This window comes from Martinezella rhizogenes (genome assembly GCF_027460065.1).
Classification (GTDB): domain Bacteria; phylum Pseudomonadota; class Alphaproteobacteria; order Rhizobiales; family Rhizobiaceae; genus Agrobacterium; species Agrobacterium rhizogenes_C.
In genome coordinates this window covers 1-57,671 of the sequence record NZ_JAPYZZ010000008.1, presented here as the reverse complement: position 1 = coordinate 57,671, position 57,671 = coordinate 1, and the positions used below count along the sequence as shown (strand labels likewise).

Here is a 57,671-nt window from a genome sequence, read left to right as displayed (position 1 = left end):
CGTAAACAGAAAGATCGAAGCTCAGCGACGAGAGCGCGAAAACCCGGTCCTCAGTGGAAACGCCAAAGCGGCGATTGATGTCGAGGATCGTATTCAGCGCACCGCGATGGTCGATCATCACGCCTTTCGGTTTGCCGGTCGAACCCGAGGTGAAGATGATATAGGCAAGATCCGATGGTTTGGTCACGGAGGGTGAAGGTCTGGCTCCGCCATCTTCGGGAACCGCGATCACGGTTACCCGCTGCGGCCAGTCGCTTCCTTCGGCGATGACGAGATCGGCCGCCGTGTCTTCCACGAGCTCGAAACGCCGCTGCGCAGGCAGGTCGGGGTCAACAGGCACATAGGCCGCGCCGCTTGCCAGAATACCGAGGCAGGCGATCACCTGACCTGCGCCCTTCGGCAGAGAAACGGCAACCCGGTCGTTCGGACCTACTCCGGCCTTCTGCAGATCAGCCGCCAGCGCCAGCGCCCGTTCGGCCACCTGTCCGTAGGTCAGTTCGATGCCGCCTGCGCAGACGGCGATCTTGTCAGGGCTTTCCGCAGCTCTCTCGAAAAATGCCTCATGCAGGAGCTGCGTGTCGTCGGGAAGCGCGATTTTCGCCCTTTTGTTCAGCGTTTCGAATGCCTGACAATCAACGATATCAGGCTCGGTCTGCCATGCCGCGTCGTCGCTGGCCAGCGCCCGCAGAAGTGTCTCATAGGCGGCAAACATCATGTCCAGCATCGCAGGCGGAAAGAGTTCCTCGACCGCATCCCAGTTATAGACAAGCTCGCCCTGATCTTCGGAAACCTGATGGTCGAGATAGACCTGCGGCGTCTGGCTGACGCTGTCCACCAGTCGGGTATCGAGACGCGGAGCGTTGTCGTCTCTCGAGGATTGGCCCAGAACGCTGGTGAAAACCACGGGCATCAGGGCACCGCCGGAGCGCCCGTTCTGTTTCGCCAGTTCGCGAAGCACGGAAACACCGCTGAAAAGCCGGTGTTCCAGATCTTCCATCAGGCGCAACTGAACCTGACGGGCACGCGTGGTGAAGTCGGCGCGGGCCGAAAAATCGAGCCCCAGCAGGAGTGACGCCGTGAAGTCGCCGACGATCTTTTCCACGTCCTGATGAACCGGCTCACGATTGAAGACGGTGAGATTGAGGGTGAAATCCTGACGCCTGCTCCAGCGCGCCAGAACCTCCGCAAAGATCGTCATGATCGCGGCTGTCGGGGTGAGGCCGGCGCTCTGGGCCAGTTCCTTGAAGCGTGACCAGTCTTTCGCGGCAAGCCGGCCCCGGCGACGCGTGAAGCGCGGATGCTCGATCTGTGATGGGTTGCATGCCAGTGGCAGATCCGGTGAGGCTGGCAGGGTGGCTAGCCGGGCAGACCAGTGCTCCCGCGCCCGCTCATAGGCTGCACTGTTATGCGCGGATTTCTCAAACAGAACATAATCCCGGAATGTCAGTCCGATTTCGGGAAGCGCGCGGTTCTGCATGAGCGCCGCGAGCTCGGTACCCATCAATTTCAGCGACCAGGCGTCACCGATGAGAACATCGAAACTGACGAACAGCCTCGTCGTTTTTTCATCCAGCCGGGCAGCTTCGATGTGAAACAGCGGCCAGCGGTCCGCCTTGAAAATATTGTGAGACAGCCTGTTTCTGATGTCCAACAGGCACGTGGCCCGATCGGCCGCATCACGCAGGTCCACGACCGGCAGCGCGTAATGGGGAACGTCTGCCAACACGCGCTGCCGCCCGTCGGCATCAACGATCGCGCGCAGCATGTCGTGTCGCGCGACAAGACTGTTTATGGCGTTTTCCAGCGCACCGGTATCGAGATTGTCGATATCGAATTCCCGATAGCCGTGGGAACCGACGCTGCCGAGTTCGAAACCCTGGTTGCGGCCGATCCAGTATGCATGCTGGATATCCGTCAGCGGAAACGGCTCATGGCGGTCTCCAGGATTATGGACCACCGCAAGCCCGTCGACGTTGAGGGCTTCCTCGGCCTCATTATCAAGCCGGTTTGCCAGCCCGGCGATCGTCGGTGTCTCGAAAATTGCCTTGAGCGGCAGTGAAACCCCGAAATCGGCCTTGATACGGGCAATGATCCTGATGGCGAGCAGCGAATGTCCGCCCATCTCGAAGAAGCTGCGCTCGACATCGATCATGCTGGTTTGAAGGACGTCCTGCCATATGGCTGCAAGCCGTTCCTCAACATGGTTTCGCGGCGCGGTACCGCTTCCCTCTGGCGTCTTTATTTCAAGTGCGCGCAGGGCACTCCGGTCGATCTTGCCGTTCGGCAGATGCGGCATGGCCGGCAGGATGGTCCATAAGGCCGGGACGAGGTGGGAGGGCAGCTGCCTTGCCAGTGCAGAGCGGATGTCGTCCACCGTCAGCTGTCGCCCAGCATCGAGTGAAATATAGGCGGCCAGCTGGCGTTCCGGGCTTGCTTCATCACCGATGACTGCAATGACTGCCTCGTTGACGCCATCGATATCCTCGAGCCAGTGCTCGATCTCGCCGGTCTCGATCCGCAGGCCCCTGATCTTGACCTGATTATCGAGACGTCCGTGGAATTCCAGCGTGCCATCCGCGCGGCGCCTGACCCGGTCGCCGGTGCGGTAGAGATAGGCGCACGACCTGCCGGAAAAAGCGTCGGGAACGAAACGCTCGGCCGTCTGGCCCGGGCGTCGCAGATATCCGCGGGTGACACCGGCTCCGCCGAGATAAAGTTCGCCCGCAAGACCGTCAGGCCGGAGACGTCCGGCCCGGTCGAGGACATAGGCTTCCGTTCCGGGCAGGGGTGCGCCGATGGAAACCGTTTTTTCCCCGTTGACGGCGCAAACCATCGCCCCCGTCGAGTAAGTCGTATCTTCCGAAGGCCCGTAGAGATTGTGTATGCGCGCCTGCGGCGCCTTCTTCGCCAGTTCTTCAAGCAGGACCGGCGGCAGCGGCTCCCCGGCGAGATTGATGGTGCGCACGGATGTCGGAAGCGTGTCGTGGCGCAGATATTCGCGCAGCAAACTCGGAACGGTGTTGATCAGGCTGACCTCGGCGACATGCTGCAAACGCGGCAGATCGAAGAGCGTGTTGGCCAGAACCACCTGACCGCCGCAGGAAAGCGTGCCGAAAATCTCGAATATGGAGAGATCGAAGCACACTGAGGTCGATGCCAGGACACCTGCCAGCTCGTCACCGGTGAAATTGCTGCCGGTCCACTGCATGCGGGCGGCGGCATTGCCATGCGTGATCGCCACGCCCTTCGGTCGTCCCGTCGAGCCTGATGTATAGATGATATAGGCGAGATCGGCCGGATCGCAGGCGTGAGCGGCAGAAAAGACCGCATCGGGAAGTTTGCCGACCTCAAGGAGGGTCAGTTCATCCGTGGCGTCGAATGCCAGCCGATCGCTATCCGTCAGGACGACCCTGATGGCCGCATCCCGTGCAATGAAGGCAAGCCTCTCGGACGGATAGTCAGGGTCAAGTGGCACATAGGCCGCGCCGGCTTTCAACACACCGAACAGGGCCGCGATGAGATCCGGCGTGCGCTGCATGCAGACCCCGACGATGGAGCCGCGGCCAAACCCGCCGGCGGCGAGCGCAGCGGCAATCGCGTCGCTTCGTTGATCGAGCTCCCGATAGGTGAGGCCGCCATGTTCGCTGGCCACTGCGGATTTTTCCGGTGTGCGCGCCGCCTGCGCCGTCAGCATCTCGTGCAGGCAAAGCCCGTTGGGTGCCAGAGCCTGACCGGCAGACCGGCGGATCTGCTCCTGCTGCTCGTCGTCACAAAGAAGGGAGAATTCCGACAGACGGCGGGCGGGGTCCTCGGCGATCGTGCGCAATACATGTTCGAAACGCCGCCAGATCGTGGCAACCGTCTCCTCATTGAAGAGATCGGTTGCATATTCGATCTTGCCGCCGATGTCGGGGTCATTGTCCTCAAGGTTGAAGCGGATTTCGTTTTTTGCAGCACCATCGGGCAGGCGCAGTGTCTCGATGGCAAGACCGTCGAGTTCAGGCAATCTTGCCAGATTGTGCTGAAGATCGAATTTTGCCTGAAACAGCGGCGTCATCTCGGACAGGGAGCGTTTTGGATTGAGAGCCTCGACGATCCGCTCATAAGGCACGTCCTGGTTCGCCAGGCCGGTGCGGACAGTCTCACTGATGCGTTGCAGCAGGCCGGAGAAATCCGGATTGCCCGCGAGATCGGTGCGCAGCACCAGCGTGTTGACCAGAGGGCCGATCATCGCCTGGGTTTCCGGCCGGTCGCGGTTTGCAACTTCGCTGCCCACGACGATGTCGTCGCTGTCGCAATAGAGATGCAGCACCAGTTTGAAAGCGGAGAGAAGCAGAACGTAGAGGCTGACATTATGTGCCCGTGCCAGCGCCCTCAGCTGTCCTGAAAGTGCAGGGTCGACGGAAACCGCAAATTGTGCGCCGAGGAAAGTGGCGATGGGCGGTCGCGGACGGTCGAATGGCAGGTCCAGCACCGGCAGATCCGTTCCGAGCGCCTTTTTCCAGTATGCGAGCTGGTTTTCAAGCACCGGGCCGCGCAGCATCTTTCCCTGCCAGATCGCCCAGTCGGCATATTGAACGCGAATATCAGGCAGATGGTGTGACTGGCCGGTCGTCTCCTTGTAGAAGCCCGCGAGGTCACGGGCGAGCACGGTCATGGACCACCGGTCGCCGGCGATGTGATGCAGCCCGACTGCCAGCAGATGATCTTCGGCCGAAAGGCGCACCAGCATTGCGCGCAATTGCGGATGGCTCAGGTCATAGGGTTCGGAAAGCCGTTGCAGGATGTGCTGCTTGGCTGCGGCTTCCGCATCGGTGTCCTGCGCGAGGTCGAGGAATTCGCTTTCCGCGTCGCCGGCCGCCAGAATATCCTGCTCCGGAAAGCCGTCGGCGCCGGGAATGAAGCGCGTTCGCAGCGGTTCATGCCGTTGTACGACCTTCGCCAGCGCCTCTTCCAGCGCCGTCCTGTCGAGTTTCCCGCGAAACCGCAGGATGCTGCGCATATTGTAAGCCGTGTTGTCAGGTTCAAGCTGCTGCATGAACCACAGGCGTTGCTGCGCAAAGGACAGGGGCCGATCACCATCGCCTTCCTCACGTCCCGGAATGACGGTATCGAGAGCCGACTGATATCCCCGCTCGGCAAGACGTTGCTCTATGAGGCGACGGCGCTCGGGCGAAAGGTTCGCGAGTTTGGCGTAGAATTCGTTCATCGTGCTTCTGCTCCTCCAAGCGCGCTCTGGACTTCACTGTCGGAAAGGCTTTCGATTTCCATCAACAGCGCTGCCATCTCGTCCAGGTCGCCTTCATCAGGCATATGGGCGGTAATCATGCTCGCCACGCGGGCGACCGTCGGGTTTTCGAAGAGGAGTTCGCGCATTTCGATCTTGACCGGGAATGTTTCCCTGAGCTTGGCGACAACGCGGATGGCCAGAAGCGAGTGGCCGCCCAGCTCATAAAACCCGTCATCGACGCCGATCCCGCTCACGCCGATCAGTTCTTCGAAAATGCCCGCGACCGTGGTTTCGGTGTGGGTGCGCGGGGCGATGAAGGGTGTGGACATCGCCGGCCTTGCACGCCCCGAAACAGCCGCCTTCGACAGCTGCGCCTTCTTGACCGCCGTCGGGGCAACGGTGATGTCGCTGCGCGAAAGCATCGTTGTGCCGGTAATGCCGTTCTCGATGATCCTTCTCGTCAGGTCCCAGGCATCATCAGAGGCAACCGCATAGGCGTTGGTGTCGAGCGATGAACGTTTGCCGGCGGCCAGCACATCGATGAGCGGATAACCAATGGCGAACCAGGGCATTCTCGCGCTGCGCGACTGGGCAGCCACAAGCAGCTCCACCGCCTGATATCCCGATGTATAGGCGGCCAAGCCCACACCGCCGATGACGGTTGCGAGCGATGACTGGATGCAGCAGAAACCTGCCCGCCGTTGCTCCATCGCCTTTATGAGCGCCCGCAGCGGCGCGATGCGAACCGCTTCATTGTAGCTGAGATGCGTGTCGTCCATCATTGAGAGCGGCGCTGCCGCCTGCCGGTTTGCCTGAGGCATGCTCAGAAAAATTCCGTCGATCCGGCCATGCCTCGACACCACCTCATCGAGTGCCGCGCCGATGGCAACGGGATCATTGCAGTCGATCCGGCGCGTATCGAGAGCTGCATCCAACTGAATGGCGGTCTCCTCATCCTTGATGGAGTGCAGCACGGACAGGCGTGTGCCGGATATTTTCGCCAGATGATCCAGCCAGACGGTGCCGACACCTTCGGCGATATTGCCGACCACGACATAAATGCCGTTTTTCTTCAGGCGGGCGGCTGCCTGCGGTTCAGGCAGGTCGAGCGGCGCAAATCCATGCGACCAGCGATGCGGGCCCCTTATGGCGACCACTGGACCGGTTCCGTTGAATTCCGCCAGGAGGCGATCCGCAACCGCCTGATCCGCCATGTCCTGCGCCACCATGATATCGATGTGCCTGCAGGTCAGGTCTTCATATTCCTGGCCCGCAACCTTCAGGATGCCCGACAACTGAGACTGCAGCTCGTCGAGATTTTCCAGGCCGGTAACATCCGTTGCGCCATTGGTCACCAGCGTCAGATTACTTTTGTGCCCCTGTGCGGTGAGCGCCCGCACGAGATTGAGCAGGGTCGTAACCTCGTCCCGCCGGCCGGGCTTCAGCGGCCAGAGATATAGGATGTCCTGTGGCAGAGCCCCGCGTTCGCCGAGAGTTTCGAGCAGCCGGGCAAAATCCGCCGCGCAATGTCCGGCAAGGCTGAAGCAGCGGAAATCGCACTCGTCGAACCTGTCGCCTTCAATGGCGCGATAAGCCTGAGCGCCGGCGCCTTCCAGCCGTGCGGCGAGGGATTTGCCGATGCGTCCTTCATCAAGGATCAGGACACGGCGGTTTCTGCAATCTGCCGGGGTTGCCGGCGGCAGGCGCTGCCATGTCGGACGATAGATTTTGGCGCTGTCGATGGCGGTGGAGACGGGCGCCTGATTTTCCGCCGTCTTGGCGGAAATCCAGTAACGCTGCCCCTGAAACGGATAGGTGGCGAGCGGCACGCGGCTGCCTTCAGCCGATACGGCCTGCCAGTCGAGATGCCCCCCGGTCCGCCAGTATTGTCCCAGTGCGGCAAGGTACTGGCCCGTCTCGTTTTCCGGTCTGGCACGGCCAAGGCACGGTATGATCCGGTCTTCCGCGATAGCCTGTTCGCTGATGAGACCCGACAGTGCCGAGCCGGATCCGGCCTCGATGAAGACTGCATTGTCTATGCCGAGAAGGGTTCGCATCCCCTCGTCGAAACGCACGGTCTTTTCCAGATGTCTGGCCCAGTAATTCGGATCCGTCGCCTGCGAGGCGCTCAGCCAGGTTCCCGTCACATTGGAGATCATCGCAATGGATGGCGGGGAAAGCCTGACATTTCGCAGTTCCTCCAGATAGCGCGCTGCGGCCTGCGCCATCATCGGCGAATGGAACGCATGTCCGGTCTTCAGCCGCCGCGTCACGTAACGCGCCTGTTTGAGTTCCGTTTCGAGCCTTGCGATGGCGTCCGTGCTGCCTGAAACGACGCTGAGGCCCGGCGCATTGCTGGCCGCCAGGGCAATGTCAGCGTTAAGCCAGCGGTCGATCGGCGCGTCGGGATGAACGATCGCAAGCATTGCGCCCGGGGCGGCCTGTTGCATCAACCGTCCGCGCGCCACCACAAGCGAAAGTGCCGTATCCAGATCGAAGACGCCCGCCAGGCAGGCCGCCACATATTCGCCGATGCTGTGGCCATGGAGCGCCTGTGGTATCACACCCTGCGCCATCCATGCCTTTGCAAGGGCATATTCCACGGCAAACAGCGCTGGCTGGGCAAATTCCGTATTATGGATATCCTCATGTCCGGCAAAGAGATCAGCGCGGAAATCGCGTTGCATGATCTTGGAAAGACGATCCGCGCAGGCATCGAAAGGCGCACGGAAAAGCTCCACCCGCTCGTAGAGATCCTTGCCCATTCCGGCATATTGGCTTCCCTGTCCGGGAAACAGGAAGACCGGGGACGGCGTGCTGCCGGCAATGGATGGTTTTTGGGCAGCAAGACGGTGCAGTTCCGTTGCGGCTGACGCCAGATCATCCGCAACCAGCGACTGGCGATGGCTGAAAGCCTTTCGACCATGACGCAGCGTGAAGGCAACGTCGTTGATCGCAAGTTCCGGGTTCGCCTCGAACGCTTTCGCCTGTGCCGAAAGCAGTGCCGAGAGGGCTGCATCATTGCGCGCTGAAAATACCAGAAGCTGCGGCGATGCCGGTTGCGTCCTGGCGCGCGCGCCTGCGTCGGTTGGTGCCTGTTCCAGCACCAGATGCGCATTCGTTCCGCCGATACCGAGAGAACTGATGCCGGCTCTCCGGGGGCTTTCCACAGCATCCCAGTCTCGCAGGGCCGTATTGACCGCAAAGGGGCTTGCCGGGAAGTCGATCTTTGCGTTTGCCTGTTTGAAATGAAGGCTTGCGGGGATCCTGCCGTGCTTGAGGCAAAGCACGGTCTTGATGAAGCCTGCAATGCCTGCGGCCGTATCGAGGTGGCCGATATTGGTCTTCACGGAGCCGATGGCGCAATATCCGGTGCGCGTCGTCGTCTTGCGAAAGGCCTGCGTCAGCGCCGCGATCTCGATGGGGTCGCCCAGCGATGTTCCCGTGCCATGCGCTTCGATATAACCGATGGAATCGGCCGATATTCCTGCGGCGGCGTGGGCCTCGCTTATGACCATGGCCTGGCTGTCCACCTGCGGGGCGGTAAAGCTCGCCTTCAGCGCGCCGTCATTGTTGATGGCCGAACCGATGATGACAGCGTTGATCGTATCGCCGTCTGCAAGCGCATCTTCAAGCCGCTTGAGCACGACAACGCCGACGCCGCTGCCCGGAACGGTTCCGGCGGCATCCGCATCGAACGCCCGGCAATGACCGTCCGGAGACAATATTCCGCCTTCGCGCGCTACATATCCATGTGAACGGGAAACCGTCACGCCGCCCGCGAGCGCAATATCGCATTCGCCTGCAATGAGGCTCTGGGCCGCGACATGGATGGAAACAAGCGATGAAGAGCAGGCCGTCTGCACCGTCATGGCCGGTCCGCGCAGATTGAGCTTGTAAGCCGTGCGCGTCGCCAGAAAGTCCTTGTCGTTGGCGACGAACAGTTCAAAGGGGCTGATCGATTGGCGCACCGCGGCATTGGCGTGCAGGTTCAGAAGATAGGTATTGAAGCCGCTCGAGGCATAGACGCCGATGGAGCCGTCGAAAGTGTCGCCCTGATATCCGGCGCGCTCCAGCGCCGCCCAGGCGCATTCGAGAAACAGCCGCTGCTGTGGATCGAGAATTTCCGCCTCGCTGGGGCTGTAGCCGAAAAAATCGGCGTCAAACTGGTCGGCGCCCTCCAGCGGTGCTGAAGCCCGCACGAAATCCGGATCGACAAGCTGCTCGGGCGGCACACCCAGCGCGCTGAGTTCCTCGTCGGTCCATTCTTTGACCGACTCCCGGCCGTGAACCAGATTATCCCAGAAGCTCTCAATGTCGGAGGCTCCCGGAAAGCGGCCTGCCATACCGATGACGGCGACCCGAAAGGCGTTCCGATCCTGGTTTGAAGCGCTGGTATAGTCGGACATATGCAGTTCTCGCTGGATTAGAAATTGAACACGCACGTTACTTGTGGAACGGGCAGCCTTTTTTAGGGGGATCGATCATGCCGAGGCGGCCGCGTTCGAAACGCTGGAGCGTATCGATTGCCTTCCGGTCGCCGTATCGCAGGCTTCCGGCGTCGGAGCCGACGAAACGTGAGCAGACGCCGACATGCCCTTCCGCCAGATATTTGTAGGCTGCGACGAATTCCGCGTGTGCGTCATGGAGTTCGACCGGGAGGGTGGCGAAAACGTCCTTCATTTCACGCCAGACCTGGATGAGGACGGCATGATCGAACGACATCAGCCCGCTGAAATCATCTGACTCCACTGAAGGCGGCGTCATGGAGACGCGGATGGTATTTTCGTAATCCGCCTTGCTGAAGCTGGCGGCGAGGTCCATGGAGCTGGCAGATGTGCGCAGAAGCACCGCGGCGGCCCGCAATTCCCTGTCTGCGTCGGCATGGTTACCCTCATGCACCTGCATATTGAAACGACGAAGGCACAGAACCAGCCCCTGCACGTTCATGAAAAACGCCCAGTGGAATTCGCGCCAGATCCGGGAAGGCGAGGGGGAAGCAATGGTCATCTTGCACACTCCACGCCAAAGCACCTTGCAAGAAGCCTTGCATGAACCTCGAAACCATCAAACTGGGCTTTAGCGGCCTTTTCCGACAGGTGTGGCGCCCGGCAGAAAAGATCGGTAACCGACAGCGCGACCTGCAGGAAGCTGCGCAGCAGAACATGGGCGGGCTGGGCGGTGGTAATGCGGTTCACGCGGAAATACCGGTCATAGTCATTGGCGTGAAAGGACGTCAGCGGCAGGCCGCTGATATCCACGACGCCGGGGTCGGACATCGGCTTTTCCATGTTGCCCAGAAGCGCGGCGATGCGCGCGCGGCATTCGGGATGATGCAGCGTGAACGCTTCGAGTGCCTCGCAGATGATGTGCTGCAGGCGGGCTCTTTCGTGTTCTTCCGGCACCATTACCGGTGCCAGCGCCTCCGGCAGGAGCAGATCGAGAACGGCATCCTGCGCAAGCCAGTCCCTGTCCGGTCCGGCGTCCTCGCGGGGCACCGGGCTTGGCCATGGTTGGTCGTCCATGGGGTCACGTCCTATTCTTGCACGCTGGTTGTGTTTACGGCCTCGCCGTCCATCAGCCGCCGCAAACTCAAGGGGCGCATGTCGGTCCACTCCACCTCGATATGATCGAGGCACGCCTGCTTCGATCCGGAAAAGCCGCTCGGTCGCCAACCAGTCGGGACCGCCTTGTAGACCGGCCATATCGAATATCGCTCCTCGTCGCTGATCACGACGTTGTAGTGCAGGTCTTCAGCCGGGGTCTGGGAACTCATGGTGGTCACTCCGATCAATGTCTGTCGAGAAGACGGTGGTCCGCCAGAGCCGTCAGGCCTTGCAGAACAGCGTCGTGAACAAAGGTAATGTCGTCATCGCTGTGGGCGGTTGAGAGAAAACCGCCGCGGTCTCCGGCACGAAGGTGAACGCCGGAGGTCAGGAGAAGGAAGGAGAGCATGGTGACAGCCTGCGGCGAGATGCGGCTGCGGGCAGCGGATATGGCAAAGAACGAACCGAAGCTCATGAACGCAACGGGCAACCCCGCATCCCGGAGCGTGCCGTTCAGCCGTTCCACGAATGCCTGGGTCCTGGCGTTGAGGCTGTCTTGCAGGGCCGGCCCGTCTTCCAGCAATCGTGTCGCGACGGCCTTGGCGGCAGCAAGCGCCAGCGGATGGCGGCAATAGGTTCCGGCAAAAAATGTCGGGGCCACTTTCGGGAAGGAGCTGTCGCCATAAGCCCATGCTCCGCCATCGACGAAATCCATGAACCGCCCCTTGCCGGCGATGAGCGACAGCGGCAACCCGCCGCCGGCGATTTTGCCGTATGTGGCGATGTCGGCATCGATGCCGAAATGAGACTGTGCGCCGCCGGGTGCGACGCGAAAGCCGGTGATCATCTCATCGAATATCAGCGCGCTTCCGGTCTTTTCCGTCACGCTTCGCAATTCATGGAGAAACTCGCGTGGTTGCAGTTCCGGGTTCCGGCTCTGAACGGGTTCGACGAGCACGCCGGCAAGGCTTTCGCCGTGACGCCTGATATAATCGATGGAACGGGGATTGCCATATTCCAGCAGAACTATATCGCGCGCGGAGGAAGGGGCCACGCCCGAAAAGCCGGGAACTGCTTTCGTCAGCATAATACGTTTCAGGAGCGGCTTGAGCGCCACCAGCCATGCCGGACGAGATCGCAGCAACGCGCCCCTGCGGATATATTCGAGTTTGGTCGCCTTATGCAGGGCAGGGTCGGAATGGCCATGATACGAGCCTGTAAACAGCACAATCTTGTCGCGCCCCGTTGCGGCGCGGGCGATGCGCATGGCCGTCTGCACGGCTTCGGTTCCGGTATTGCTGAATGTGACGCGGTCTTTTCCGGTGATGCGGCAAAACAGTTCCGCGGTCTCGCCGGCCAGATCCGATTGCGGACCAAGTGCGAAACCCTTGGCCAGCTGCGCTTCGATTGCCGTGCGGACAAAGGACGGATTATGGCCGAAGAGATTGGTGCCGAGGCCCATGAGAATATCGACATATCTATTGCTGTCGATGTCCTGCAAATAGGCGCCTTCCGCATGGGTGGCGACGATGGGATATAGCGCCTCTTTGGTTTGCATGGTGAAGGGAAGGCCGATCGAGCTTTTGTCCGAAAGGAAATCCCGGTTATAGGCGGCGGCGCGCTTCGAACCCGGCGTCTTGAGATTGAAGTCGGTAACGATTGCGGCAACAGGGTCGGTCGCCGTGCCGATATTATTGTGAATATTCATTCGACGGCCTCCTGCGTGGCTTCCTGCCGCGCGTAGTCCCCTGCAATCTTCTTGCAGAGGAAGTAGACCGCTCTCTCATCGGTCACCGGACCGCCATCGGTGCTTCGCATTGTCACCGAAAAGCCCGATGTGCAGAGAAGCTCGGTCACGGTTTCCAGATTGTGCCCCCAAACAGGGTTGGTCACGGCGTGGCGCTGCCAGTTCTTCCCGGGAATGCCGAAGCGGGCGATAAGAGCGAGCCGCCGGCGATTGGAAAGCAGCCGGGCCGCCAGCCTGTATGCCGCCTCCACCGGGGAGAAGCCCGCCTCCTTTGACCTCGTATGGATTTCAACCGTGAAGGCCCCCTCGTTCGACCGTGAATTATATCGAGGCGTGATCAGCCAGGCATAATCGTCGGTCAGTTCACCCTCAGCCGGCACATCACGCCAATAGCGCACCATCTGGCCGGGATGGTTGATGTCGAAAGCAAAAATTCCGTCATCCTTCAGGCAGCGGCGAACGCTTGAAAAAACCTTCTGCAGGTCTTCGGTATTCTGGATGTGGTTCAACGATGCGCTGGTGCAGACCACGCCGTCGAAAGGCCGTTCGAAGGTGAAATCCCTTGCGTCCCCCAGAACGAATTCAAGTTCGGGCGCATTGCCGCGGGCATGGTTTATCATGTCCTGCGAGCCATCCAGCCCGGTGACGGCATATCCGCGCGCAGCCATCAGCTTTGCCAGATGTCCCGTTCCGCAGCAGAGATCGAGAACTGCAGCGCCGTCGGGCAGCTGCGAAAGAACCGCCCGTGCCAGGGGCTCGATCTTCTGCTCACTATAGCGCGGGCCAAGCGTGTGGTTGTAGAGCCAGGCCCAGTGGTCGTAATTGCCGGCTTCGCTTGATATGACTGTGCTCATCGTTCACCCTGCTTTCGCGCGTCATCGAACGTCGCGTTCAGAAAGTTGGCCTTGGCAAATGCGCGCAGATATGTTCGCAAAAGCTCGAATGTCAGGGCCGGTTCGCGGAATGGTGCGTCGGACATTGCCGCCTGTGTGAGGCGGCAATCGAAGTTACGCGTCTGTTTTTCATCGCTCTTGCCGGCGGCTGAAGGTGAGCGCAGCAGTCCCAGCAATGGATAAAGCGGGTGGTCCGGCGTTCCACGCGCCACATCGCCCAGCATGTCCTGCCATTCCCGCTGCGAAACGCGGTTAAGCTCGATCCCTTCCATTTCGCAGGCCTCAAAGAGCCGGGCGCTTGAAACGGGGGAGGAGTGAATGAGGTGGAAAACCTGTCCTGCGGAAGCCGGTTTGCCGGAGAGATGGACAATCGCCCGGGCCACATGGTCGACCGGCAGCATATCGAGCAGCCTTTCGCCTTCCGGCGCTGTCCCGGTGTAAAGATAGGCCTGCACCAGGCGGCACAAAATGTCCGAGCCGTTGAAGGCGCCGGTAAGGCTGTCGCCGGATATCGCTCCCGGCCGGTAGATCGTCACCGGCAATCCCCGCTTTCCGGCTTCGTGGACGAGATGCTCCGCCACCCATTTGCTCCGGTTGTAACCGCCCGCGGGTGGGGCAAACTCTTCCACGCTCTCCAGTTCACAAACGGGCCGGGCATCGCTGCCGGAACCACGGCGCGGCGTCAGGGCACTGAGTGTCGAGATGTAATGAACATGCCGCCACGCCCCGGCGCAGGCCAGTTTGAGAACTTCGCGGGTTCCAAGAACATTGGTCTCGCGCAACCGCTCATACCGATGCAGATGGTGCACTTCCGCGCCATTGTGGAAAATGCAATCGGCATTCCGGACAATATGGTCGTAGTCTGCCGCGGCTAGCCCGAGATTTGGTTCGGAAAGCTCGCCCGACAATGCCGTCACACGTTCCGTCAGCACGGATTGGGGCAGATCATATTGCCGGAAGGCCTGCCGCAGGCGGTTCATTCCGTCATCGCCACGCACCAGGCAGGTGACTTTTCTCGCCGGGTCGCGAAGCAGCTCGTGGAGCAAATAGGTGCCGAGAAAGCCGGTCGCGCCCGTCAGGAAGACGTGGGCGGTGCCGCTTTCCGCTCTTGCCGTCGCACTCGGGCGGATCGCGTCATCCAGCTTTATATCGCGCTTCAGCAGCAGGGTTTCTTCGTCGCTGCCGCTATCGCCGGCGTCTCTGGTCTGCAGGCGGTTCGCCAGCGCTTCCACCGTGGAGGCGCTGAAAAGATCGAGAACGCCGATATCGAGGCTGAACTTCTCCTTTGCGACGGCGCAGAAACGGGTGGCCAGCAGCGAGTGGCCGCCAAGCGCGAAGAAGTCATCGGTTGCGGCAACCTGATCAATATTCAGAACATGCCCGAATGCGCTGGCTATCCGGGTTTCCATTTCGCCCTCAGGCTGCCGGCCATCGGAGTTTGTTTCGGCGCGGGGGGCGGGAAGCTTTAAGGGATCGATCTTGCCGTTGACAGTAAGCGGCAGCGCCTCGAGCCAGTCGAACGTATCGGGCACAAGGAATTTCGGCAGGCGGTTCGCCAGCCATGAGCGAACCTCCGATGGCGTGGGTCTGGTTGCCGTGTCCTGATCGGTTTGAGGAACCGCATAGGCGGCGAGCCTTTTGCCGCCGCGTCCGTCGTCACGCACCGTCACCGTCGCCGAAACAACGGACGGGTGGGCAAGCAGGCCAGCCTCTATTTCCCCGGGCTCAATGCGGTATCCACGGATCTTGACCTGGCTGTCCAGCCGCCCTGATACGTGGACCCGGCCATCGGCAAGCAGCACGGCCCGATCGCCGGTGCGGTAGAGCACGCCCGCGCGTCCGTTCGTGGCAAATGGATCGGGAACGAAACGTTCGGCCGTCAGGGCCGCCCGGTCGTGATAACCGCGGGCAATGCCGCAGCCGCCGATATGAAGTTCTCCCGGCACGCCGAATGGCAACAGCTCGAGATTATCATCCAGCACATAGAGCTGCTTGTTTGCCGCAGGCCTCAGCACCGGCAGGCCGGCGCGCCCGCCTCCCATGTCGACCATGCTGGCATTGACGGTGGTTTCGGTGGGACCGTAGGCATTGATGAAACGACGGTTCTTTCCCCATCTTTCGATGAGCTCCGGCATCGGAACCTCTCCACCGACCAGAACGGTGCGCAGCGACGGCAGGTCGTCGACTGGCAGGGAAATCAGGGCCGATGGCGTCATCGTCAGGTGTGTCACATGTCGCGTGTGCAGGATATCGGCCAGTTCGGCGCCGGGAAGGGTCGCATATCCGGGCAGAAGGAGAAGCCTGGCGCCGGCGCCAAGGCTCATCACGAGCTCGGGAATGGAGGCGTCAAAACTGAAGCTGAAGAACTGCAGCACACAATCGCCGGGTCTGACGTCGCAGGCGCTGATCTTGTCCCTCGTCAGATTGATCAGTCCGCTATGATCGATAAGGACGCCTTTTGCCTTGCCAGTCGAGCCTGACGTATAGATCACATAGGCCAGGTGCGACGGATGCGTGACCGTTGCAAGGTTGTCAGTGCATTCGTCGTGGGGGAAATCCTCATCCAGATTGAGCCGGTCGGCTGTCGCTGGGAGATCGATCGAGCTGTGGCTGACGACGAGTCGGGCACCCGCGTCCGACAGCATCGCGCCAATCCGCTCGGCAGGATAATCCGGATCGAGAGGCAGATAGGCGCCGCCTGCTTTCCAGACCGCAAGCCAGGCGACGATCATGTCGAAACCGCGCGGCAACAAGATTGCGACGACCGTTTCCGCGGTAACGCCCTTATGCCGCAGCAGGCACGCCAGCCTGTTTGCGCGCGCGTTGAGTTCGCCATATGTCAGGATGTCATCAGCATCCGCGCGCGGCATGACGAGCGCCACGGCGTCCGGCGCGCGCGCCACATGCGCCTCGAACAGTTCATGAAAGGAGCGCGGCCCAGCGTTTTCCTGCGCCGTGCCGTTGAAGTCGAAAACGCGCTGCTGCTGCTCTTCCTGTGTCAAAAGCGCAAGCGTTGCGATCGGCAGGGAGGGGGTGGCGACGATGGATTTGAGCAGTTGCTGGAAATGGCTGGCGAACAGGCTAATCGTTTCGGCTTTGAACAGCGCGGTCTTGTATTCGACCGTGCCGGAAAGCCCGCTTTCCGTCTCGCGTAGATCGAGGCACAGGTCGAGCCTCGAAACCTTGTCCTGGCGTGCCAGCCGGCGCATTTCCAGCCCGGGAAGCCGGATGCGCTCGCGTGGTGCTGCGTCGAGCTGAAATTTTATCTGGAACAGCGGGTGGCTGTCGGGGTCGCGTTGCACGCCGACCATATCGACAATGCGCTCGAACGGCATGTCCTGATGGCTGATGACCTGCTGCAGGGTCTCATGTGTTTGCCGCAGGGTCTTTTCAAAATTGCTGTAGGGATCGACACGTGATCTGACGGGGAGAGGATTGACGAACAGCCCGACCAGATCTTCCGTCTCCACATGCGGGCGGCTGGCGACGGGCGTGCCGATCACCAGATCGGTCTGCCCGGTATAGCGGTGGATCAGCAGGTTAAAGGCGGTAAAAAGCGCCGTGAACAGTGTTGTGCCATGCGCGGCGGCGATCTTGCGCAGCGCATCGGCCGTCGCTTTGTCGATCGAGAAGTCATGAAGTTCACCTGCATGGCCATGGCCTGCAGTGCGCGGCATGTCCGTTACCAGCTGCGTGGTGTGCAAAGGCTGCGAAAGGTGCCGTTTCCAGAATTCCTCGAGTAGTCCTGCCGTTTCCGCCGCCAGACGCTGGCGCTGCCATGCGGCAAAGTCGCCATATTGTATCGGCAACGCAGCTTCCGGCGTCGCGCTGCCAGACACCTGCGCGCTGTAAAACGCGCCGAGGTCTTTCAGCAGGATCTCGGTAGACCAGCCGTCGGCGCATATGTGGTGCAGCGTAAAAACGAGGACATGGCGGCCATCGTCGCACTTGACGACGAGCAGGCGGATGGGCGGTTCGGCGGCAAGATCGAAGGGTCTGCTCGTTTCCGCATGGATGACATCTTCGATTGCCCCATCGGCAGGTGAAATACTGACGACGGAAAAAGGCGTGTCACAATCAGCGGATATGGTTTGTCCGGGCACGCCCTTGTCGCTGTATATGCGGGCGCGAAGCACCGCGTGGCGGTTCATGACAGCGGCAAGCGCCGCGCTCAGCGCATCGAGGTCGAGGGTGCCTTGAACGTCGAGCGCAATGCAGATGTGATGCAATGCAGAGCCCGGATAGATCTGGTCGATCAGCCACAGTCTTTCCTGGGCGAATGAAAGCGGCGGGCAGGTCTCGTGGCGGGCAGGAATATTGGTCTGGCCGGGTGCACCGGCCTCCGCGTGCGCCATGTTGAGGAATGCCAGAATGTCGTTTTTTCTGGTCCGGATTTCGCTCATCACGGCATCGTTCAGGCGACCATCAGGGTCCGAACATTTCAGGCTGCCGGCGTCGATCCAGACACGGATATTGTTTTGATGAAGCCGGGTTATGAGGGTTTCGACTGGCTCGATGTAATTCATAAGCCACCCCTTGGCTGTATCGGCCTAAAGCGATCCGTAGAACGAATGGCGAGTGCTTCCATCGCGGTCTCGGGCAATGTCGCCCACATCGCTAAAACAACTATTAATTGCATATTCAGCTGCCTGAAACCGGTCGTCAATTTCAATTTCTTATTCTTGACTAGGCGATTCAAGAATTATATGCAAGAGGTAATTGTTGTCATCGAGACGCAGCGAGCAGCGACGACTGCCGCTGGCGAATAAGTATGGGCAATTGGAACGGTGAGCATCCTATGGTTGCTAGTCGCGAATATTGATGTCCCGACGTCAGGAGCTTTTTCAGATGCAGATCATACCGATGTTCGCTCGAAAGCCATCTGGGGAAAGAGATTTTATAACGATAATACATAGGCTTGATGACATTGCCGCCGACCGTCCAGCAGATGAGGCCTTCCGGTTTTATCCTGACGATCCAGGCGCAATCGACGAAAGTCGCAGTGATGGCTGGACATGGGGAGAATTAAACGCTCGCGTTAAAATTGTTTCTGACGAGGTTTCCAGAACGGGTCTTGTCGGGCAGGGCGGCCGGGTCCTCATCGTTTACCCGCCGGGTCTCGCCTTCATCGCGGCCTTTCTCGGATGCCTGCATGCCGGTGCCGTTCCGGTGCCTGTCCCGGCGCCGCGGCGGAATGAAGGAATACACCGTTGGTTGCATATTGCGAAAGACGCCGGCATCTCGGGAATAGTGTGCGCCGCCGAATTGAAGGAGCTGCTGGAACCGCTTCAGAGGGCCGTTGGCCATGGATTTTGCCTTGCGCCTTCAGGTGCCGATCCCAATATTCCGCTGCAGGGTCTTACGCCTTCCTCGAGCCTTCCAGCGGTTCTCGACGGAAGCCGGATTGCATTTCTGCAATATACGTCCGGTTCGACCAGTGATCCGAAAGGCGTCATGGTCACGCATGCCAATCTGATGGCCAACCTGCGGCAGATCAGCCTTGCGTTTCATTATGGCCCGGAGGATCGGTCCGCGACGTGGTTGCCCCATTATCACGACATGGGGCTGATCGACGGCATCCTGTCACCGATCTTCAACGGATTTCCGGTGTCGATCATGGCGCCTGCGAGCTTTCTGCGACGGCCGCTGCGGTTCCTTGAACTGGCGACGCAAAACCGGGCAACCATTATCGGCGGACCGAATTTCGCCTATGAGCATTGTGCGGACCGCTACAGTGAAGAAGCGGCGGCGCAGCTTGATCTCTCCACGGTCCGGATCGCCTATAATGGTGCGGAGCCGGTGCGCCCGCACACGCTGAGGCGCTTCAGCGCGCTGTTTGCCGACCATGGCTTTCGGCACGAAGCCTTTTATTGCTGCTATGGCCAGGCCGAAGCCACGCTTTTCTTGACCGGAAATGCACCGTCCGATCCGCCGCAATTGCGGAGCTTCGAGCGTGAAACGCTGGCAAAGCAGGGAACGGCGCTGCCGCTCCCCGCTGGTGCAGATGAGCATGATGCAATCGAACTTGCGGCCTGCGGCCGTCCCGGGGCGGATATCGAGATCGTTGTCATGGAACCCGAGGAAAACCGGCTGCTCGACGATGGGCAGGTCGGCGAATTGTGGATCCGTGGTCCGAATGTCACGCCCGGTTACTGGGCGAGGGCAAAAGCAAGCGCGGAAAGTTTCGACCAGAAAATTGCCGGCGAGGGTGGTTGGCGCCGCACGGGCGATCTTGGCTTTCGCCATGACGGGCAATATTTCATTACCGGCCGCCTGAAGGATCTCATCATCATCAGGGGGCAGAACCATCACCCCGAGGACATAGAGCAGACCGCCTTCTCGTCGCATGCCGCGCTCGCACAGGGGCGGGCGGGTGCTTTTGCGCTTGATGTGGATGGTGAGGAACAGGTCGGTCTCGTCTGCGAGCTTACCCGTGATGGTCTGCGCAATCTGGATGCCGAAGCCGTTCTGCACGCCATTCGCGGGGCCATCTCCCGTGTTCACAAGCTCAAGCTTGCCACCATCGTCCTCATCCGCCCCAGCAGCCTGCCGCGCACGCCGAGCGGCAAGGTCCGGCGTTTTGCCTGCCGCCAGGATTTGCTGAACGGCAATCTCAAGGTGGTCGAGCGTTGGGAGGCCACCCCGCAGGCGAGTTTCACGCCGGTTGCCGACCCGGGTGCGGTTGTCGACTGGGCGCAACAATTGTCTCGGGTTGACCGATCCCGGCATCCGGCTTTGCTTCGGCAGTGGATCAGGGAGGAAGTTTCATGGCTTTCCCGTCTTCCTGCCGGAACCCTGCCCGCTGCAAATGCCGGTTTTTTTGATCTCGGGCTGGATTCAGTGGCGCTTGTTGGTCTTGCCGGAACGCTGGAGCGTGAATTGGGTATCAGAACGCAACCGACGCTGTTTTTCGAGCACGCGACGATCGATGCGCTGGTGGAGCATCTATGCAGCGATCTCCTCGCCTCCGAGGTAACGGCGCAAGTGCAGGAGACGCCGGCGCGGAATTCCCGGTCGGATGAGGCGGCGGAAGAAAGCGACCTGTCGTCCGAACTGGCTGCGCTGTCATCCCTTCTGCAGGCTGGAACAGGCCGAAAATAATCTCACGCTTTTCATGCAATCGATGATCGGAGCCATCGCCGATGAACGTAAAACAACAGGCCGGGGCCGGCAGTCAGCCCGATCAGGCGACATTGCTCGGAATATTGCGCGACGCGCGGGAGCGTCTGGAGATTTTCCAGAAACGCCATGATGAGCGCGTCGCGATCATCGGCCTCGCAGGCCGTTTTCCCGGTGCCGATGATATTGACGGTTTCTGGCAGCTGCTTGCCGGTGGCGGCTCAGGATTAACGGCGGTCACGGATGCGGATCTCGAAAGCGCCGGTATCGATCCACAACTGTCGGGGCAGCCCGACTATGTCAGGGTCTGGGGTGGGTTCAGCGATCCGACCGCTTTTGATGCCGGGTTTTTCGGCTATGCGCCAAGGGAAGCCCAGCTGCTTGATCCGCAGCAACGGGTATTTCTGGAATGCGCCTGGAACGCGCTGGAACATGCCGGTTATGGAAGCGGGAAAAGCCGGGGCCGCACGGGTGTTTATGCCGGCGGTTCGCTGAATTATCACTTCACCCACATTCATTCCGACCCGTCCCTGCGCGGCAGCGTGGCACCGCTGCAGGCGGGGCTCGGCAATGTTTCCGGCATGATCGCATCGCGCGTGGCTTACCACCTCGATCTTGAGGGGCCGAGTGTGGGCGTTCAGGCAACCTGCGCCACCGGTCTGGTGTCGGTGCATCTCGCCGTTCAGGCATTGCTTTCGGGCGAATGCGAGATGGCGGTGGCAGGTGCTGTCTCCGTTGGCCAGCCCAAGCCTGCCGGTTATCTCTATGAGGCAGGGGGCATCGGTGCTCCCGATGGCCAATGCCGGCCTTTCGATGCGGCTGCCAGCGGCACCATATTCACCAACGGTGTTGGCGCCGTGATCCTGAAGCGCCTTGGCGATGCGAAGGCGGCCGGCGATACGGTCTATGCCGTTATTGCCGGGTCGGCGATCGGTAACGACGGCAGCTCCAAGGTCGGATTGACGGCTCCGAGCGTCAAAGGCCAGGCCTCTGTTCTCAAGAAGGCGCTGGCCAATGCGGGCATCGCTCCCTCGGCAGTGGATTATGTGGAGGCCCACGCGACCGCGACCGCGATCGGCGATCCGATCGAACTGACCGCGCTGAACCGTATCTACGGGCCGTCGCTTCGCGCCGAAGGCCGGACTTGCCTCATCGGTTCGCTCAAGGGAAATGTCGGGCATATGGATGCCGCGGCCGGCATTGGCGGGCTCATCAAGACTGTCCTTGCCCTTCGGCATGAATGCCTGCCGCCAAGCGGCAACTTCAAGACGCCCAGCAGCGCCTGCGATTTTGAAAGCGGCCCCTTCCGGGTGGCGGCAGGCAAATCCGACTGGAAAGCCGATGCCGACAGGCCGCGCCGCGCCGCCATCAGTGCATTTGGCATGGGGGGCAGCAATGCCCATGTGATCATAGAGGAAGCACCCGCACGACAGGAATCGGTGGAAGGCGAGACGGGCGCGTTGCTGCTGCCGCTCTCGGCGCGTTCGGCGGCCTCGCTCGCCGCAATGCAATCTTCCCTTTCGGATGCGCTTTTGAAAACCGGAAAACATCAGGGGGTGTCCCTTGCCGATGTTGCCCATACGCTGCAGACGGGACGAGAGACCTTCAACCACCGTTCCATCACGCTTGCGACGACATTATCCGACGCCGCCGAGAAATTGAGAGCCGCCTCCGGGCCCGGTTTTGCCACAGGCCAGATCCCGCAGCATGATCCAAGCCTGGTATTCATGTTCCCGGGTCAGGGCAGCCAGCATGTGGGAATGGCCCGGTCACTCTATGAGCGCGAAGAGCACTTCCGGGCAGCGCTGGATGAATGCCTGTCATTGATACCGGACGATCTTGAAATCCGGGCGTTGCTTCTTGCAGGGCCGGACGCCTCCGATACCGGGCTGGACCGCACGGATCGTGCCCAGCCTGCGCTATTTGCCATCGAATATGCGCTGGCCAGAATGTGGATGCATAAGGGTTTGCAGCCACGGGCCATGATTGGCCACAGCGTTGGCGAATATGTCGCCGCCTGCCTCGCCGGCGTGTTCTCCCTGAAGGATGCCATGTTCCTCGTGCTGGCACGGGGACGGTTGATGCAGGGTTGCGCCGCCGGCGGAATGTTGTCGGTGATGCTGCCCGAGGCGGATCTGCGCGCCCGGCTGGATGAGGGGCTGGAAGTAGCTGCCGTGAATGGCCCGGGCAGCTGCGTTGTTGCTGGCGATACGGAGGGTCTGCACCGGTTTGCCGAACGACTGGAGAAGGACGGGGCCGGCTGCCGGCTGCTCAGGACATCGCATGCGTTTCACAGTGCGGCGATGGAGCCGATCCTTGAGGAGTTTGCGGGCCTGTTCGACGGCATCGCTCTCTCTGCACCGGCAATCGATGTGATGTCCAATCTTTCCGGAAACTGGCTGCGACCCGAAGAGGCCTGCAACCCGGCATACTGGACCGAACATCTTCGCAGGGCAGTAAATTTCAGCGGCGGGATGAAACATCTTCTCGAACTCTCCGCTCCCGTTCTGCTGGAGGTCGGGCCCGGCTCGACGCTGTCAAGGCTGGTACGCCAGCAGGCGAATGAAGATTGCCGCATCGTAACGTCCCTGCCGGATGCGGCCGGAACGGTCGACGCTGCCGACCATGCGTTGCTGGCGTTCGGACAGCTATGGCTGGCGGGTATCGATATCAGCTGGGAGGCACTTGACGACGGATCGCCGCGCCGCCGTGTGGGTTTGCCGGGTTATCATTTCGAGCGGCAATCATACTGGATTGCGCCACCCACAGGAGGGCGGGAAACGGCTGCTGCCGCAACCCACAGACCGTTGGCCGAATGGTTCCATCAGCCGGTGTGGAAGACGCGGCCGCTGAAAATCGGCGTATCGGCAGCCGCCAAAGGCCGCTGGCTTGTTTTCGGTGCGGCTCTTCCGGAAATTCCGCACGGGATCGATGCGGTTCTTGTGGGTGAGGGAGCGACATTCAGCGCTGCGGAGAAAGCCTATACGATTGATCCGGCGAGCGCCGAGCATCTCCTTGCCCTGTTCGACGATCTCGCCAAAAAGAACTGGACGCCGGATCAGATCATCAGCGGTTTCGGCTTGGCGGATACGGACCTGCCGGACGCTGCGTGGAATTTTGCGCTTGCTCTTGCCAGAACGCTTGCCGGTGGTGCCCTGCGTCCGGATGTGACATTCATCGGCAGGTCCATGCACGGTATTTTTGCCGCCGATGAGGTTCAGCCCGCCAAAGCCCGCATTAACGGGCTGGCGCGGATGCTGAGCCAGGAACTGCCGGGGCTATCGTGCCGCAGTATCGATGTTCAGGGCGTGCCGGACGTAAATGCCACAAAATACCTTCGGGATGTTGTCTCTTCGCCTCTGGTCGAAGGGGAGCAGATTTATGCCCTTCGCGACGGTATTTTGTTTGCGCTCTCCCATGAGCGGGTCGAACTCAGCGATGTTGAAGCCGGTTCCCTTGCAAAGCCCGGTGAAACCTATCTTGTCACAGGCGAACTTCTGGGAGGGCTGGGGCTGGTCTATGCCCGCGCGCTCATCAAAGCTGGAGCAAAAGTCATTCTGGCGGGTCGCGCGGGAATTCCGCTGGTGCCGGACTGGGAGCGCTGGCTTGCATCTCACAGCCCCCGTCATCCGGTCAGCCTTTTCATCCAGACGCTCAGATCGCTCGGAACCCCCGGCAGGGACTATCTTCTCTTTTCGGGGGATGTGAGTGAGGCGCAATGGCTTCGCTCCTTACTGGAAGAGGGGGAAAAAAGCCTCGGCACCGTGAAGGGTGTTTTCCACACGGCCGCGATGGGGGACCAGTATTTCGGGCTGCTCGGCAATGAAAGTTTCGACACCAAAAGCCTTCAGGCCGTAAAATCCGGCACCATTGACGCCCTTGATCGTGTTCTTGGACAGCGCGGTGACATTTTCGTGCTTGTCCAGTCGTCGCTCTCATCGATCGTTGGTGGCAAAGGCCTTGGCCGATACGCTGCGGAAAATGCCTATCTGGATGCTTTCGTCTCCGCAAAACGGCACGCGTCCGGCCCGGTCTGGAAATCCGTCAACTGGGATGCTTGCGCATCGGTTCACGCGACGGAGGCCGGCCATGCCGCCCATCGGGAAATAACCCCGGAGGAGGTCTGGCAGATCACGGCGCTGGTGCTTTCGCAAGCTTCGCCGGCGTCAATCGTCGTCACGCCCTATGATCTCGAAAACCGTCCGGCAGCGGACGTCCAGGGTTCCGACGACGCCACGGTGAACGGCCAGAAATCAGCCCGAAACGGGGTATCGGCTGCCTATGCCGCGCCGCAGGGGCCGCTTGAAGAAGACGTCGTCGCCATCATGGCGGAGCTTCTCGGGATAAACGGTATCGGCGTTGCCGATAATTTCTTCGAACTCGGCGGTCACTCGTTGCTCGCCATCCAGGTCGTCGCGCGGCTTCGAAAACGCTTTGACGTTGAAATTCCAATGCGTGCCCTGCTTTTCGACGCACCGACGGCCGCCGGCCTCGCCAGGGTCATTCAGGAGGGTCTCGACGCCCGCAACAAGGAGGCGGATATGCTCGCCTCGATGCTTGATGACGTCGAGGCCGGTCGTTGAAGACGCCGACAACGCTCACACACAATCGGGATCATTCTGATGAAATTCAGCCTTTTTTATTTTGACGGTGACGGGTCGCGTCCGGGTCAGGAAAATTACCGCCTGTTGATGGACAGCGCACAGTTTGCGGATGCGAATGACCTGGAGGCACTGTGGGTGCCGGAACGGCATTTCCACGCATTTGGTGGGCTCTACCCCAATCCCTCGATCGTCAGTGCCGCATTGGCGATGGTCACGCGCAAGGTACAACTGAGGGCCGGCAGCGTCGTTGCCGCCCTGCATCATCCTGCCCGGGTGGCGGAGGAATGGGCGGTTGTCGATAATCTGTCCGGCGGCAGGGCAGGCATTGCGATAGCGGCCGGCTGGACCAAAGATGAATTCGTCTTCTCGAAGGAACCGCACGGGAACCGCCGCAGTACAATGTGGCGCTCCTATGAACAGATCAGCCGGCTTCTCGCCGGCGAAGCAGTCGCATTCGAGGATGCTGACGGTAACATCGTCGATGCGAAAACCCTGCCGCGGCCCGTGCAGTCGCGCATCCCCTTCTGGGTTGCATGCCAATCGACCGAGACTTTCATCGAAGCAGGCCGCCGCGGCCTCAATGTTCTGACGGCCTTGCTTGGTGAGACGACGGAGTCGCTTGCGCCGAAGATCGAGGCCTACCGCAAGTCGCGGGAAAAACATGGGCATGATCCGGCGGCGGGAACCGTCAGCATGATGGTTCACACCTTCCTGGGTGACGATACCCGGAAAGTAAAATCCAATGTTTCCAAGCCGTTCGGGGACTATCTCCGTACCCATTATCACCTGCTTGAAGGCCTTGGGCGGAGCATGGGTGTCGACATAACGCTGGATAATTTCAGCGATGACGACCTCGACAGCCTGATCGAATTCGGCATCGAGGGTTTCATGAAAGGCAGGTCGCTGATCGGCACGCCGGAAAGCTGCCAGTCGACGGTGGATACATTGGCGGAGATGGGCGTCGATGAAATCGCCTGCCTGATCGATTTCGTGCAGGATTACGACCTCGTCATGGGCAGCCTGCCATTCCTGCTGAAACTCGTGGAAGCAAACCGCCCGCCGGTTCGTGTTGCCCGAGCGGTCTGAAGGATTTGCGATGATGTCGAATGCCGAGACGATTGCTCTATTGCGTAACCGCATCGCAAATCTTGACCCGGAGCAGCGGGCACGGCTGCGCTCGCAGCTTGAAGCACGTGGCATGTCCTGGCAGGATGTTGCGCCTGACGACGGCAACGCCGGGGCTGCCGGGCGATTGCCGCTGACGTCATCGCAGATGCATTTCTGGCTGCAGCAGAAGATCTACCCTGATAGTTCGGCCTATGTCATTCCGTTCAGGTGGCATATTGATGGCCCGCTGGACCACGACGCCATCATCCGCACGCTTCAAATTCTCGTCGCGCGGCACGAGCCGTTGCGCACGGCGTTTCCGCTCGAAGAAGGAAGGCCGTGGCAGCAGGTTCACGGCAGTATGGCGCCCGAACTGGTCGTTTCCGATTGCCGTAAGATGTCTGCTGCCGATTGCGACGAGGCCATAGGCCGGATCGCCCGCACAGCTTTCGACCTGTCCAAAGCGCCGCTGATGCGGACGCATCTTCTGCAGCTTGGACAAAACGAGCATATTCTCGTGTTCGTTTTTCATCACACGGTTGCCGACGGATGGTCCCGCGGCATTCTGATGCGCGAATTTTCGTTGTGTTACGCCGCGGTCGCCAATGGTCAGGAACCGGTCCTCGATCCCTTACCGCGATCCTATGGCGACTTTGTCCGCGCCAGGCAAAAATGGTCCGGCACGAAGGATTACGAGCGGCAAAAACAATATTGGGTCAACCGGCTGCAAAATCTCGAGCCGCAGGAGTTTCCAGCCGACTATCCCCGCCATGAAACGGCTGATATGGCCTGCGAAACGCTGGTGAAGGGGATTTCGCCGGATCTGATGGCGGAAGTGTCAGGTCTGGCCGCCAGGCTCGGCACGACGACCTTTGTGGTGTTCGCCGCCGTTTTCCAGCTTTTGCACCATCGCTATACCGGTCGGCGTGACCTTGCTGTGTGTGTCCCCGTTGCCGGTCGGAGCGATCCCGATTTGGCAGGATTGATCGGCCTGTTCACCAATACGATCGTGTTGCGCAATGATCTCAGCCCCGCCATGTCATTCCGGGACTGGGCGAGACGCATACAGGAAGATTTCGCCAACGCGCTGGAACATCAGGACTATCCCTTTGCGGAGTTGATGGATGTGCTGGGCAGCAACCGTGAAGGGGTGGAAAATTCGCCATTCCAGATTTCCTTTCAGGTCCAGACCCAGGGCTACAGGCAGCAGAATGCGCAGGGCTTCGATCTGGGCAATGCCAGCCTGTGGGTGAGGCAGGAAGCGATACCGGTCGCGGAAGCAAAGCTCGACATGAGCTGGATGATCATGGAGCGCGCATCGGGCGCGCTCGTCACCGTCGAGTACCGGTCCGGCCGGTTCGAGGCGGTGCGAATGGAGCGGCAGCTGGAGCATTTTGAAAACCTGCTGCGGTCGGTCGTTGCTTCCCCCGACGCGCTTTTACCGACCTTCGACTATATCTCCGCCGGCGAGCGTGAGGGTCTTCTGTCGGCGGGTGCGCTTGTGGCGCGGCCTCTCCCGGTCAAGGGGGTGCACGACCTGATAAGCGGTGCGGCACGTCTCCATCCCGAAAAGATTGCCATTGAATGCCTGGACAGGAGCTGGACGTATAGTCAGCTCGAAGAGGCGTCGAATAATCTCGCAAGAGCGCTTCTGACACTGGACCGGCCAGTGAAACCGGGAATGCGCGTGGCGGTTTCGCTGCCGGGGCAGGCGAGCTGCATCATATCTTTCCTTGCGATCATAAAGGCCGGTGCGGTCTATGTTCCGATCGATCCGCGCCACCCGGCAGACAGGATCGGTTACGTGCTGGAGGATGCCGCAGCGGTTCTGGTGCTGACTGATAATGCGGGGCTTTTCCCCGGCATTACCTGCATTGATCCCGCTCATCATCTTGAGGATCAGCCGGATGCCCGGCTTCCGGCAATGCCTGATAACAGTGACATCTATATTCTCTATACAAGCGGCAGCACGGGGCGACCCAAGGGAGTGCCGATTACGCATACGGGCCTGCTCAATCAGTTCCAGTCCATGGCGCGTCAGCCCGGCATAAGGGCTGGAGACCGGATGCTTTCGGTGACGACGCCGGCATTCGACATCTCCGTTCTGGAAATGCTCTGGCCATTGAGCGTCGGCGCCACGGCCGTCATGCGCGAACCGGACCTTTTGCTTCAACCCGAGAAACTGGGAAGGACAATCGGCGAATATGATATTTCGCATTTTCAGGCGACCCCCGCCACATGGAGAATGCTGCTGGACAGCGGCTGGGAAGGAAAAAAATCCCTCACCGGACTATGCGGTGGCGAAGCTCTCGATGCCCAGCTTGCCGGCCGGCTCATTCAAAAGATCGGTTCTCTCTGGAATGTCTATGGCCCGACCGAGACGACGATCTGGGCTGGTGCATTGCTGGTAGAGGAGGCGCATTCCAGAAGCGGCAAGGTGCCGATCGGCGGCCGTCTGGATAACACCTCGTTCCTCGTCCTCGATGCCTATATGGATCCCGTTCCCGAAGGCGTGCCCGGAGAGCTGCACATTGGTGGCATAAGCCTGAGCCGCGGCTATTGGGACCGGCCGGCGCTTGCGGCCGAAAAATTCGTTCCCGATCCCTATGATTGCACATTGACGCCAGGCTCCCGCCTTTACAAAACAGGTGACCTTGTCGTGCGCAGGCCGGACGGCAATCTGGACTTCGTCGGACGAACCGACTTCCAGATCAAGCTGCGCGGCTATCGCATCGAGGTTGGAGAAATCGAGAGCCTGCTTCAGGAAGAAGAGGGCGTCGATCAGGTTCTGGTTCTGCTCGATGCGAACAGGGAGCAGCTTCTGGCCTATGTTCTCCTTGAGGATCGTTCCGGCAAGGTCGACAAGGGTGCCATGGGTATCCGGCTCAGCAGGGCGCTTTCTGCTCGGTTGCCGCGTTACATGGTGCCGTCGCATTTCATTCTTCTGGAAGAGTTTCCCATGAATGCGAATGGCAAAGTGGATCGCAAGCGGCTGCCGCTGCCGGATCGCTCGGAACGTGCGACTTCCGAAATCGCTTCTCCGGCAAACAATGTCGAACGGGCCCTCCACGCACTCTGGCAGAAAATGCTGAAGCGCGAGGATATTGGCGTCAGCGACAATTTTTTCGAGCTGGGAGGGGATTCCCTGCTGATCGTCGCCATGCCCGCGAGGGTTCGCGATGCGCTTGGCATCGAGCTGGAAGTCACGGATTTCTTCCGTTTCCCGACCCTGCAAACGCTGGCTGGCCATATAATCGATCTGCAGTACGGCAAAGCCGAGCCATCGGAGAGTGGACGGGGGCGAAGCGACACCAGAGTGCAGGGGCGTGAACGGCAATTGCAGCGGCGCATCAGGTCAGGCAATTTCGCCTGACCTGCCTATAAAGTCTGTCAGGATCACCGCCATGGAACAGGGCGCCGCAACCGCCGATAAAGAAGACTTCAATGCGCATGGAAAGCTCACCCTGTTCCAGCTGAGCTTTCCGCTCCTGCTTCATTCGCTGCTGAGCTTCTTCGTCAATCTGGCCGATACGGCGATCATAAGCGCCTATTCGGCAGAAGCAGCGGCAGCCGTTGCCGTCGCCAAACAGGTGATGATGATCGCTTTCGAATTGTCCGGGCTGATCGGCATCGGCGCGGTCATCGTCATCTCCCGGCATCTTGGCCGGGGAGAGGTGGAGGCGGCACGGCAGGTGGTGGCGGTGGCACTCCTGACCAACACGCTTGTCGGCCTGGCACTTGGCCTGTCATTGATCGTTGCCGGTCCATTTGTGCTCGAACAGTTGGCCGGATCGACCTCCCTGAATGATGAAGCCGGCCTATACCTGAACATCGTCGCGGTCGGCATGGTCTTTAACGGCTTCGTAGCCGCCGGGCTCGCCTGTCTGCGCGCCTTCGGCCACAGCAGGTTGATCCTGGCGTTCGGGGTGGGCGTGTCAGCCTTTTACCTTCTTGCCGAATGGATTCTTATTCTTGGGGTCGGACCCTTGCCGGGTATGGGCGTGAAGGGTGCCGCACTTGGCACCTTCAGTATTCGCGTGCTGACGACAGCCGTTCTGACGCCGGTTCTCATGTGGAAATTGGGGTTGCGGTTCTCATTTGCCGATACGATCTCGCGCCTTGCGACTGCCCGCCGGATGATCGCAATCGCCTTGCCGAGCGTGACCGATTACATTGCCTATAGTTTTTACCAGATCATTCTTCTGGGGCTGGTTGCCAGATTTGGCGTTGAGGCCGTCCTGGGCCGCACCTATACGATGCTGGCCATGGCATTTCTGATTGTTGTCGTCATGGCAATCAGCCAGAGTAACGAGGTTCTGATCGGTTACCGTTTCGGTGAACGGCGGCTTGAGGCGGCGACCAGCCAGGCGCTCCGGTCCGCAAGCCTCGCGGCAGTCGCGACGACGTCCATCGCCACATTGATCTGGCTCGCATCGGTTCCGTATGTCAGGTTGTTCACCGACAATCCCGCGGTTATAGAATTGTGCGGCAGTCTGCTGTTTCTGACGATATTCATTCAGCCTGGATTTGCATTCAATACGATCCTCTTTCAATCGCTGCGGGCGGTGGGCGATGTCCGCTGGCCGGTTTTCGTCAGCCTGACCGTGACGTGGGGTCTTGGCCTTTCCACGGCCTGGTTCTTCTGCCTGTTCCTCAATCTCGGGGTGATGGGCGTATGGTTGTCGCTGATTATCGAGGAGACCGTAAAGGGCAGTCTGTTCCTGTACCGCTGGCTCTCACGCGGGGTCAGGCAAGAGGCCGGCTGATACATCCATCATGCCGGATCGCCGGCATGCAACAATTGAATGACGCGATGTAACACGATAGTCTGAGCAACGGGTCGGCGATCCCTGCACTCGCCATGAGGACGTTCACAAGCAATGCATCTGAAACGGCAGACTGAAATCGCCTTTGGCATCCTTGCGGTATGCGCGCGGCGGGAGAGCGAAATCGTATCGGTTCAAAAGGTCGCGCAGGAAATCGGTGCGACGAAAGACCATACCTATCAGGTTGTCGCGTTGCTCGCGCGAAACGGTCTGCTGCAGAGCGAGCGGGGCCCAGGCGGCGGCCTGAAACTGGCAAGGGAGCCGCGATCAGTGAAACTGACCGAGGTGTTGCGGCTGGTACAGCCCGAATTGCTTGGGGAGGGCGCAGACGCCCTTTCATCGCCTCAATCGGAAACCGAAGCATTCCTTGGCCGTATCGTCTCGACGACCTCGTCTTTTTTTGCCCGTCTTCTCGATCGCTTCACGGTTGCCGATCTGATCGCTCCTGAAAGCAACCTGCGGGTCAGCTGTCTTGATTGTGGCCTGCTGGCTTCAAGCCAACAGGCCACGGTCTCCCTGACGGGCGATGTCCGGCCGGAACCTCTGGTCGCCTGGCGGTCTAACACCCGTAGCTAGCAGAAAGCCGACGGGTTTTTCAGGCGATGGCGCGATCCACAACGCTATCGTCTTCCATATCGGAGTTTTCTGCGTGCGGCAGGGTCTCGATGAAGAAGTCGAAGGGGCGCCGCGCCGTTTCCTTGACGCGATAACGCAGAACGTCTTTCACATCGTTTTTCGGCGTGAACGTCAGCACCATCGGCGCGGTGTCATAAAGCGCCGTCTCCTCAACGTAAGACGATGAGCATATGATGACCTGATCGCCACGCTGGCAGGTGCGCGCCGCAGCGCCGTTCAGGATGCAGCATTTCGATCCGGCTTCGCCGAAAATCACATAGGTCGAAATTCTGGCGCCGCTCTGCTTGTTCCAGATATCGACGAATTCCAGAGGTCTGATCCCGGCGAGGTCACAATGCTCGGGATCGAGCGTGATGGATCCGTGATAATCGAGATCGGCTCCCGTTACGGTGATGCCGTGCAGCTTGGCTCTGACGATGCGTATCAAATGCGACTCTCCTCAACATGATTTCAAATTGTCGCATTCGACCGGCTGACAGCCTTAGTCTCTGCCGGGGATTGGTACTGGTGGCACCAATCGCCGGCTACGACACTGTGAATTGCCGATCTTTGTCGGAACGACATCGGCAATCTTGCAGGCGTCCGCAAGTTCGATGAAATAGTCGGAGGTTGCTTCCGCCAGCATGTGGAAAATGCCTGTGGTGCCGGAAGGGTTGGCATTGCGTGTGCGCGGGCGCCGCACGAGAACCGGCTGCGTTGCCCGCAGGATCATGCCCACGGAAAGACTTTCCGGGTCGACGTTGAGAACGACCCCGCCGGTCCGCCCCCGCCTGCTCTGCAGCAGACCGTTTCTGACGAGAATGGCAACCACCCTCGCGGCATGATCTTTTGTGACCCCAAGCCGATGAGCGAGCTTCCCCGTCGTATGGGCTTCCTCCGCCTCATGGACAAAGTTGGTCAGAATACCGATTGCGATCTCAGATTCTCTGGTCAGATACATCAGATGTTCTCCTCACACCGAGAAACGGAACGTGCAAATTCCCTCTCGTAGTTTAGACGAGCAGCATCTGTCCTTTGGGACTTTGTCATATAAAAATATTGCGACGGACAGCGGCGTGGGGAAGTTGGTATTCTCCGTCAGCGTCTCTATGGCGAAACGATTGATACCTGGACCGGTGAGGGAAGCAACGGCAATAGGCAAGGTCAGCCCGACATCCTGACTTCGCAAAATGTCGGAGCCGATGTCGACCTGCATGTCGACTACAATACCTGGGCGGATGGGTGCTCTTGCGGGGGGCGATGTCATATTAAGCCAGATTGTCCATAAACGGTGGGCAGATCGCCAGGCCCCCGATCGAGGCGTGGCAGTGACGTAGACAGAAATCGGGGCCATGGCCGTAAGCATCTATGTGCTTAGGAAAGATCATGTCCAACCATATTGGGGCAATCGAAACCTATCCCACATACTGGTCGGCAAATTCTGCGGTTGGAGGAATGGGCTTAATAACATCGATAAGGATTCCGTTTGGATCTGAAGTTATGAAATGCCTTTGTCCAAATGGCTCATCCCGTAGCTCGAGAAGAATAGGCAGTCCCCCCGATCGCATCTGCGCATAGAGCGTATCAGGGTCGTCGACCTCAAAATTGATCAGCAGGCCGGCGACACTTTTACCCCGAGCGGGGGACGGTATCGTTTCATGGTCCCTCTGAAGGATAGCGATATTCACATCGGCCCCGGCTGTATGCTGAAGATGCACGTACCAGTCGCTTTCGAATACGGTTTGAAACCCAAATCGTTCGCGCCAAAATTTGGCGGTCTGTCCCACATTCTCCGTCATGATAACCGGATAGTAGCTGGTGATTTTCATTTGAATTCTCCATCCAATAACATACAATCTGTATGATTGTTATAAACATACAGGCTGTCTGAATGCAACAAAATCGTCGAACAAATCGTCAAAGGAGCGATGAAACGCGATCGTCGTTAATCGGAGCCGCACGACGTCTTTTGGTCGCGCAGGGATATGCGGCGACCTCGACGCCGCAAGTCGCGGCTGAAGCCGGCGTCTCGCGTGGGGCGCTTTATCATCAGTTCGAAGACAAGCAGGCCCTATTTCGGGCGGTGATCGAGGCTGAAGCTGAGGCCGTTGCGGAGGCGGTGGATGCTTCCTCGCCGTCTACAGGCACTGCGCTCGACAGGCTGATCGCGGGCGCGAGGGGATATATGCAAGCCATGCGACTATCCGGCCGCTGCCAACTGCTCCTTGTCGATGCCCCCGCTGTTCTCGGACCCGCGCAAATGCGTGAAATCGACCTGCTCAACGGTGGTCGTACGTTGGTTGCCGGGCTAACCGAGGCGGCGCCCGCGGCTGAACCGGCGAAGGTTTTTGCTGTAGCCGATCTTCTTTCGGCAGCCTTTGACCGTGCTGCATTGGCCATCGAGCAGGGTGCGGGCATCGAAGTGACCGAGGACGCGATAGCGACCATTCTCCTCGCGACAGTGGAGAACCTAGCTGTGGGGCATCGCGATAGCCTCAAGGGAGCCACTACTTAATGAAAATGTTCTCAGGAAAATGGTGTCCACGAGAGGATTCGAACCTCCGACCCCAGGATTCATACCGCTTCGGCTTTCGCCGCCGTTCCGCCGCTGGCGGGCAGAACGTTCGTGGTCTGGACTGTCCCTTCACCATGGACCTTGCGGCCTTTAGGTGCTGCCCATCCAGTCTCTACACCTTCACCGGATTTCTCCGGAGCTTGGCTCGGGATTGGCATGCTGGAAGACCAGCGAAGCTTTCCCCGACTTTGAGCAGATCGATTGCGTCGTTTCCGGGCGCAACCCCCAATTCACCTTAGGAATCCTGTGCTCTATCCTGCTGAGCTACGTGGACACTGAATTGCTCTTTAACCTGACGATGCCTGCGGATCAACCGCGTTCTTCGTCGCGGTCGATCTCTTCCTCGGCTTTCTGCACGTTATCAGGCGGTCAGTTCGCCAGGCGCTGTTCGGCCAGCTTCACCCAGTAGGAAATGCCGTAGGCGATGGCCTCGTCGTTGAAGTCGTAGCTGGGGTTGTGGAGCCCTGCCGAATCGCCATTGCCGATGAAGATGAAGCAGCCCGGCCTTTCCTTCAGCATGAAGGAGAAGTCCTCGCCTGCCATGGAGGGATCGACATCGGGATCGACATTCGGTTCACCCGCCACATCGCGGGCGACGCGGATGGCGTGGTCGGTCTCGGCCGAATGGTTGAAGGTGACAGGGCAATAGCGCTCATAAACGACCTCGGCTTCTGCGCCATTGGCAAGTGCTATGCCTTCCGCCATCTGCTTGATGCGCTCCTGCGCGAGATCACGCACCGTTTCATCCAGACTGCGCACCGTGCCGGCAATCAGCGCCTCGTTGGGGATGATGTTGTGGCTGGAGCCGGCGTGGAAGCGGGTGACGGAGACCACCACCGAACGGATCGGATCGGCATTGCGCGAGGCGATCATCTGCAGGTTGCCGACGATCTGCGCGCCGATGGTGATCGGATCGACGGTGCGGTGCGGCTGTGCCGCATGGCCGCCACGGCCCTTGACCGTGATGGAGAATTTGTCAGGCGCCGCCATGATGCCGCCCTTGCGGATGGCGAAGGCGCCGAGCGGAATGCCCGGCATATTGTGCATGCCGTAGACTTCGTCGATGTCGAAACGTTCCATCAGGCCATCCTCGACCATCGCAAGCGCGCCAGCGCCACCTTCCTCGGCGGGCTGGAAGATCACGGCGATCGAGCCGGCGAAATTGCGGGTCTCGGTGAGATATCTGGCCGCGCCGAGCAGCATGGCGGTGTGGCCATCATGGCCGCAGGCATGCATTGCACCGGCTGTTTTCGATGCCCAGGGCTTGCCGGTTTCCTCGAGAATGGGCAAGGCGTCCATATCCGCGCGAAAGCCGATGGTGCGTTCACCGGCAAGATTGCCCCTGATGATGCCGACGACGCCGGTGCGGCCAAGGCCGGTCACGATTTCGTCAACGCCAAAAGATTTCAGCTTGTCCGCAACGAAGGCCGCGGTGTTGTCGACGTCATAGAGAATCTCGGGATTTTCGTGCAGGTGACGCCGCCATTCGCTGACTTCCTGCTGAAGTTCGGCGGCTCTGTTCAAAATCGGCATTCGCTCATTCCTGGGTTCATCGGCGCGGCATGTGGTAAAAGCCATCCTCCGTGGTGGATAGTGCGCCGCATAATTGACGTAATCAATGTACTTTGCCATTGCTAGGACATATATGGTGAATATTGCCATTCCCCGACTGAAGACGGGAATTCGAGGACTAGCCTTGCCAAACACAGTGAAATCGCCCAACGCCGCACGCCGGCTTTCCGCAGCCATTGCCATTATCACCGCAGGCGTCGTTGCCGCGGCGCCCGTGGCCAATGCCAATCCGAAAATGGTGGTGGATGTCAAAACCGGCAAGGTGATTTCCCACCAGGAAGCCTTCCGCAAATGGTATCCCGCTTCGCTGACCAAGCTGATGACCGCCTATATCGCCTTTTCGCAGCTGAAGGCCGGCAAGATCAGCCCGCAGACGGAAGTGGTGATGAGCAAGAAGGCCGCCGACCAGCCGGCCTCGAAAATGTATTTCAAGCCCGGCCAGAAGCTGACGATGGACAGCGCGCTGAAGCTGCTGCTAATCAAATCCGCCAATGACATTGCCGTGGCCATCGCCGAAACAATCGGCGGCACCAGCGACAATTTCGTGGCGCAGATGAATGCGCAGGCGCAGCGGCTGGGCATGAGCTCCACCCACTACATCAATGCCAACGGCCTGCCCGGCAAGGGTCAATATACGACGGCGCGTGACCTTGCGCTTCTGGCATTGATCATCAAGCGGGAATTCCCGGAATATGCCCATTATTTCTCGCTGGAAGGTGTCACCACCGGCAAGAAGAACTATGCCAACTTCAATATGCTCGTCGGCCGCTTTGATGGCGCGGATGGCATGAAGACGGGCTTCATCTGCGCTTCCGGTTTCAACCAGGTGTCGTCCGCCGTGCGCAATGGCCGTTCGGTCATCACCGTCGTGCTGGGCGCGGATAGTCTTGCCGGACGAACCGACCAGTCGGCCGATCTGTTGCAGATGGGATTGACTGCACCTTCCGGGCAGGGCGTTTCGCTTGCCTCGCTGGCGCCCTATGGCGATACCGGCGAAGTCAATGACGTCAGCGCTGATATCTGCAATCCGAAGGCCGCCAAGGTGCGCAGCGAAAGCCGCGACGAAACCGGCCGCATGGTCATTCATTCGCCCTATGTCACGGAAATGACCCGCCCGCCGGAATATTCCTACGCCGGCCTCATTCCCGGCAGCGAGACGGTGGCGGTCAACACGCCGAAGGGTGCGGCCGCCAAGGGCCAGCTGGCCAATGTGCCAATCCCGATCCCGCGCCCGACATTCTGATCGATCGACATTCTGATCAGCGGAAACGGGCCTCAAGGCCGGTGCCGCGATGCGGTTTATGTATTCGCAGCCTGATCATGTTATGATATTACGATGTCGCTCGTGGCTTCCAGCCCCGGGCGATTTCTTTTCGTTCCGTGCGGCTCCGGGTCTTGTCTAACGTTGTGACATGCCGGGGCGGCCATCACCATCAGGGCAAGACATGTCTCGCGATCGCATCCCGGTTTCCATCATCACCGGTTTTCTCGGCGCCGGAAAATCGACGCTGCTCAACCGTCTTCTCAAAGACCCTGAGATGAGCGATGCCGCGATCATCATCAATGAATTCGGCGATGTCAGCATTGATCATATGCTGGTCGAAAGCGCCGGCGAAGGCATCATCGAGCTTGCCGAGGGTTGCCTCTGCTGCACCGTGCGCGGTGAGCTGGTGGATACGCTGGCGGAACTGATGGATGGTATCCAGACGGGCAAGCTGAAGCCGGTCAAACGGGTGGTGATCGAGACGACCGGTCTTGCCGATCCCGCCCCCGTCATGCAGTCGGTCATGGGCAATCCTGTCATCGCGCAGAATTTCGTGCTTAACGGCATGATCACGGTGGTGGATGCCGTGAACGGCCTGTCCACGCTCGACAATCACGAGGAGGCGGTGAAGCAGGCGGCGGTGGCCGACAGGCTGGTGATGACCAAACGGGCACTTGCCGATGCTGCCACGATTGCCGCACTGACGGTGCGCCTTGAGGCGCTGAACCCGCGTGCGATAATCGAGGATGGCGACAAAACCAACTGGAGTGCCGCCGGGCTTCTCGATAATGGCCTTTATGATGTCTCCAGCAAAAATGCCGATGTCGGCCGCTGGCTGGGCGAAGAGTCCGGTCATGACCATGACCACGAGGATGATCACGCGCACGGCCATCACCACCATCATGGCGGCCACGATCATCATCATGATGTGAACCGGCATGACGCCTCGATCCGCTCCTTCTCGATCATTCATGACAAGCCGATCGAGCCGATGGCGATCGATATGTTCGTGGATCTGCTGCGCTCGGCCCATGGCGAAAAGCTCTTGCGCATGAAGGCCATCGTCAAGCTGTCGGATAATCCGGGCCGGCCGCTGGTGCTGCATGGGGTGCAGAGCATTTTCCACACGCCCGAACGCCTTGCGGCCTGGCCAGACCCGGCGGATCAGCGCACGCGCATGGTGCTGATCACCAAGGATTTGCCGGAAGCTTTCGTGAAGGACCTGTTTGCTGCCTTCACTGGCACACCGGGTATCGACCGGCCGGACAGACAGGCGATGACGGATAATCCGTTGGCGGTTTCGGGGTTGCGGTTTTGAGGTTTGCGCCAGCTTTGGTGACGCTGTGGGCGGGGTTCACCCCCCTCTGTCCTGCCGGACATCTCCCCCTCAAGGGGGGAGATCGACTTGCGGCTAGGTCTCGCCCATCTTAACCGTTGCGAATGTAGTGACGACGGCGAATCTTGCTAATCTCCCCCCTTGAGGGGGAGATGCCCGGCAGGGCAGAGGGGGGTAACCCCCGCCCGACACCGTCAAATGTCGGCTTGCCCGCCCTTCACAATCCGAAACCGATGCCCCTTGTCCACCACAACGGTTTCAACCAACCGATGCCCGTCCTCGTTGCACATATGAGCAATGTCGATGACGGCGAGCGGATCGGTCGTCTCGACGGTCAGGATGTCGCCGGCCTTGAGGGTGGCGAGCTTCTTGCGACTTCTCAAAACCGGAAGGGGGCATTTAAGCCCCCTCAAATCATAAACGATATCGGCCGTGTCGCTCATTCCTTGGCCCAGAACTTCCAGAAGGGCTTCTTTTCCGGCGCTTCCGGTGCCGGGGCAGGGGAATAGGCGAGCGGGTTCATCGTCGGGACCGGAATACCCTGGGCGGCGCCGGTCTGGCCTGCTGCTGCGGGCGCTGCCGTTGCAACCATGGTCGGGGCTGCGGGCGCCGGGTTCGATTGCGGGGCCGTGGCGGGCTGGGCCGCCGAAGGACGCGGGCCGCGCAGGGCGGAGGCGGTTGCGGTCGTCGCCGGCGAGGATGACGTAACCTGCTGCGCCTTCTTTTCCATCAGCGCGGCATATTCCGTTTCTTTCATCAGCTTGCCGGCCTTCAACGCCGAGCCGGTCGGTGCATAGGCAGGTTCGCGACCCTTGCGCTTTTCGGCAACCAGCGCTTTGCGCTCGGCCTCGCTCGGGTCATACCAAGCCATACCGTCATATTTCTTCATCGCCGTTGCATAGGCGAGATCGTAGGTCTTTTCATAGCTCGAAAGCGCACTGACGAGCGCCGGAGGCGTGCTCATCGGCGGGCATTGACCAGCGGCGTTGAAGCTGCCGCCTTCCGTCTGCTGGTTGAAGACATATTTCTTCTCGCAGACATTCACTTCCGGCGGGCGTTTGGTGACTTCGAAATTGTCGTAACCGACCTTCAGCATCTTCCAGAATTCGAGATGTTCGCTCTGGCGATGGCGGGCCATGTTTTCCGCCGACATGCGGAAGGGGAAGGCCTGCAGCTGAACGGTTTTCTGGCCGCCCTTAAAGGCGTCCCGTGCAAAACCGTAGATTTCAAGAATCTGCGCATCCGTCATCGAATAGCAGCCTGACGATGAGCAGGCGCCATGGATCATCAGGTTGGTGCCATTGCGGCCATTGGCGGCATCGTAACGGTTCGGGAAACCGGTATTGATGGCGAGATAATATTTGGAATTCGGGTTCAGATGCGCGGGCGTCAGGTTGTAGAAGCCTTCGGGCGCCTGCCGGTCGCCTTCCTTCACCTTGGGGCCGAGTTTACCGGACCAGGCGCAGATCTGATATTCGGCGATCTTGTCGAAGCGGTTGTCGCGCTTGGCCTTCCAGATTTCCAGCGCACCTTCTTCCTTGAGGATGCGGATCATGATCGGCGAGGTACGATCCATGCCCTTTTTGTCGATCTCGGCCAGAATGGACGGCGACAAGGGGTAATCGACCTTGTTCTTGACGTGGGAAACGTCGCGTTCGACGGTTTCAAGCGTATCGTTGCAGCCGGTGAGAATAAGCGCGGTGCAGGCGAGAAGGGCAAAATGTGTCAAACGCATGATCTGATCCGAAAGACGATGGCACGAAACGGTGGCAGTTCTATACCGTTCCGCGTGCAATTTAAATACGGTATTAACCGTTTACATCTTCTTAACTCAAATCGGATCCGCCCCCGCGGCCGCCGATACATCCGTTGATGTGACCGGACTATGGCCGAGTTGGGGCGATGTCAAAGGAAAATAAGGCCGGAGTTATATCACTTGGCCGTTCTTCGAACCGCCAAGTGATATAACTTTTTCTTTGAACGCATTTTCCGGACGTAAAACCGCTGCGCACTTTTACTGGAAATGCTCTAGAGGTTCCGGCCAATATCCAGGAACTTCTGGCGGCGTTCAGCGCGCAGCTGTGTGCCGGAACGCTGGGAAAGATCGGTAAGCGCCTTGGCGATGACGTCGCCGGTCGCGCTGATAACGGTTTCCGGTGCGCGGTGTGCGCCGCCGATCGGCTCGGGAATGATGCCATCGATGACACCGAGCGATTTCAGATCTTCCGAGGTGATCTTCATGTTGGTCGCGGCTTCCTTGGCACGGGTCGAATCGCGCCAGAGAATGGATGCGGCACCTTCCGGCGAAATCACCGAATAGATCGAATGTTCGAGCATATAAACGCGGTTGCCGGTGGCAATGGCGATCGCGCCGCCCGAGCCGCCTTCGCCGATGACGACGGAGACGATCGGCACCTTCACGTTCAGGCACATTTCCGTCGAGCGGGCGATGGCTTCGGCCTGGCCGCGCTCTTCCGCACCGACGCCGGGATAAGCACCGGCGGTATCGATGAGGGTGACGACCGGCAGCGAGAAACGGTCGGCCAGTTCCAGAACGCGGATCGCCTTGCGGTAACCTTCCGGACGCGCACTGCCGAAATTATGCTTCAGGCGGCTTTTGGTGTCGTTGCCCTTTTCCTGGCCGATGATGGCGACGGGCTGGCCGTTGAAGCGGGCAAGGCCAGCCTGAATGGCGGCGTCTTCGGAAAATTTGCGATCGCCGGCCAGCGGCGTGAAATCCGTGAACAGGGCCTTGGCATAATCGACGAAATGCGGGCGCTGCGGATGACGCGCGACCTGCGTTTTCTGCCAGGCGTTCAGCTTGGAATAGATGTCCTGCATCGCATCGTTGACGCGCGATTCCAGACGGTTGATCTCCTCCGAGGTGTCTATGCTCTCGTCTTCATCGGCAAGCTTCTTCAGCTCGATGATCTTGCCTTCAAGGTCCGAGATAGGTTTTTCGAAGTCGAGATAATTGTGCATGAGATCCGTTTCCGATCGTTTTGCGCAAGGTTTGAGCCGGATTATCCGGCGGTTCCGGTCGCTCTAATCAAGGTTTTTGCCCTGTTTGGCAAGGGGGTGATGTGTTTGTACCAGCTCTTGCAAGCGTTCTTCCAGCACATGTGTATAGATTTGTGTCGTGGAAATGTCGGAATGGCCGAGCAGTTCCTGTACCGCGCGCAAATCCGCGCCGTTCTGCAGAAGGTGGCTGGCGAAGGCGTGGCGCAGCACATGCGGCGATACGGCGGACGGGGTTAGGCCCGCACGAATGGCGATGTCCTTGAGGTCGCGGGCGAAGACCTGGCGGGGCAGGTGACCTTCCTTACTGTTCGACGGAAACAACCACGGGCTCTCAGCTGTCTCCGTTTTTTTCTGGGGAGCGGCGGCCTTGCTTTTCTCCTGCGAGAGCGCCTTTCTGGCGGCGTCGTATTTTTCCATCGCCTCAATGGCGGCGCGTGACAGAAGCACCATGCGGTCCTTGTTGCCCTTGCCACGGATCATCAGGAAGCGGCCTTCCTGGCGCAGCACCTTGGCGGGAAGGGAAACCAACTCGCTGACCCGCATGCCGGTGGCATAAAGCAGTTCGAGCAGCAGATGCATGCGGATGCGGGCGAGCTGGCCCGGGCCAGTGGTTGCCGCTTCCTGCGCCGCGAGCCCGAGAAGCCGGTTTACATCGGCCACGCTCATCGTCTTCGGCAGGGCGAGGCCCTTCTTGGGCGCATCGATGATGCCGGTCGGGTCGTCGCCGCGCAGCCCTTCCGAATAAAGAAAGCGGTAAAACTGCCGCATGGAGGAGAGGCGCCGCGCCTGCGAGGTGGCGGCGAAACCCTGAGCGGCAAGATCGGTCAGATAAGCGGAAAGGTCAGGCGTCTGCGCCTCCGTCAGGGACTGGCCGCGACGGCCGAGAAATTCGCGCAGGTCGGCAAGGTCGTGCTCATAAGAAGAGAGCGTGTTGGCGGCAGCACCCCGCTCGGCGCTCATCATTTCCAGAAAACTTTCAAGCCGCGCGCCGTCGCGCCCTGCCGTCGGTTGTCCGCTCATGGGGTGCGCCTTGCCGGTTCGGTAGCGGGTGGGTTCAGCCGCTCGGAGGGAATGCGCACGGTCACTTCGCGGTCGCGTGGCTGAACGAACATGACGAGCAGTACCATGCCGCCATAGATCAGCCCCGCGATGGTCGCCAGTATCATCGTGAAGCGGAAGAGGGTTGGCATGGCGGCTCCGTGGGGTGGCAGTCGAAATCTATATGCGGTGCGGCGAAAGCGGCGACAAGATCAAAATGCCCGCTCCACCCCGCGCCGCATGCGGCGTTGATTGTGATTCACCACCATTCAGTCAGCAATTTGGCTTGACGCTTCGTAAACATTTGCAGATATCCATGCCAAACGGGCTTTCAAATTTATGAATGAAACGAATTTATCCGTCCCGGCCACACTCGGGGAGCAAGCGCGGGCAAAGCTCGGACGGCGCAACATCGTCTTCGTCGGGCTGATGGGGGCTGGAAAGTCGGCGGTCGGCCGCATGGTGGCCCAGCAGCTCAAGGTTCCTTTCATCGATACGGATGTCGAAATCGAGCGCGTATCGCGCATGACGATAGCGGAACTTTTCGCCACCTATGGCGAGGAGGAATTCCGGGCGCTGGAAACGCGGGTCATCAAGCGCCTGTTGCGCGGTGGTCCCAAGGTCGTCTCCACCGGCGGCGGCGCATTTATCAACGACAATACCCGAGCGCACATCAGACGCGGCGGCATTTCGCTGTGGCTGAAGGCCGATCTCGAGGTTCTGTGGGAGAGGGTCAACAAGCGCGACCACCGCCCGCTTCTCAAGACTGAAAACCCCAAGGCAACGCTCGCTGCCCTGATGGAGAAACGTTATCCGATTTATGCGGAGGCGGACGTCACCATCGAATCCCGTGATGTCCGCAAGGAGATCATCGCGACCGAAGTGCTGACGGCCTTGGCCGGCCTTAAACAGAAAGACTGATCATCATGACGCCTTCCGAAATCCACGCCGATGAACGTCTTGTCCATGTGCCGCTCGGCGAGCGCGCCTATGACATTCTGATCGGGCCGGGACTGATCGGCAGGGCGGGTGGCGAAATTTCAGCGCGGCTGAAGGGCAGACGTGCGGCGATCATCACCGACGAGCATGTCGCGCCGCTTTACCTCGAAGGCCTGATGGACGGCCTGCAGACGGATGGCATCGAGGCCGTCTCGCTGACGCTGCCGGCCGGAGAGAAGACCAAGAGCTTCGAGCATCTCGTCACCGTCTGCGATGCGGTTCTCTCCGCACGGGTGGAGCGCAACGATGCGGTGATCGCACTCGGCGGTGGCGTCATCGGCGATCTCGCCGGTTTTGCCGCAGGCATCGTGCGCCGCGGCGTGCGCTTCGTGCAGATACCGACTTCGCTTCTGTCGCAGGTTGATTCCTCCGTTGGCGGCAAGACCGGCATCAACAGCCGCCACGGCAAGAACCTCATCGGCGTTTTCCATCAGCCCGATCTGGTGCTGGCCGATACGGCGGTGCTCGATACGCTGAGCCCGCGGGAATTCCGCGCCGGTTATGCCGAAGTGGTCAAATACGGTTTGATCGATAAGCCGGATTTCTTCTTCTGGCTGGAAAAGAACTGGGATGACATCCGCACCGGCGGCCCGGCCCGCATCGAGGCGATCGCCACGAGCTGCCAGGCCAAAGCCGATGTGGTGGTGGCCGACGAGAAGGAAAACGGCGTGCGCGCCCTTCTGAACCTCGGCCACACTTTCGGCCACGCGCTGGAGGCGGCAACCAATTACGACAGCAAGCGGCTGGTGCACGGCGAAGGTGTCGCCATCGGCATGGTGCTGGCGCACCAGTTCTCCGCCCGCATGACCCTTGCAAGCCCCGATGATGCGGCGCGCGTCGAAGCGCACCTGAAGGCCGTCGGACTGCCGACAGCGATGAAGGATATTCCTGGTAAATTGCCGCCGGTCGAGACGCTGATGACGGCGATCGCACAGGACAAGAAGGTCAAGGGCGGCAAGCTCACCTTCATCCTCACCCACGGCATTGGCCAGTCCTTCGTGGCTGATGATGTCGCGGCGTCCGAGGTGCAGTCCTTCCTGTCGGAGAAGCATCCGGGGTGAACTGGCGCCGGGCAGTACGGTGAGGGCGCCCCCTCATCGCCTCGCTCCGCTCCGGCACTTCTCCCCGGCGGGGAGAAGAACAAGCCGCTTTGGCAATGCTATACGAGGGAACGGTGCTGGCGCTTTGAGCAAGGCGTTGCCGCCCGGTTTCTTCTCCCCGCCGGGGAGAGGTGGCCCGAAGGGCCGGATGAGGGGGCTTGCTCTCGGTTTTAATGATAAACTTGGCCTAAAACCGTACCACTTCCCCCGGCGCCGCTGCCTCGATCGCCAGCGCATGCAGCCCGGCGTCGAGTTCCGGCTTCAAAACGGCGTTAATCGCCCGGTGACGCTCGATGCGAGACTTGCCTGAAAAGCTCTCAGACACTATCTGAACCCGCATATGCGTCTCGCCCGTGCCTGTCATATCCGGCTGGTGGCCCGCATGCATCTGGCTTTCATCGACAACCCTCAGGCGTTCCGGCGAAAAGCTCTGCCGAAGCTTCGTTTCTATGCGTTCTCGCAGGGACATGCAGAGGGCTCCAATCCTGTTAGCTGGTCTTTGAAAGGGGCTACCTAAAAGCCTGTAACATTCCGCTTTGTCAATTCTTGTTGTGCGGCTTTTCGCACCCCATAATCAGGGCATCATGAAACTGGATTCGAAATATTTCGATCGCATCCGCACGCGCCGGAAAAGGGAGCGGGAACCTGAGGTTCAGGCTCCTACCTGCCAGTGGGACGGATGCGATAAACCGGGCGTTCACCGCGCACCTGTCGGCCGCAATGCCGAGGGGCAATTCTTCCTGTTCTGTTTTGAGCATGTGAAGGAATACAACAAAGGTTACAATTATTTTTCCGGCCTCTCCGACAGCGAGATCGCCCGTTACCAGAAGGAGGCGATCACCGGCCATCGCCCCACCTGGACTGTGGGCGTCAACAAGACGGCCCGCGATAGCCCGCTGCATTCCACCCTGCGCTCCGGCACGGCGAGCGGCAATGCCCGCATACGCGATCCCTTCGGCTTTGCCGGCGGTTTTACGGGTGGCTCGAGGGCAGGCGGCACCCGCATGCAACAGGACCGTAAACTGAAGACGCTGGAGGCAAAAGCCTTCGATACGCTCGGCCTTTCTTCCAATGCGAAGCAGGAAGACATAAAAAGGCGCTATAAGGAGCTTGTCAAAAAGCACCATCCTGATGCTAATGGTGGCGATCGTGGTTCGGAAGAACGTTTTCGGGCTGTTGTTCAAGCATATCAATTGTTAAAGCAGTCAGGTTTCTGCTAAGCCAACTTACGTGTTTACCGCCTGATTGATGATGTGGCCGGGTGGCTGCCGCCCGCCTTGGAGACGTGATGAGCAAAATCGACCTTGATATTTCCAACCTGCCCGACACGACGGTGTCCGTGCGGGAGGTTTTCGGCATTGATACGGATCTGCGGGTTCCCGCCTATTCCCAGGGCGACGCCTATGTGCCGGACCTCGATCCCGACTATCTTTTCGACCGCGATACGACGCTTGCGATCCTCGCCGGTTTTGCTCACAACCGACGCGTCATGGTTTCCGGTTTCCACGGTACGGGTAAATCCACCCATATCGAGCAGGTCGCCGCCCGCCTGAACTGGCCCTGCGTTCGCGTCAACCTCGACAGCCATGTCAGTCGTATCGATCTCGTCGGTAAGGACGCCATCGTCCTCAAAGACGGCAAGCAGGTCACCGAATTCAAGGACGGCATCCTGCCCTGGGCCTACCAGCACAATGTTGCGCTCGTTTTCGACGAATATGATGCCGGCCGCCCGGACGTGATGTTCGTTATCCAGCGCGTGCTGGAATCGTCCGGCCGCCTGACCCTGCTCGACCAGAGCCGCGTCATCCGTCCTCACCCCGCCTTCCGCATCTTTGCGACCGCCAACACGGTTGGCCTTGGTGATACGACGGGCCTTTACCACGGCACGCAGCAGATCAACCAGGCGCAGATGGACCGCTGGTCCATCGTCACCACGCTGAACTATCTGCCGCATGAGCAGGAAGTGAACATCATTGCCGCCAAAGTGAAGAGCTTCGATAATCCGAAGGGCCGCGAAACCGTCTCCAAGATGGTGCGCGTGGCCGATCTCACCCGTTCGGCCTTCATCAATGGCGATCTTTCCACGGTCATGAGCCCGCGTACCGTCATCACCTGGGCGGAAAATGCGGAAATCTTCGGCGATCTCGCTTTTGCCTTCCGTGTGACCTTCCTCAACAAGTGCGACGAGCTTGAGCGTACCCTGGTAGCCGAGCAATATCAGCGTGCCTTTGGCGTTGAGCTCAAGGAAAGCGCCGCGAACATCGTTCTCAGCGCCTGATCGTCTCCGGCTCGTCCGGAGAAGATCACCGATGACTTGAAGACGCCGGCGGGCCGCGCATCCTAGGGATGGGCGTGCCGCAGGCGCCGACAAATGACAGGAAAGACAATGGCAGGGCGCGGCGACAATTCCAGAGCGAAACCGGGTACGGCGATCGATACGGAGCCGTTGCGTCAGGCGATTGCCGGATGTGTGCGATCCGTTGCCGGCGATGCCGAGGTCGAGGTCGTTTTCGCCAATGAGCGGCCGGGCCTTGCCGGCGAGCGCATGCGCCTGCCGGAAATTTCCAAGAAACCCACGGCGCAGGAGATCGCCATCACGCGTGGTCTCGGCGATTCCATGGCGCTGCGTCTCGCCTGCCACGATGCGGACACGCATGCGATGATGTCGCCGCATGGCGCCGAGGCACAGCTGGTTTTCGATGCCGTCGAACAGGCGCGGGTGGAATCCATCGGCGCGCTGCGCATGCCGGGCATGGCCTCCAATATCAAGGCCATGAATACGGAAAAATACGCAAAGGCCAATTTCTCCGGCATCAACAATAAAGATGATGCACCGCTCGCCGAGGCTGTGGCGCTTCTGGTGCGTGAGAAACTGACCGGCGAAAAACCACCGGCGAGCGCCGGCAAGGTTCTCGACCTCTGGCGTGACTTCATCGAAGACAAGGCCGCAGGCGACCTCAACGATCTTTCCCGCGTCATTACCGACCAGAAGGCGTTCTCGCGGCTGGTGCGCAAGATGTTGACCTCCATGCAGATGGCGGAAGATTTCGGCGACGAGGATAACGAGCCGGAAAGCCAGGAAGCGGAATCCAACGAGGACCAGCCGCGCACCAACGAGACCGAGGAAGAGCAGGTCGAGGAAGAGGCCGGCTCCGATGCGACGCCCGCCGATGAAAACGAGGCCTCGCAGGAGGAGATGGAAGAAGGCGAGATGGACGGCGCCGAGATGTCGGACGAAGAAATGTCCGACGATCTCGACGAGGATTCCGAAACGCCCGGTGAAACCCGCCGCCCGAACAGCCCCTTCGACGATTTCAACGAAAAGGTCGACTACCGTATCTTTACCGAGGAATTCGACGAGGAAATTCGCGCCGAGGAACTGTGCGACGAGGCCGAGCTGGACCGTCTGCGCGCCTTTCTCGACAAGCAGCTCGCCCATCTTCAGGGTGCGGTCGGGCGCCTGGCGAACCGGCTGCAGCGCCGCCTGATGGCGCAGCAGAACCGCTCCTGGGATTTCGATCTGGAAGAGGGTTATCTCGATCCGGCCCGTCTCGTCAGGCTCATCATCGATCCCATGCAGCCGCTCTCCTTCAAGAAGGAGCGCGACACCAAGTTCCGCGATACCGTCGTCTCGCTCGTCATCGACAATTCCGGTTCGATGCGCGGTCGTCCGATCACCGTCGCAGCCACCTGCGCCGATATTTTGGCCCGCACGCTGGAACGCTCGGGCGTGAAGGTGGAGATTCTCGGTTTCACCACCAAGGCGTGGAAGGGCGGGCAGTCGCGCGAACAGTGGCTGGCGAACAGCAAGCCCGCTTCGCCAGGCCGCCTTAATGATCTGCGCCACATCATCTACAAGTCGGCGGATGCGCCGTGGCGGCGCGCACGGCGCAATCTCGGTCTGATGATGCGCGAAGGCCTGCTGAAGGAAAACATCGACGGCGAGGCGCTGATGTGGGCGCACAACCGCCTGATCAGTCGCCCCGAGCAGCGCAAGATCATGATGATGATCTCGGACGGTGCGCCGGTCGATGATTCCACCCTGTCGGTTAATCCGGGCAACTATCTGGAACGGCACCTGCGCGCCGTCATCGAGCAGATCGAAACGCGCTCGCCGGTAGAATTGCTGGCAATCGGTATCGGCCATGATGTGACCCGTTATTACCGCCGTGCTGTCACCATCGTGGACGCGGATGAGCTGGCCGGCGCGATGACCGAGCAGCTTGCTGCCCTCTTCGAGGATACGAGCGGTGCTTCCGGTTCGTCCCGCAGGATCCGCCGTGCCGGATAAGCGGGGTCGGGCTTCCTCCGCCTGCAAGTCCTTTGCGCTGGCCGCCGTTTTTGCGGCGGCTTCGCTTTTTCCCGTTCCCATCGGCGCATCGACCATCGATGTGCCGGTCAGCGTTCGCCTGCTGTCGGGTTTCGAAGTCGGCACCAGCGCAAAACGTTTCGGCAAGCTGGAATTTATCGGCGGCATGGTGATGAGCGCCCCGGAAAAGCTGTTCGGGGCGATATCCTCCATCCGCTTCCGCCCCGATGGTGAGGAATTTATCGCGGTGCTGGATACCGGCCACTGGCTGACGGGCAGGATCACGCGTGGTGCTGCCGGCGCGCTGTCCGGGCTTGCTGATGTCCGCATTACCCCCATGCTGGACACGGGTGGTCGCGAACCGCCTCGCAAAATGGAAATGGATGCGGAAGGGCTGGCGCTGCGCGACGGCCAGGTGTTCGTCAGCTACGAGCAGCGGCACAGGATCGATATCTATCCGGATCCGGGCTTTGCAACAGCAAAGCCACTCAGTCGCCTGCCACATCTCATCCCCAATAATGAACTGCGCCATAATGGTGGCATGGAAGCCCTGGCGGTGTCGCCGGCCGATTCGCCGCTCGCCGGCGCTCTGGTCGTGGTGGCTGAAAAAAGCATCGATACGAATGGCAATCTTCTCGCAGCCATATTGGAAGGTCCGCTGAAGGGCACCTTCACTGTCACCCATCATCCGTCATTCGATGTGACTGACGGTGCTTTCCTGCCGAACGGCGATCTGCTGCTTCTTGAGCGGCGCTTCAATTTCGCCGAAGGCGTTGGCATGCGCATTCGGCGCATCCGTGGGGGCGACATCAAGCCGGGTGCCGTGGTGGATGGTGAAATCCTCATGGAAGCGGGCATGGCCTACCAGATCGACAATATGGAAGGCATGGATGTGGTGAAGGGGCCGGATGGCTCGACGCGCCTCATCATCGTGTCCGATGACAACCACTCGTTTCTCCAGCGCAACCTGATGCTGGAATTCAAGCTGGTGGAGTGAATATCAGGCCTGCTCCTGTGCCGCCTTGTAGGCAGCCAGCAGATCCTCGACCGGAATGCCGTCGATCTTCATGCCGACCATTCGGCACGCTGTTATCTGCGCGCCGGACAGGTTTGAATTGCTCAGCTTCAGTCCGGTAAAATTGACGTCATCGATTGACCAGCCGGACATGTTGCTGTCCGTAAACGACGCACCGGAAAAGTTGATGTCGCTGAAGCGTGTGCCGGCCAGATTGACATTGTTGAAGACCGTCCCGGACAGATTGACGTTATCGAAGCTGGAGCCCGAAAGCGTGGCGCTCGTCGCATCCACAATGTCGATAACGTCCTTGATCTGCATGTTGGTCTGCCTCCGCGCTTTGACACGGACGGCAGACTGCAACGCCGACTGTGGGTTTGCAAGCGCGATTTGATCACGTATCCCGGCCTCAAATCCGGTTGACTGAAAATATCAGTTCGGTTTGACGGTGCCTGGCATCGGCTTCAGCGTGTTCATCAGAGCGCCGTAAGGAAGGAGCATGACGAGGCCGACGAGGACCTTGACCGACAAATCACCCATTGCCCAGGAAATCCACCGGGGAGCTTCTAGAGCGAAGACGCCGAGCAGCGGCGCGCTTTCGATGGCGAAGGCATCGTTAGGGCCGACAAAGGAGAAACTCGCTGCAAAGGCGATGGAGAAGAACAGCGCCGTATCCAGCACCGAACCCAGCATGGAACCGGCAAGCGGCGCATGCCACCAGCGCTGGCGGCGCAGGCGGTTGAACACCGAAATATCGAGCAGCTGGCCGATCAGATAGGCGGTACCGGAAGCGACGGCGATGCGGGGGATCGATGTCCAGAAGGACAACGTGACGCCGACGATGAAGCCGGCAAGCACCACGCGGCGCGCGACCGAGGGGCCGAACTGGCGATTCGTCAGGTCGGTGACGAGGAAGGCGACCGGATAGGTGAAGGCGCCCCAGGTCAGAAGATCACCGAGGTTGATGCCTAACAGCGAGCCCGACAGCGGATATTGCACCAGAATATTGGAAGCGACGACGACGAGCGTCATCAGCAGAACGTAGATAATCGTAAAGCGCAGATAGGGCATTTTTTTATCCTGGGTGATGCCACCAGTTGGAGCCAAACATCGGAGCGAAACGTCTGAAACGATTTCCGCAAAACCCGATGCAATTAAAATCTGAAACAAACAAAAGGCTTGAGCGGCGAAAAGCCATTCAAGCCTTCTGAATATCAGATGATGTCGAAGCCGCTATTAAGCAGCTTCAGCAGTCTTCTTGGCGATCTGGCGGCGCAGGAGACGAGCGCGCATGCTCAGTTCGTTTTCGCCGGACTTCAGAAGGAAAGCATCGAGGCCGCCACGGTGTTCAACGGAGCGCAGAGCGGCTGCGGAAACACGCAGGCGGAAGCGCTGGCCGAGAGCATCGGAGATCAACGTGACCTGGCAGAGGTTCGGAAGGAACCGGCGCTTGGTCTTGTTGTTGGCGTGGCTGACGTTGTTGCCCGTCTGGACGCCCTTGCCGGTCAATTCGCATACACGGGACATGGGTACACCTATTTCGTTTCGTCTGTTTCACCACTGGCTCGCCACCGGCAAAACCGGGGTGGCAATCCAACTGGCCATGATTGGAAAGTTGCGGTTCTATAGTCAGACGGGACTTAACAGTCAAGCCGCTCACGATCAAATCAAAGGAAATTCCGGCGTTTTCAACCGTCGTCCGCTTTTTTATTGCCACAAGTCAGCGTATATGATCGCCCGATAAGGCCGCTTCCGCGCCTCTTTTAAGGTGATATCGAAATGATTGCCAGAGGAAAAAGCATTTTCATGGCCGTGACAATGGCGTTTGCGGGCGTCTCCCCCTCGCTCGCCGCCGAAGCACGCCACACAAGCGAATACAGCATCAATCTGGGCATTTTACCGATTGCACGGGCAAGTTTTTCGACTCGCATGGATGGACCGAATTATTCGATCTCCGGTTCCTTCAGTGCCGCCGGCCTTGCCAGCATCCTCAAGGACATTTCCGGCAAGACTACGGTTTCCGGCGCCAAGCGTGGCCACCGGCTGCAGGCAAACGAATATTCACTGGTCTACAAGGACGGCAAGCGGGTACGCACCTACGACGTCGTCTACCGCAACGGCAATGTCACCTCGACGACGGTGAAACCCGAACCAAAGGCCCGGCCGGACAACTGGGTTGACGTGAAGGACCGCGACCTGCGCTCGGTTCTCGATCCGATTTCCGGCCTCATCATTCCCGCGGGCGGCCGCATCTGCCCGACTCGCCTGCCGATCTACGACGGTGAGTCCAGACTCGACCTCGTTTTGAGTTCCAGTGGCACCAAGCCGTTCAAGACGAACGGCTTCAGTGGCGACGCCATCGTCTGCAAGGCGCGTTACGTGCCGAAGTCGGGTTACCGGCAGGGGCGCAAGGATATCGAATATCTGAAATCCATCTCGATGGAGATCTGGTTCGCCAAGTCGAACAATATGGATGTCTATGCGCCTGTTTATGCGATCATTCCGACGCGGGTGGGTCAGGTCTATATTACTGCTACGAAATACGGTGGCTGACCGGGATTTATAGCAGGGCAAGTTATGCTCGGCGGTGCGGCGCATTTCTTCTCCCCGAGGGGGGGAAGGTGGCCCGAAGGGTCGGATGAGGGGGCAACGCCAGCGATATGCGGAGAGCCAGCTCCCTCATCCCGCTGCCGCGGACTTCTCCCCGGCGGGGAGAAGAAACAAGGGCCACCCGCTCGCTTCACCGGCTCTGAGCTTCAGGGCACATCCCCCGGCGACCAACCAGGTTCTGCCATCACAAAGCTCGAAAACGCAAAGCCCGGTGAGACGGTGCAGCCGACGAGGGTGAAATCGCCGAGGCTTTCTGCCGATTGCCAGCAATTGGCCGGCACGATCACCTGTGGGCGCTCTCCCTCCAGAATGGCGGGACCAAGCGTGAAGGTCTGCACCTCCCGGCCGTCCTGCGAAAGATGCAGGGAGATCGGCGCGCCGGCATAATAGTGCCACACCTCCACCGCATCGGTGACCCGGTGCCAGTGCGAGCGCACGCCCTTTTCCAGCAGATAATAAATCGCCGTCGAATGGCCACGTTCGCCGCCGGCCTTGTCGCGGAACGTCTGGTGGTAGAACCCGCCCTCTGGATGCGGCTCCAGCCCAAGCTCGCGAATGATCGCCTGCGCCGACATATCTATTGCCATCAGAAATTGTCCTTGCGCGTGCGGATTTCCGCGAAGACGTCGGCATCGGCAGCGCCTTCAAGGCCGAGATGTCTGCGGATGCCGGCATCCGCCACGCGCATATAGGGATTGGTCTGCTTTTCGAGCCCGATGGTGGTGGGAATGGTGAATTCATTGGCCTGCCGCGCGGTCTCGACGCGGGCAGCGCGCTCGGCCAGCACTGCATTGTCGGGATCGACGGTCAGCGCAAAACGGGCATTCGAAAGCGTATATTCGTGGCCGAAATAGACCCTTGTGTTGTCAGGCAGGGCCATCAGTTTCTGGAAGGAATGCCACATATCCGCCGCCGGGCGTTCGAACAGTCGGCCGCAACCCATGGCAAACAGCGTATCGGCGGCAAACAGCAGGCCGTCATCCGGTAGATAATAACAGATGTGACCCGCCGTGTGGCCGGGTGTGGCGATAACTTGAACGCGTCGTCCGGCGAATTCGAATTCGTCGCCATCGGCCTGCGAACGGTCGAGGCCCGGTATGGCCACAGCTTCGTCATAGGGGCCGTGAATTTCACACTGAAACTTGTCCTTCAGCGCCAGATTGGCTTCCACATGGTCCTGATGGTGGTGGGTGGTGAAGATATGCGTGAGCTTCCAGCCGTGGCCGTCGAGGGCACGCAGGATCGGCCCTTCTTCCGGTGCGTCGATGGCCGCCGTCGCCCCGCTTTCGGGGTCGTGCAAAAGAACCCCGAAATTATCGCTGCGGCAAAGAAAGACGTCTATTTCCAAAGGTTTCATCGTATCCTCTCCATTTGCCGGCCAAAACCGGCGCATTCGCCCGCCTGACTTTCCCAACTGACTTCCAATGTAGGGGCAGACGCCTTGAAGTCCAACCGCCTGATGCTACATTCTCGCCCATGAATACCGATATTGTCGATCTGCGCGAATTCTATCATTCTCCGCTTGGCCGCTCGGCCGAGCAGGCGATCACCATGGCGCTTTCGACACTTTGGCCGCCCTTGCCGGAAGAACGGCTGGTGGGCCTCGGTTATGCCGTGCCGTTTCTGGAGCGGTTCCGTCACGATACGGAGCGCACCTTCGCCTTCATGCCGGCGGGGCAGGGGGCGGTGAACTGGCCGGCGGGCGAGCTTTCCTCCACCGCGCTGGTGTTCGATGAGGAATTGCCGCTGCCCGATTCCTCGATAGACCGGGTGTTGATGGTGCATGCGCTGGAATTTGCCGAAAATCCGCGTGAGAGTTTAAAGGAGCTGTGGCGGGTGCTGGCGCCCGGCGGCCGTCTGGTGATCGTGGTGCCGAACCGGCGAGGGGTCTGGGCGCGCATGGAACATACGCCCTTCGGTTCCGGCCGGCCCTATTCTCGCGGGCAGCTGACGGCGCTTCTGCGCGAAACGAATTTCACGCCGGGCGCCACCGCCGAGGCGCTGTTTTTTCCGCCCACCACCAGCCGGCCGGTGCTGAAATTCCGCCGTTATCTCGAACATACAGGCCGTCGCCTCTGGCCGCTGTTTTCCGGCGTCATCGTGGTGGAAGCGCAAAAACGCCTCTATCAGGGATTGCCGGTCACTCAGCGTGCCTCGCGCCGGGTTTTTGTGCCCGTGCTCGCGCCGCAGGGTGTGCCCACCACCCGCACCGCCGCAACCCAAGGAAAGCCGCGCTGACCCTCGACAAAGCGGCCATTCCGGTCTAATGCCTCCGGCATTGCTTTTGCCGGGTTCTCCGGCGTTTTTCCAAAGGTCGATCAAATGAGTGCAGAGCTTAGCCAACCTGTTCCGCGTCCGGGTATTCTGGATATCGCCGCTTATGTTCCCGGCAAGGAACATGTGGACGGCGTCGCGAAGGTTTATAAGCTCTCCTCCAATGAAACGCCGCTTGGGCCGAGCCCGAAGGCGATAGAGGCTTTCAGTGCTGCTGCCAGCCATCTGGAAATCTATCCGGACGGTCAGGCGATCGCGCTGCGCCAGGCGATTGCCGACGTGCACGGCCTCAATATCGCAAACATCCTGTGCGGCAACGGTTCGGATGAGCTTCTCGGCCTGCTGTGCCATGTCTATCTGGGCGCGGGTGATGAGGCGATCATCACCGAACACGGTTTTCTCGTCTACAAGATCCAGATCATGGGCGCGGGTGCGACCCCGGTGACGGTGAAGGAAAAGGATTGTGCGGTGGACGTGGACGCAATCCTCGCCGCCGTGACGCCGAAGACGAAGATGGTTTTCGTCGCCAATCCGGGTAACCCCACCGGCACTTATGTTCCGGTTGCGGAAATTCGCCGCCTGCAGGCCGGTTTGCCGAAGCATGTCGTGCTGGTGCTGGATGCCGCCTATGCCGAATATGTGCGCAAGAATGACTACGAAGCCGGTCTGGAGCTGGTCTCCGGCAACCGCAACGTAGTGATGACCCGCACCTTCTCCAAGGTTTACGGTCTGGCCGCACTGCGTGTGGGCTGGATGTATGCCCCGGTGGATATTATCGATGCGCTGAACCGTGTGCGCGGCCCGTTCAACATGAGCGCCCCGGCCATTGCGGCGGGTGCCGCTGCGATCCGCGATCAGGCATTCGTTCAGCAGGCTGTGGCGCATAATGCCCTGTGGATGGAAAAGCTGGTCGCGACCTTTACCGGTCTCGGCCTCACCGTCACGCCATCCGTTGCCAACTTCATCCTCATCCATTTCCCGGATCAGGACGGCAAACGCGCGACGGATGCGGATGAGTTCCTGAGCCGCCGCGGTTATATTCTGCGTGCGGTGCGGGGTTATGGTTTCCCGAATGCGTTGAGAATGACCGTCGGCTCTGAAGAGGCCAATCTCGGCGTCATCGCCGTTCTCACCGAGTTCATGGGGCAGGCGTGATGGGTGAGATCATGTTTGAACGCATCGCGCTGGTCGGCATCGGCCTGATCGGCTCGTCGATTGCCCGCGATATCAAAGAGCTTGGGCTTGCCCGCCATGTGGTGATTTCCACCCGCAGCGAAGACACGCTGAAACGGGCGGAGGAGCTGGCGCTCGGCACCGATTACACGGTTTCGGCGGCGGAGGCGGTTGATGATGCCGATCTCGTCATCGTTTCTGTGCCGGTCGGTGCTTCCGAGAGCGTGGCGCAGCAGATCGCCCCGCATCTGAAACCGGGTGCCATCGTCACCGATGTCGGCTCCACCAAGGCCTCGGTCATCGCGCAGATGGCCCCGCATATGCCTGACAATGTGCATTTCATTCCCGGCCATCCGCTGGCAGGCACGGAAAAATCCGGCCCGGATGCCGGTTTTTCCGGCCTCTTCCGTGATCGCTGGTGCATCTTCACGCCGCTACCGGGCACGGACGCTGAGGCTCTGGAAAGGCTCAAGGATTTCTGGCGGGCGCTCGGGTCGCGCGTGGATGAAATGGACGCCGAGCACCACGACAAGGTTCTGGCAATCGTTTCGCATCTGCCGCACATCATCGCCTACAATATCGTCGGCACCGCTGATGATCTGGAGACGGTGACCGAATCGGAAGTCATCAAATATTCCGCTTCCGGTTTTCGTGACTTCACCCGTCTGGCCGCCTCCGATCCCACCATGTGGCGGGATGTCTGCCTGCACAACAAGGATGCCATCCTTGAGATGTTGGCGCGCTTCTCGGAAGACCTCGCCTCACTGCAAAGGGCAATCCGCTGGGGGGAGGGCGACAAGCTGTTCGAACTGTTTTCCCGCACACGCTCCATCCGCCGCTCCATCGTCGAGGCCGGTCAGGACGTCGATACGCCTGACTTCGGGCGTCATGCGCTGGATCAGAAGAAGTAAATCGCCGCAGGCGACAGTCTTGGCCGGATTTGATCCGGCCATCAGACCGCTGGCAAAGTGTCAAAGCCCTGCTTTCGTCATCAACTCTGTTGTAACAAGTCGTCTCTGAGCCTTGCGTTTATAGTCACGACGATCTTTCGCATGGTTGCGGCGATAGCGACGATGGGCGGTTTTCCGTTTCGGATGAGGCGTTTGTAGAAGGGGGCGAACTGTCCCTTTCCCTGTGCTGCACACATTGCGGGCATGAACAATGCGGTTTTGGCCTGGGGCCTTCCGCCGCGCTGTCGCCGTCGACCTTTGGCGTTTCCGCTTTCGCTGGGATGGGGAGCGGTTCCGGCAAGGGCTGCGGCCTGACGTCGATGCAGGGAACCGAGTTCCGGCATCTGGGCGATCAGATTTGCAGCGCTCAGGGTTCCGACGCCGCTGACCGTGGTGCAGATACGGATGCGCCTGGCAAGCCTGTCGCTTCTTTCGACGAGTGCTGCGATTTGGCCATCGAGGGCGTCGATCTGGCGCTGGATGGCACCGAGCATGGCCTTGAACGAGGCTGCGATAGCCTTTGCGCCAGGGGCTTTAGAGCGGTTGTGCTCGGCAACCCTGAGCGCCACGAGATCGGCTCTGCGCCGCACCAGCACCTGCAATTCCATCTCATCGGCATCCGGCGCATGCCATAACGGCAACCTTGCCCAACGCTCGCAGCCATAGGCGGCCATCTGTCCATCGGCATCCGGCGCATGCCATAACGGCAACCTTGCCCAACGCTCGCAGCCATAGGCGGCCATCTGTC

The 57,671-nt window shown here is 60.0% G+C and carries 44 protein-coding genes (1 of these 44 running past the window's edge); 19 read left to right on the top strand and 25 right to left on the bottom strand.

Annotated elements, in window-relative coordinates:
• The 8 genes in view from O8B93_RS14770 to O8B93_RS14735 are tightly spaced (at most 37 nt apart) and all read right to left on the bottom strand, a layout consistent with a single transcriptional unit that may run on beyond the window.
• A protein-coding gene (locus tag O8B93_RS14770) for a non-ribosomal peptide synthetase (protein WP_269710705.1) crosses the window boundary here: on the bottom strand, positions 1-5,209 show its 5' portion. 1,991 nt of this gene lie to the left of the window's left edge; the window shows 5,209 of its 7,200 coding nt (coding positions 1-5,209); the start codon lies at positions 5,207-5,209; its stop codon lies beyond the left edge, outside the window.
• Positions 5,206-9,639, bottom strand: a complete 4,434-nt coding sequence (locus O8B93_RS14765; RefSeq protein ID WP_269710704.1) for a type I polyketide synthase — start codon at positions 9,637-9,639, stop codon at positions 5,206-5,208. Before O8B93_RS14765 ends, O8B93_RS14770 begins: the two co-directional genes overlap by 4 nt.
• Before the next feature lie 37 nt (positions 9,640-9,676).
• Positions 9,677-10,240 carry a siderophore biosynthesis protein gene (locus O8B93_RS14760; protein WP_269710703.1) on the bottom strand — a complete coding sequence of 188 codons (564 nt, stop codon included), beginning with the start codon at positions 10,238-10,240 and terminating at the stop codon, positions 9,677-9,679.
• Positions 10,237-10,755 carry a siderophore biosynthesis protein gene (locus O8B93_RS14755; RefSeq protein WP_269710702.1) on the bottom strand — a complete coding sequence of 173 codons (519 nt, stop codon included), beginning with the start codon at positions 10,753-10,755 and terminating at the stop codon, positions 10,237-10,239. Before O8B93_RS14755 ends, O8B93_RS14760 begins: the two co-directional genes overlap by 4 nt.
• Before the next feature lie 11 nt (positions 10,756-10,766).
• Positions 10,767-11,006 (bottom strand): MbtH family protein, encoded by a 240-nt coding sequence (locus tag O8B93_RS14750; RefSeq protein ID WP_110760101.1) that lies wholly within the window; start codon positions 11,004-11,006, stop codon positions 10,767-10,769.
• Positions 11,007-11,020: 14 nt separating this feature from the next.
• Positions 11,021-12,484, bottom strand: coding sequence for an aspartate aminotransferase family protein (locus O8B93_RS14745; protein WP_269710701.1), 1,464 nt, complete (start codon positions 12,482-12,484; stop codon positions 11,021-11,023).
• On the bottom strand, positions 12,481-13,377 hold the full coding sequence (locus tag O8B93_RS14740) for a class I SAM-dependent DNA methyltransferase (protein ID WP_269710700.1): 897 nt from the start codon (positions 13,375-13,377) through the stop codon (positions 12,481-12,483). The genes O8B93_RS14745 and O8B93_RS14740 overlap by 4 nt, the downstream gene beginning before the upstream one ends.
• Positions 13,374-17,942 carry a non-ribosomal peptide synthetase gene (locus O8B93_RS14735; protein WP_269710699.1) on the bottom strand — a complete coding sequence of 1,523 codons (4,569 nt, stop codon included), beginning with the start codon at positions 17,940-17,942 and terminating at the stop codon, positions 13,374-13,376. Before O8B93_RS14735 ends, O8B93_RS14740 begins: the two co-directional genes overlap by 4 nt.
• Before the next feature lie 295 nt (positions 17,943-18,237).
• On the opposite strand from O8B93_RS14735, the gene O8B93_RS14730 reads away from it, so the two are divergent.
• From O8B93_RS14730 to O8B93_RS14705, 6 genes are all read left to right on the top strand, one after another.
• Positions 18,238-20,517 carry an AMP-binding protein gene (locus O8B93_RS14730; RefSeq protein ID WP_269710698.1) on the top strand — a complete coding sequence of 760 codons (2,280 nt, stop codon included), beginning with the start codon at positions 18,238-18,240 and terminating at the stop codon, positions 20,515-20,517.
• 41 nt (positions 20,518-20,558) lie between these two features.
• Positions 20,559-25,118, top strand: a complete 4,560-nt coding sequence (locus O8B93_RS14725; protein ID WP_269710697.1) for a type I polyketide synthase — start codon at positions 20,559-20,561, stop codon at positions 25,116-25,118.
• Positions 25,119-25,157: 39 nt separating this feature from the next.
• On the top strand, positions 25,158-26,225 hold the full coding sequence (locus tag O8B93_RS14720) for an LLM class flavin-dependent oxidoreductase (protein ID WP_269710696.1): 1,068 nt from the start codon (positions 25,158-25,160) through the stop codon (positions 26,223-26,225).
• Between the two features lie 10 nt (positions 26,226-26,235).
• Positions 26,236-29,619, top strand: coding sequence for a non-ribosomal peptide synthetase (locus O8B93_RS14715; protein WP_269710695.1), 3,384 nt, complete (start codon positions 26,236-26,238; stop codon positions 29,617-29,619).
• A gap of 31 nt (positions 29,620-29,650) precedes the next feature.
• Complete coding sequence (locus tag O8B93_RS14710) at positions 29,651-31,012, top strand: MATE family efflux transporter (protein WP_269710694.1); 1,362 nt, start codon at positions 29,651-29,653, stop codon at positions 31,010-31,012.
• 114 nt (positions 31,013-31,126) lie between these two features.
• Positions 31,127-31,648 (top strand): Rrf2 family transcriptional regulator, encoded by a 522-nt coding sequence (locus tag O8B93_RS14705; RefSeq protein ID WP_269710693.1) that lies wholly within the window; start codon positions 31,127-31,129, stop codon positions 31,646-31,648.
• A gap of 19 nt (positions 31,649-31,667) precedes the next feature.
• Here O8B93_RS14705 and O8B93_RS14700 read toward each other — a convergent pair whose 3' ends face one another.
• From O8B93_RS14700 to O8B93_RS14685, 4 genes are all read right to left on the bottom strand, one after another.
• Complete coding sequence (locus tag O8B93_RS14700) at positions 31,668-32,135, bottom strand: aspartate 1-decarboxylase (RefSeq protein WP_269710692.1); 468 nt, start codon at positions 32,133-32,135, stop codon at positions 31,668-31,670.
• A gap of 54 nt (positions 32,136-32,189) precedes the next feature.
• Positions 32,190-32,648: an Rrf2 family transcriptional regulator gene (locus O8B93_RS14695; RefSeq protein ID WP_269710691.1), complete on the bottom strand. Its 459-nt coding sequence runs from the start codon at positions 32,646-32,648 to the stop codon at positions 32,190-32,192.
• Positions 32,649-32,660: 12 nt separating this feature from the next.
• Positions 32,661-32,903 (bottom strand): hypothetical protein, encoded by a 243-nt coding sequence (locus O8B93_RS14690; protein WP_269710690.1) that lies wholly within the window; start codon positions 32,901-32,903, stop codon positions 32,661-32,663.
• A gap of 199 nt (positions 32,904-33,102) precedes the next feature.
• Positions 33,103-33,516, bottom strand: a complete 414-nt coding sequence (locus O8B93_RS14685) for a VOC family protein (protein ID WP_269710689.1) — start codon at positions 33,514-33,516, stop codon at positions 33,103-33,105.
• A 62-nt stretch (positions 33,517-33,578) separates the two neighbouring features.
• On the opposite strand from O8B93_RS14685, the gene O8B93_RS14680 reads away from it, so the two are divergent.
• On the top strand, positions 33,579-34,202 hold the full coding sequence (locus O8B93_RS14680) for a TetR/AcrR family transcriptional regulator (RefSeq protein ID WP_269710688.1): 624 nt from the start codon (positions 33,579-33,581) through the stop codon (positions 34,200-34,202).
• A 429-nt stretch (positions 34,203-34,631) separates the two neighbouring features.
• Here the strand turns inward: O8B93_RS14680 and O8B93_RS14675 are convergent, their stop codons facing one another.
• Positions 34,632-35,795: a M20 aminoacylase family protein gene (locus O8B93_RS14675; protein WP_269710687.1), complete on the bottom strand. Its 1,164-nt coding sequence runs from the start codon at positions 35,793-35,795 to the stop codon at positions 34,632-34,634.
• Positions 35,796-35,958: 163 nt separating this feature from the next.
• Between O8B93_RS14675 and O8B93_RS14670 the strand changes: the two genes are divergently transcribed.
• On the top strand, positions 35,959-37,077 hold the full coding sequence (locus tag O8B93_RS14670; RefSeq protein WP_269710686.1) for a D-alanyl-D-alanine carboxypeptidase family protein: 1,119 nt from the start codon (positions 35,959-35,961) through the stop codon (positions 37,075-37,077).
• 202 nt (positions 37,078-37,279) lie between these two features.
• The gene (locus O8B93_RS14665; protein WP_269710685.1) at positions 37,280-38,416 is read left to right on the top strand and encodes a CobW family GTP-binding protein; all 1,137 of its coding nucleotides are present in this window, start codon (positions 37,280-37,282) and stop codon (positions 38,414-38,416) included.
• Between the two features lie 212 nt (positions 38,417-38,628).
• Here the strand turns inward: O8B93_RS14665 and O8B93_RS14660 are convergent, their stop codons facing one another.
• From O8B93_RS14660 to O8B93_RS14640, 5 genes are all read right to left on the bottom strand, one after another.
• The gene (locus tag O8B93_RS14660; protein ID WP_269710684.1) at positions 38,629-38,877 is read right to left on the bottom strand and encodes a sulfurtransferase TusA family protein; all 249 of its coding nucleotides are present in this window, start codon (positions 38,875-38,877) and stop codon (positions 38,629-38,631) included.
• Positions 38,874-40,169, bottom strand: a complete 1,296-nt coding sequence (locus O8B93_RS14655) for a L,D-transpeptidase family protein (RefSeq protein WP_269710683.1) — start codon at positions 40,167-40,169, stop codon at positions 38,874-38,876. Before O8B93_RS14655 ends, O8B93_RS14660 begins: the two co-directional genes overlap by 4 nt.
• A gap of 293 nt (positions 40,170-40,462) precedes the next feature.
• The gene (locus tag O8B93_RS14650; protein WP_269710682.1) at positions 40,463-41,416 is read right to left on the bottom strand and encodes an acetyl-CoA carboxylase carboxyltransferase subunit alpha; all 954 of its coding nucleotides are present in this window, start codon (positions 41,414-41,416) and stop codon (positions 40,463-40,465) included.
• 63 nt (positions 41,417-41,479) lie between these two features.
• A complete protein-coding gene (locus O8B93_RS14645; protein ID WP_269710681.1) occupies positions 41,480-42,475 on the bottom strand; it encodes a site-specific tyrosine recombinase XerD in 996 nt (331 codons plus the stop codon).
• A complete protein-coding gene (locus tag O8B93_RS14640) occupies positions 42,472-42,645 on the bottom strand; it encodes a hypothetical protein (RefSeq protein ID WP_006310359.1) in 174 nt (57 codons plus the stop codon). The genes O8B93_RS14645 and O8B93_RS14640 overlap by 4 nt, the downstream gene beginning before the upstream one ends.
• A gap of 187 nt (positions 42,646-42,832) precedes the next feature.
• On the opposite strand from O8B93_RS14640, the gene O8B93_RS14635 reads away from it, so the two are divergent.
• Complete coding sequence (locus tag O8B93_RS14635) at positions 42,833-43,414, top strand: shikimate kinase (RefSeq protein ID WP_269710680.1); 582 nt, start codon at positions 42,833-42,835, stop codon at positions 43,412-43,414.
• A 5-nt stretch (positions 43,415-43,419) separates the two neighbouring features.
• A complete protein-coding gene (gene aroB / locus O8B93_RS14630; protein WP_269710679.1) occupies positions 43,420-44,553 on the top strand; it encodes a 3-dehydroquinate synthase in 1,134 nt (377 codons plus the stop codon).
• 226 nt (positions 44,554-44,779) lie between these two features.
• Here the strand turns inward: aroB and O8B93_RS14625 are convergent, their stop codons facing one another.
• Positions 44,780-45,061: a BolA family protein gene (locus tag O8B93_RS14625; protein ID WP_269710678.1), complete on the bottom strand. Its 282-nt coding sequence runs from the start codon at positions 45,059-45,061 to the stop codon at positions 44,780-44,782.
• Between the two features lie 115 nt (positions 45,062-45,176).
• On the opposite strand from O8B93_RS14625, the gene O8B93_RS14620 reads away from it, so the two are divergent.
• The 4 genes from O8B93_RS14620 to O8B93_RS14605 all read left to right on the top strand — a co-directional run bounded on the left by O8B93_RS14620 (position 45,177) and on the right by O8B93_RS14605 (position 49,898).
• Entirely contained in the window at positions 45,177-45,812 is a 636-nt protein-coding gene (locus O8B93_RS14620; protein WP_269710677.1) for a J domain-containing protein, read from the top strand.
• A 68-nt stretch (positions 45,813-45,880) separates the two neighbouring features.
• Positions 45,881-46,870, top strand: a complete 990-nt coding sequence (gene cobS, locus O8B93_RS14615; protein ID WP_003523293.1) for a cobaltochelatase subunit CobS — start codon at positions 45,881-45,883, stop codon at positions 46,868-46,870.
• 108 nt (positions 46,871-46,978) lie between these two features.
• Entirely contained in the window at positions 46,979-48,883 is a 1,905-nt protein-coding gene (gene cobT / locus O8B93_RS14610; protein ID WP_269710819.1) for a cobaltochelatase subunit CobT, read from the top strand.
• Entirely contained in the window at positions 48,873-49,898 is a 1,026-nt protein-coding gene (locus O8B93_RS14605; protein ID WP_269710676.1) for an esterase-like activity of phytase family protein, read from the top strand. The genes cobT and O8B93_RS14605 overlap by 11 nt, the downstream gene beginning before the upstream one ends.
• A 3-nt stretch (positions 49,899-49,901) precedes the next feature.
• Here O8B93_RS14605 and O8B93_RS14600 read toward each other — a convergent pair whose 3' ends face one another.
• The 3 genes from O8B93_RS14600 to rpmB all read right to left on the bottom strand — a co-directional run bounded on the left by O8B93_RS14600 (position 49,902) and on the right by rpmB (position 51,443).
• Entirely contained in the window at positions 49,902-50,237 is a 336-nt protein-coding gene (locus tag O8B93_RS14600) for a pentapeptide repeat-containing protein (protein ID WP_269710675.1), read from the bottom strand.
• 111 nt (positions 50,238-50,348) lie between these two features.
• Positions 50,349-50,987 carry a queuosine precursor transporter gene (locus O8B93_RS14595; RefSeq protein ID WP_269710674.1) on the bottom strand — a complete coding sequence of 213 codons (639 nt, stop codon included), beginning with the start codon at positions 50,985-50,987 and terminating at the stop codon, positions 50,349-50,351.
• A gap of 165 nt (positions 50,988-51,152) precedes the next feature.
• A complete protein-coding gene (gene rpmB / locus O8B93_RS14590) occupies positions 51,153-51,443 on the bottom strand; it encodes a 50S ribosomal protein L28 (protein ID WP_003509888.1) in 291 nt (96 codons plus the stop codon).
• Positions 51,444-51,695: 252 nt separating this feature from the next.
• Here rpmB and O8B93_RS14585 point away from each other — a divergent pair, with 252 nt between their 5' ends.
• Positions 51,696-52,469, top strand: coding sequence for a DUF3108 domain-containing protein (locus O8B93_RS14585; protein ID WP_269710673.1), 774 nt, complete (start codon positions 51,696-51,698; stop codon positions 52,467-52,469).
• A 203-nt stretch (positions 52,470-52,672) separates the two neighbouring features.
• On the opposite strand, the gene O8B93_RS14580 is transcribed toward O8B93_RS14585, so the two are convergent.
• The gene (locus O8B93_RS14580; RefSeq protein WP_269710672.1) at positions 52,673-53,113 is read right to left on the bottom strand and encodes a cupin domain-containing protein; all 441 of its coding nucleotides are present in this window, start codon (positions 53,111-53,113) and stop codon (positions 52,673-52,675) included.
• Positions 53,113-53,883 (bottom strand): hydroxyacylglutathione hydrolase, encoded by a 771-nt coding sequence (gene gloB, locus O8B93_RS14575; protein WP_269710671.1) that lies wholly within the window; start codon positions 53,881-53,883, stop codon positions 53,113-53,115. The genes O8B93_RS14580 and gloB overlap by 1 nt, the downstream gene beginning before the upstream one ends.
• 119 nt (positions 53,884-54,002) lie before the next feature.
• Here gloB and O8B93_RS14570 point away from each other — a divergent pair, with 119 nt between their 5' ends.
• From O8B93_RS14570 to O8B93_RS14560, 3 genes are all read left to right on the top strand, one after another.
• Positions 54,003-54,764: a class I SAM-dependent methyltransferase gene (locus tag O8B93_RS14570; RefSeq protein ID WP_269710670.1), complete on the top strand. Its 762-nt coding sequence runs from the start codon at positions 54,003-54,005 to the stop codon at positions 54,762-54,764.
• An 84-nt stretch (positions 54,765-54,848) separates the two neighbouring features.
• A complete protein-coding gene (hisC, locus tag O8B93_RS14565; protein ID WP_269710669.1) occupies positions 54,849-55,955 on the top strand; it encodes a histidinol-phosphate transaminase in 1,107 nt (368 codons plus the stop codon).
• Positions 55,955-56,884, top strand: a complete 930-nt coding sequence (locus O8B93_RS14560) for a prephenate/arogenate dehydrogenase family protein (protein ID WP_269710668.1) — start codon at positions 55,955-55,957, stop codon at positions 56,882-56,884. Before hisC ends, O8B93_RS14560 begins: the two co-directional genes overlap by 1 nt.
• A gap of 80 nt (positions 56,885-56,964) precedes the next feature.
• On the opposite strand, the gene O8B93_RS14555 is transcribed toward O8B93_RS14560, so the two are convergent.
• Positions 56,965-57,671: transposase (locus tag O8B93_RS14555; RefSeq protein ID WP_269710667.1), on the bottom strand; the 707-nt coding region annotated here is incomplete at its 5' end.

What these genes read in the sequence shown, in the direction of transcription:
- O8B93_RS14765 (WP_269710704.1), bottom strand. Translation starts at nt 9,639, where the DNA reads ATGTCCGACTATACCAGCGCTTCAAACCAGGATCGGAACGCCTTTCGG.
- O8B93_RS14760 (WP_269710703.1), bottom strand. Translation starts at nt 10,240, where the DNA reads ATGACCATTGCTTCCCCCTCGCCTTCCCGGATCTGGCGCGAATTCCAC.
- O8B93_RS14755 (WP_269710702.1), bottom strand. Translation starts at nt 10,755, where the DNA reads ATGGACGACCAACCATGGCCAAGCCCGGTGCCCCGCGAGGACGCCGGA.
- O8B93_RS14750 (WP_110760101.1), bottom strand. Translation starts at nt 11,006, where the DNA reads ATGAGTTCCCAGACCCCGGCTGAAGACCTGCACTACAACGTCGTGATC.
- O8B93_RS14745 (WP_269710701.1), bottom strand. Translation starts at nt 12,484, where the DNA reads ATGAATATTCACAATAATATCGGCACGGCGACCGACCCTGTTGCCGCA.
- O8B93_RS14740 (WP_269710700.1), bottom strand. Translation starts at nt 13,377, where the DNA reads ATGAGCACAGTCATATCAAGCGAAGCCGGCAATTACGACCACTGGGCC.
- O8B93_RS14735 (WP_269710699.1), bottom strand. Translation starts at nt 17,942, where the DNA reads ATGAATTACATCGAGCCAGTCGAAACCCTCATAACCCGGCTTCATCAA.
- O8B93_RS14730 (WP_269710698.1), top strand. Translation starts at nt 18,238, where the DNA reads ATGTCCCGACGTCAGGAGCTTTTTCAGATGCAGATCATACCGATGTTC.
- O8B93_RS14725 (WP_269710697.1), top strand. Translation starts at nt 20,559, where the DNA reads ATGAACGTAAAACAACAGGCCGGGGCCGGCAGTCAGCCCGATCAGGCG.
- O8B93_RS14720 (WP_269710696.1), top strand. Translation starts at nt 25,158, where the DNA reads ATGAAATTCAGCCTTTTTTATTTTGACGGTGACGGGTCGCGTCCGGGT.
- O8B93_RS14715 (WP_269710695.1), top strand. Translation starts at nt 26,236, where the DNA reads ATGATGTCGAATGCCGAGACGATTGCTCTATTGCGTAACCGCATCGCA.
- O8B93_RS14710 (WP_269710694.1), top strand. Translation starts at nt 29,651, where the DNA reads ATGGAACAGGGCGCCGCAACCGCCGATAAAGAAGACTTCAATGCGCAT.
- O8B93_RS14705 (WP_269710693.1), top strand. Translation starts at nt 31,127, where the DNA reads ATGCATCTGAAACGGCAGACTGAAATCGCCTTTGGCATCCTTGCGGTA.
- O8B93_RS14695 (WP_269710691.1), bottom strand. Translation starts at nt 32,648, where the DNA reads ATGTATCTGACCAGAGAATCTGAGATCGCAATCGGTATTCTGACCAAC.
- O8B93_RS14690 (WP_269710690.1), bottom strand. Translation starts at nt 32,903, where the DNA reads ATGCAGGTCGACATCGGCTCCGACATTTTGCGAAGTCAGGATGTCGGG.
- O8B93_RS14685 (WP_269710689.1), bottom strand. Translation starts at nt 33,516, where the DNA reads ATGAAAATCACCAGCTACTATCCGGTTATCATGACGGAGAATGTGGGA.
- O8B93_RS14680 (WP_269710688.1), top strand. Translation starts at nt 33,579, where the DNA reads ATGCAACAAAATCGTCGAACAAATCGTCAAAGGAGCGATGAAACGCGA.
- O8B93_RS14675 (WP_269710687.1), bottom strand. Translation starts at nt 35,795, where the DNA reads ATGCCGATTTTGAACAGAGCCGCCGAACTTCAGCAGGAAGTCAGCGAA.
- O8B93_RS14665 (WP_269710685.1), top strand. Translation starts at nt 37,280, where the DNA reads ATGTCTCGCGATCGCATCCCGGTTTCCATCATCACCGGTTTTCTCGGC.
- O8B93_RS14660 (WP_269710684.1), bottom strand. Translation starts at nt 38,877, where the DNA reads ATGAGCGACACGGCCGATATCGTTTATGATTTGAGGGGGCTTAAATGC.
- O8B93_RS14655 (WP_269710683.1), bottom strand. Translation starts at nt 40,169, where the DNA reads ATGCGTTTGACACATTTTGCCCTTCTCGCCTGCACCGCGCTTATTCTC.
- O8B93_RS14650 (WP_269710682.1), bottom strand. Translation starts at nt 41,416, where the DNA reads ATGCACAATTATCTCGACTTCGAAAAACCTATCTCGGACCTTGAAGGC.
- O8B93_RS14645 (WP_269710681.1), bottom strand. Translation starts at nt 42,475, where the DNA reads ATGAGCGGACAACCGACGGCAGGGCGCGACGGCGCGCGGCTTGAAAGT.
- O8B93_RS14640 (WP_006310359.1), bottom strand. Translation starts at nt 42,645, where the DNA reads ATGCCAACCCTCTTCCGCTTCACGATGATACTGGCGACCATCGCGGGG.
- O8B93_RS14635 (WP_269710680.1), top strand. Translation starts at nt 42,833, where the DNA reads ATGAATGAAACGAATTTATCCGTCCCGGCCACACTCGGGGAGCAAGCG.
- aroB (WP_269710679.1), top strand. Translation starts at nt 43,420, where the DNA reads ATGACGCCTTCCGAAATCCACGCCGATGAACGTCTTGTCCATGTGCCG.
- O8B93_RS14625 (WP_269710678.1), bottom strand. Translation starts at nt 45,061, where the DNA reads ATGTCCCTGCGAGAACGCATAGAAACGAAGCTTCGGCAGAGCTTTTCG.
- O8B93_RS14620 (WP_269710677.1), top strand. Translation starts at nt 45,177, where the DNA reads ATGAAACTGGATTCGAAATATTTCGATCGCATCCGCACGCGCCGGAAA.
- cobS (WP_003523293.1), top strand. Translation starts at nt 45,881, where the DNA reads ATGAGCAAAATCGACCTTGATATTTCCAACCTGCCCGACACGACGGTG.
- cobT (WP_269710819.1), top strand. Translation starts at nt 46,979, where the DNA reads ATGGCAGGGCGCGGCGACAATTCCAGAGCGAAACCGGGTACGGCGATC.
- O8B93_RS14600 (WP_269710675.1), bottom strand. Translation starts at nt 50,237, where the DNA reads ATGCAGATCAAGGACGTTATCGACATTGTGGATGCGACGAGCGCCACG.
- O8B93_RS14595 (WP_269710674.1), bottom strand. Translation starts at nt 50,987, where the DNA reads ATGCCCTATCTGCGCTTTACGATTATCTACGTTCTGCTGATGACGCTC.
- rpmB (WP_003509888.1), bottom strand. Translation starts at nt 51,443, where the DNA reads ATGTCCCGTGTATGCGAATTGACCGGCAAGGGCGTCCAGACGGGCAAC.
- O8B93_RS14585 (WP_269710673.1), top strand. Translation starts at nt 51,696, where the DNA reads ATGATTGCCAGAGGAAAAAGCATTTTCATGGCCGTGACAATGGCGTTT.
- O8B93_RS14580 (WP_269710672.1), bottom strand. Translation starts at nt 53,113, where the DNA reads ATGGCAATAGATATGTCGGCGCAGGCGATCATTCGCGAGCTTGGGCTG.
- gloB (WP_269710671.1), bottom strand. Translation starts at nt 53,883, where the DNA reads ATGAAACCTTTGGAAATAGACGTCTTTCTTTGCCGCAGCGATAATTTC.
- O8B93_RS14570 (WP_269710670.1), top strand. Translation starts at nt 54,003, where the DNA reads ATGAATACCGATATTGTCGATCTGCGCGAATTCTATCATTCTCCGCTT.
- hisC (WP_269710669.1), top strand. Translation starts at nt 54,849, where the DNA reads ATGAGTGCAGAGCTTAGCCAACCTGTTCCGCGTCCGGGTATTCTGGAT.
- O8B93_RS14560 (WP_269710668.1), top strand. Translation starts at nt 55,955, where the DNA reads ATGGGTGAGATCATGTTTGAACGCATCGCGCTGGTCGGCATCGGCCTG.